General features: G+C 73.3%; 54 protein-coding genes and 2 riboswitches (2 of these 56 cut by a window edge). Of the genes, 25 read left to right on the top strand and 29 right to left on the bottom strand.

Annotated elements, in window-relative coordinates:
* The 4 genes from ACGFZ2_RS04570 to ACGFZ2_RS04555 all read left to right on the top strand — a co-directional run.
* Positions 1–537, top strand: the 3' portion of a protein-coding gene (locus ACGFZ2_RS04570) for a MerR family transcriptional regulator (protein WP_393450276.1). 51 nt of this gene lie to the left of the window's left edge; only the last 537 of its 588 coding nucleotides appear in the window; its start codon lies off the left edge, out of view; its stop codon occupies positions 535–537.
* Positions 538–1189: 652 nt separating this feature from the next.
* Positions 1190–2374 (top strand): nitric oxide synthase oxygenase, encoded by a 1185-nt coding sequence (locus ACGFZ2_RS04565; RefSeq protein ID WP_393450273.1) that lies wholly within the window; start codon positions 1190–1192, stop codon positions 2372–2374.
* A 3-nt stretch (positions 2375–2377) separates the two neighbouring features.
* Complete coding sequence (locus tag ACGFZ2_RS04560; protein ID WP_393261750.1) at positions 2378–3610, top strand: globin domain-containing protein; 1233 nt, start codon at positions 2378–2380, stop codon at positions 3608–3610.
* Positions 3607–4236: a hypothetical protein gene (locus ACGFZ2_RS04555; protein ID WP_393450128.1), complete on the top strand. Its 630-nt coding sequence runs from the start codon at positions 3607–3609 to the stop codon at positions 4234–4236. The genes ACGFZ2_RS04560 and ACGFZ2_RS04555 overlap by 4 nt, the downstream gene beginning before the upstream one ends.
* A 150-nt stretch (positions 4237–4386) precedes the next feature.
* On the opposite strand, the gene ACGFZ2_RS04550 is transcribed toward ACGFZ2_RS04555, so the two are convergent.
* Positions 4387–5043: an NAD(P)H-binding protein gene (locus tag ACGFZ2_RS04550; protein ID WP_393261755.1), complete on the bottom strand. Its 657-nt coding sequence runs from the start codon at positions 5041–5043 to the stop codon at positions 4387–4389.
* Between the two features lie 88 nt (positions 5044–5131).
* On the opposite strand from ACGFZ2_RS04550, the gene ACGFZ2_RS04545 reads away from it, so the two are divergent.
* Entirely contained in the window at positions 5132–6022 is an 891-nt protein-coding gene (locus ACGFZ2_RS04545; RefSeq protein WP_393450125.1) for an NAD-dependent protein deacetylase, read from the top strand.
* Positions 6023–6157: 135 nt separating this feature from the next.
* A riboswitch (glycine riboswitch) is annotated at positions 6158–6257 on the top strand.
* A 74-nt stretch (positions 6258–6331) separates the two neighbouring features.
* Positions 6332–9154, top strand: a complete 2823-nt coding sequence (gene gcvP / locus ACGFZ2_RS04540) for an aminomethyl-transferring glycine dehydrogenase (protein ID WP_393450122.1) — start codon at positions 6332–6334, stop codon at positions 9152–9154.
* A gap of 125 nt (positions 9155–9279) precedes the next feature.
* Here gcvP and ACGFZ2_RS04535 read toward each other — a convergent pair whose 3' ends face one another.
* A complete protein-coding gene (locus ACGFZ2_RS04535) occupies positions 9280–9480 on the bottom strand; it encodes a DUF5999 family protein (protein ID WP_347669485.1) in 201 nt (66 codons plus the stop codon).
* Between the two features lie 123 nt (positions 9481–9603).
* Here ACGFZ2_RS04535 and ACGFZ2_RS04530 point away from each other — a divergent pair, with 123 nt between their 5' ends.
* Positions 9604–10800 carry a chorismate-binding protein gene (locus ACGFZ2_RS04530; protein ID WP_393450119.1) on the top strand — a complete coding sequence of 399 codons (1197 nt, stop codon included), beginning with the start codon at positions 9604–9606 and terminating at the stop codon, positions 10798–10800.
* 61 nt (positions 10801–10861) lie between these two features.
* Here the strand turns inward: ACGFZ2_RS04530 and pip are convergent, their stop codons facing one another.
* Complete coding sequence (gene pip, locus ACGFZ2_RS04525; RefSeq protein ID WP_393450116.1) at positions 10862–11821, bottom strand: prolyl aminopeptidase; 960 nt, start codon at positions 11819–11821, stop codon at positions 10862–10864.
* A gap of 52 nt (positions 11822–11873) precedes the next feature.
* On the opposite strand from pip, the gene ACGFZ2_RS04520 reads away from it, so the two are divergent.
* Entirely contained in the window at positions 11874–12356 is a 483-nt protein-coding gene (locus tag ACGFZ2_RS04520) for a MarR family winged helix-turn-helix transcriptional regulator (RefSeq protein ID WP_393261776.1), read from the top strand.
* A 99-nt stretch (positions 12357–12455) separates the two neighbouring features.
* On the opposite strand, the gene ACGFZ2_RS04515 is transcribed toward ACGFZ2_RS04520, so the two are convergent.
* The 5 genes from ACGFZ2_RS04515 to ACGFZ2_RS04495 are packed head-to-tail and all read right to left on the bottom strand — an operon-like array spanning position 12456 to position 17956.
* Entirely contained in the window at positions 12456–13277 is an 822-nt protein-coding gene (locus ACGFZ2_RS04515) for an SWIM zinc finger family protein (protein WP_393450113.1), read from the bottom strand.
* Complete coding sequence (locus tag ACGFZ2_RS04510; protein WP_393450110.1) at positions 13274–16012, bottom strand: DEAD/DEAH box helicase; 2739 nt, start codon at positions 16010–16012, stop codon at positions 13274–13276. The genes ACGFZ2_RS04515 and ACGFZ2_RS04510 overlap by 4 nt, the downstream gene beginning before the upstream one ends.
* Positions 16009–16164, bottom strand: coding sequence for a hypothetical protein (locus ACGFZ2_RS04505; RefSeq protein WP_393450108.1), 156 nt, complete (start codon positions 16162–16164; stop codon positions 16009–16011). The genes ACGFZ2_RS04510 and ACGFZ2_RS04505 overlap by 4 nt, the downstream gene beginning before the upstream one ends.
* Entirely contained in the window at positions 16161–16976 is an 816-nt protein-coding gene (locus tag ACGFZ2_RS04500; RefSeq protein ID WP_393450105.1) for an ABC transporter permease, read from the bottom strand. The genes ACGFZ2_RS04505 and ACGFZ2_RS04500 overlap by 4 nt, the downstream gene beginning before the upstream one ends.
* Entirely contained in the window at positions 16973–17956 is a 984-nt protein-coding gene (locus ACGFZ2_RS04495) for an ATP-binding cassette domain-containing protein (RefSeq protein ID WP_393450102.1), read from the bottom strand. Before ACGFZ2_RS04495 ends, ACGFZ2_RS04500 begins: the two co-directional genes overlap by 4 nt.
* Before the next feature lie 74 nt (positions 17957–18030).
* Here ACGFZ2_RS04495 and ACGFZ2_RS04490 point away from each other — a divergent pair, with 74 nt between their 5' ends.
* Together ACGFZ2_RS04490 and def are read left to right on the top strand one after the other, a co-directional pair.
* Positions 18031–18819, top strand: coding sequence for a TetR/AcrR family transcriptional regulator (locus tag ACGFZ2_RS04490; RefSeq protein WP_393450099.1), 789 nt, complete (start codon positions 18031–18033; stop codon positions 18817–18819).
* A gap of 10 nt (positions 18820–18829) precedes the next feature.
* Positions 18830–19339, top strand: coding sequence for a peptide deformylase (gene def / locus ACGFZ2_RS04485; protein ID WP_350705633.1), 510 nt, complete (start codon positions 18830–18832; stop codon positions 19337–19339).
* Positions 19340–19480: 141 nt separating this feature from the next.
* Here the strand turns inward: def and ACGFZ2_RS04480 are convergent, their stop codons facing one another.
* The 3 genes from ACGFZ2_RS04480 to ACGFZ2_RS04470 form a co-directional block, all read right to left on the bottom strand.
* Entirely contained in the window at positions 19481–21061 is a 1581-nt protein-coding gene (locus ACGFZ2_RS04480; protein ID WP_393450096.1) for a VWA domain-containing protein, read from the bottom strand.
* A 265-nt stretch (positions 21062–21326) separates the two neighbouring features.
* Positions 21327–22103 (bottom strand): GNAT family N-acetyltransferase, encoded by a 777-nt coding sequence (locus tag ACGFZ2_RS04475; protein ID WP_393450093.1) that lies wholly within the window; start codon positions 22101–22103, stop codon positions 21327–21329.
* 69 nt (positions 22104–22172) lie between these two features.
* Complete coding sequence (locus ACGFZ2_RS04470; protein WP_393450090.1) at positions 22173–22529, bottom strand: winged helix-turn-helix transcriptional regulator; 357 nt, start codon at positions 22527–22529, stop codon at positions 22173–22175.
* A gap of 101 nt (positions 22530–22630) precedes the next feature.
* Between ACGFZ2_RS04470 and ACGFZ2_RS04465 the strand changes: the two genes are divergently transcribed.
* Positions 22631–23242 carry a malonic semialdehyde reductase gene (locus ACGFZ2_RS04465; RefSeq protein WP_393450087.1) on the top strand — a complete coding sequence of 204 codons (612 nt, stop codon included), beginning with the start codon at positions 22631–22633 and terminating at the stop codon, positions 23240–23242.
* Positions 23243–23324: 82 nt separating this feature from the next.
* On the opposite strand, the gene ACGFZ2_RS04460 is transcribed toward ACGFZ2_RS04465, so the two are convergent.
* The 3 genes from ACGFZ2_RS04460 to ACGFZ2_RS04450 form a co-directional block, all read right to left on the bottom strand.
* Positions 23325–24101, bottom strand: a complete 777-nt coding sequence (locus ACGFZ2_RS04460; RefSeq protein ID WP_357461918.1) for a TSUP family transporter — start codon at positions 24099–24101, stop codon at positions 23325–23327.
* Positions 24102–24319: 218 nt separating this feature from the next.
* Positions 24320–25468 (bottom strand): macrolide family glycosyltransferase, encoded by a 1149-nt coding sequence (locus ACGFZ2_RS04455; protein WP_393450270.1) that lies wholly within the window; start codon positions 25466–25468, stop codon positions 24320–24322.
* A 214-nt stretch (positions 25469–25682) separates the two neighbouring features.
* Positions 25683–26333, bottom strand: a complete 651-nt coding sequence (locus tag ACGFZ2_RS04450) for a CatB-related O-acetyltransferase (RefSeq protein ID WP_393261802.1) — start codon at positions 26331–26333, stop codon at positions 25683–25685.
* Between the two features lie 333 nt (positions 26334–26666).
* Here ACGFZ2_RS04450 and ACGFZ2_RS04445 point away from each other — a divergent pair, with 333 nt between their 5' ends.
* Positions 26667–27446 carry an endonuclease/exonuclease/phosphatase family protein gene (locus ACGFZ2_RS04445; RefSeq protein WP_393261805.1) on the top strand — a complete coding sequence of 260 codons (780 nt, stop codon included), beginning with the start codon at positions 26667–26669 and terminating at the stop codon, positions 27444–27446.
* 15 nt (positions 27447–27461) lie between these two features.
* Positions 27462–27546: riboswitch (ZMP/ZTP riboswitch) on the top strand.
* A gap of 14 nt (positions 27547–27560) precedes the next feature.
* Positions 27561–28427, top strand: a complete 867-nt coding sequence (locus tag ACGFZ2_RS04440) for a bifunctional 5,10-methylenetetrahydrofolate dehydrogenase/5,10-methenyltetrahydrofolate cyclohydrolase (protein WP_393450084.1) — start codon at positions 27561–27563, stop codon at positions 28425–28427.
* Between the two features lie 285 nt (positions 28428–28712).
* Here ACGFZ2_RS04440 and ACGFZ2_RS04435 read toward each other — a convergent pair whose 3' ends face one another.
* Positions 28713–30185, bottom strand: coding sequence for an MFS transporter (locus ACGFZ2_RS04435; protein ID WP_393450081.1), 1473 nt, complete (start codon positions 30183–30185; stop codon positions 28713–28715).
* A gap of 128 nt (positions 30186–30313) precedes the next feature.
* Between ACGFZ2_RS04435 and ACGFZ2_RS04430 the strand changes: the two genes are divergently transcribed.
* Positions 30314–31216: a helix-turn-helix domain-containing protein gene (locus ACGFZ2_RS04430; RefSeq protein WP_393450078.1), complete on the top strand. Its 903-nt coding sequence runs from the start codon at positions 30314–30316 to the stop codon at positions 31214–31216.
* A 15-nt stretch (positions 31217–31231) separates the two neighbouring features.
* Here ACGFZ2_RS04430 and ACGFZ2_RS04425 read toward each other — a convergent pair whose 3' ends face one another.
* Entirely contained in the window at positions 31232–32245 is a 1014-nt protein-coding gene (locus ACGFZ2_RS04425) for a hypothetical protein (RefSeq protein WP_393450076.1), read from the bottom strand.
* Entirely contained in the window at positions 32242–33252 is a 1011-nt protein-coding gene (locus ACGFZ2_RS04420) for a tyrosine-type recombinase/integrase (RefSeq protein WP_393450074.1), read from the bottom strand. The genes ACGFZ2_RS04425 and ACGFZ2_RS04420 overlap by 4 nt, the downstream gene beginning before the upstream one ends.
* 14 nt (positions 33253–33266) lie before the next feature.
* On the opposite strand from ACGFZ2_RS04420, the gene ACGFZ2_RS04415 reads away from it, so the two are divergent.
* The 3 genes from ACGFZ2_RS04415 (at position 33267) to ACGFZ2_RS04405 (ending at position 35407) form a co-directional block, all read left to right on the top strand.
* Complete coding sequence (locus tag ACGFZ2_RS04415) at positions 33267–33875, top strand: AAA family ATPase (protein ID WP_393450072.1); 609 nt, start codon at positions 33267–33269, stop codon at positions 33873–33875.
* A 91-nt stretch (positions 33876–33966) separates the two neighbouring features.
* Positions 33967–34770, top strand: coding sequence for an ArsR/SmtB family transcription factor (locus ACGFZ2_RS04410; protein WP_393450070.1), 804 nt, complete (start codon positions 33967–33969; stop codon positions 34768–34770).
* Between the two features lie 49 nt (positions 34771–34819).
* Complete coding sequence (locus ACGFZ2_RS04405) at positions 34820–35407, top strand: TIGR03086 family metal-binding protein (RefSeq protein ID WP_393450069.1); 588 nt, start codon at positions 34820–34822, stop codon at positions 35405–35407.
* 268 nt (positions 35408–35675) lie between these two features.
* On the opposite strand, the gene coaD is transcribed toward ACGFZ2_RS04405, so the two are convergent.
* Both coaD and ACGFZ2_RS04395 read right to left on the bottom strand, forming a co-directional pair.
* Positions 35676–36140: a pantetheine-phosphate adenylyltransferase gene (gene coaD, locus ACGFZ2_RS04400; protein ID WP_393450267.1), complete on the bottom strand. Its 465-nt coding sequence runs from the start codon at positions 36138–36140 to the stop codon at positions 35676–35678.
* 319 nt (positions 36141–36459) lie between these two features.
* Positions 36460–37416 (bottom strand): helix-turn-helix domain-containing protein, encoded by a 957-nt coding sequence (locus ACGFZ2_RS04395; protein WP_393450068.1) that lies wholly within the window; start codon positions 37414–37416, stop codon positions 36460–36462.
* On the opposite strand from ACGFZ2_RS04395, the gene ACGFZ2_RS04390 reads away from it, so the two are divergent.
* Complete coding sequence (locus ACGFZ2_RS04390; RefSeq protein ID WP_393450065.1) at positions 37375–38586, top strand: saccharopine dehydrogenase family protein; 1212 nt, start codon at positions 37375–37377, stop codon at positions 38584–38586. The genes ACGFZ2_RS04395 and ACGFZ2_RS04390 overlap by 42 nt on opposite strands.
* On the opposite strand, the gene ACGFZ2_RS04385 is transcribed toward ACGFZ2_RS04390, so the two are convergent.
* The 4 genes from ACGFZ2_RS04385 to ACGFZ2_RS04370 all read right to left on the bottom strand — a co-directional run bounded on the left by ACGFZ2_RS04385 (position 38571) and on the right by ACGFZ2_RS04370 (position 42358).
* Positions 38571–40958, bottom strand: a complete 2388-nt coding sequence (locus ACGFZ2_RS04385) for an ATP-binding cassette domain-containing protein (protein WP_393450264.1) — start codon at positions 40956–40958, stop codon at positions 38571–38573. The two genes, ACGFZ2_RS04390 and ACGFZ2_RS04385, sit on opposite strands and share 16 nt — an antisense overlap.
* Positions 40959–41195: 237 nt before the next feature.
* Positions 41196–41402, bottom strand: a complete 207-nt coding sequence (locus ACGFZ2_RS04380; RefSeq protein ID WP_393450062.1) for a hypothetical protein — start codon at positions 41400–41402, stop codon at positions 41196–41198.
* 90 nt (positions 41403–41492) lie between these two features.
* Complete coding sequence (locus ACGFZ2_RS04375; protein WP_393450059.1) at positions 41493–41903, bottom strand: VOC family protein; 411 nt, start codon at positions 41901–41903, stop codon at positions 41493–41495.
* 5 nt (positions 41904–41908) lie between these two features.
* Positions 41909–42358, bottom strand: a complete 450-nt coding sequence (locus ACGFZ2_RS04370; RefSeq protein ID WP_393450056.1) for a helix-turn-helix transcriptional regulator — start codon at positions 42356–42358, stop codon at positions 41909–41911.
* Positions 42359–42624: 266 nt separating this feature from the next.
* Between ACGFZ2_RS04370 and ACGFZ2_RS04365 the strand changes: the two genes are divergently transcribed.
* Complete coding sequence (locus ACGFZ2_RS04365; RefSeq protein WP_393261835.1) at positions 42625–43458, top strand: hypothetical protein; 834 nt, start codon at positions 42625–42627, stop codon at positions 43456–43458.
* 115 nt (positions 43459–43573) lie between these two features.
* On the opposite strand, the gene ACGFZ2_RS04360 is transcribed toward ACGFZ2_RS04365, so the two are convergent.
* Both ACGFZ2_RS04360 and ACGFZ2_RS04355 read right to left on the bottom strand, forming a co-directional pair.
* Complete coding sequence (locus ACGFZ2_RS04360; protein ID WP_393450053.1) at positions 43574–44542, bottom strand: peptidoglycan DD-metalloendopeptidase family protein; 969 nt, start codon at positions 44540–44542, stop codon at positions 43574–43576.
* A 216-nt stretch (positions 44543–44758) separates the two neighbouring features.
* The gene (locus tag ACGFZ2_RS04355) at positions 44759–45487 is read right to left on the bottom strand and encodes an SDR family NAD(P)-dependent oxidoreductase (protein ID WP_393261839.1); all 729 of its coding nucleotides are present in this window, start codon (positions 45485–45487) and stop codon (positions 44759–44761) included.
* Positions 45488–45654: 167 nt separating this feature from the next.
* On the opposite strand from ACGFZ2_RS04355, the gene ACGFZ2_RS04350 reads away from it, so the two are divergent.
* Together ACGFZ2_RS04350 and ACGFZ2_RS04345 are read left to right on the top strand one after the other, a co-directional pair.
* A complete protein-coding gene (locus ACGFZ2_RS04350) occupies positions 45655–46116 on the top strand; it encodes a peroxiredoxin (protein WP_393261841.1) in 462 nt (153 codons plus the stop codon).
* A gap of 71 nt (positions 46117–46187) precedes the next feature.
* A complete protein-coding gene (locus ACGFZ2_RS04345; protein WP_357697340.1) occupies positions 46188–46877 on the top strand; it encodes a hypothetical protein in 690 nt (229 codons plus the stop codon).
* A 57-nt stretch (positions 46878–46934) separates the two neighbouring features.
* On the opposite strand, the gene ACGFZ2_RS04340 is transcribed toward ACGFZ2_RS04345, so the two are convergent.
* From ACGFZ2_RS04340 to ACGFZ2_RS04330, 3 genes are read right to left on the bottom strand one after another with little or no spacing between them, the layout of a single operon-like run.
* The gene (locus ACGFZ2_RS04340; RefSeq protein ID WP_393450049.1) at positions 46935–47972 is read right to left on the bottom strand and encodes an NAD(P)H-dependent flavin oxidoreductase; all 1038 of its coding nucleotides are present in this window, start codon (positions 47970–47972) and stop codon (positions 46935–46937) included.
* 25 nt (positions 47973–47997) lie between these two features.
* Positions 47998–48996 (bottom strand): cytochrome d ubiquinol oxidase subunit II, encoded by a 999-nt coding sequence (cydB, locus tag ACGFZ2_RS04335; RefSeq protein ID WP_393450046.1) that lies wholly within the window; start codon positions 48994–48996, stop codon positions 47998–48000.
* A 15-nt stretch (positions 48997–49011) separates the two neighbouring features.
* A complete protein-coding gene (locus tag ACGFZ2_RS04330) occupies positions 49012–50427 on the bottom strand; it encodes a cytochrome ubiquinol oxidase subunit I (protein WP_393450261.1) in 1416 nt (471 codons plus the stop codon).
* A gap of 209 nt (positions 50428–50636) precedes the next feature.
* Here ACGFZ2_RS04330 and ACGFZ2_RS04325 point away from each other — a divergent pair, with 209 nt between their 5' ends.
* From ACGFZ2_RS04325 to ACGFZ2_RS04310, 4 genes are all read left to right on the top strand, one after another.
* Entirely contained in the window at positions 50637–51413 is a 777-nt protein-coding gene (locus ACGFZ2_RS04325; protein WP_393450043.1) for a lysophospholipid acyltransferase family protein, read from the top strand.
* 501 nt (positions 51414–51914) lie between these two features.
* A complete protein-coding gene (locus tag ACGFZ2_RS04320) occupies positions 51915–52682 on the top strand; it encodes a glycerophosphodiester phosphodiesterase (protein WP_393261855.1) in 768 nt (255 codons plus the stop codon).
* A 17-nt stretch (positions 52683–52699) separates the two neighbouring features.
* On the top strand, positions 52700–54088 hold the full coding sequence (locus ACGFZ2_RS04315) for an MFS transporter (RefSeq protein ID WP_393450040.1): 1389 nt from the start codon (positions 52700–52702) through the stop codon (positions 54086–54088).
* A 58-nt stretch (positions 54089–54146) separates the two neighbouring features.
* A complete protein-coding gene (locus ACGFZ2_RS04310) occupies positions 54147–54860 on the top strand; it encodes a thymidine kinase (RefSeq protein ID WP_393450037.1) in 714 nt (237 codons plus the stop codon).
* Positions 54861–54864: 4 nt separating this feature from the next.
* Here the strand turns inward: ACGFZ2_RS04310 and ACGFZ2_RS04305 are convergent, their stop codons facing one another.
* Positions 54865–55089, bottom strand: partial view of a hypothetical protein gene (locus tag ACGFZ2_RS04305; RefSeq protein WP_393261859.1) — the 3' end only. 234 nt of this gene lie beyond the right edge of the window; 225 of the gene's 459 nt are visible here — the last part of the coding sequence; its start codon lies beyond the right edge, outside the window; it ends in the stop codon at positions 54865–54867.

The raw sequence follows: 55089 nt of genomic DNA, 5'->3' as shown, positions 1-55089 counted from the left end.
GTGACGTCGCCAGGGTTGGCGACTGAGGGTGACGACACCGTTGGTTATCGAGGTGTGACGGCCTGCCATGCGGTGGGGATCAGCTACCGCCAGTTGGATTACTGGGCGCGCACCGGGTTGGTGGTGCCGAGCGTGCGGGACGCGTCGGGGTCGGGCACGCAGCGGTTGTATTCGTTCCGGGACCTGGTGGTCCTGAAGGTGGTGAAGCGGCTGCTGGACGCCGGGGTGTCGTTGCAGAACATCCGGAAGGCGGTCGAGGCGCTGCGGTCCCGTGGGGTGGCGGATCTGGCGGGCATCACGTTGATCTCCGACGGGACGACGGTGTACGAGTGCCGGTCGCCGGAGGAGGTGGTCGACCTGTTGCAGGGCGGCCAGGGGGTGTTCGGCATCGCGATCGGTGGTGCGTTCAAGGAAATCCAGGGTTCGCTGTCGCATCTGCCGGCGGAGCCCGCGACGTCGGTGCCGCCGTCGGCGCCGGCGGGGGATTCGGTGGGTGACGAGTTGGCGGTGCGCCGGGCCCGGCGTCGGGCGGGCTGAGCGCGGCGTCGGGGCGCGTGCCGCTGGCTCTTGGTCGGGGTGGCGGCGTGTTTACTCCCTGTGTGACGGGTGGTCCCACAGGTGGGGCAGCTCGACAGCGCCCGCAGCACCCGACCCGCCCCGGGACCTGCCGACAGCGGGTCGACGGGTCGCCACCTCAGCGGCACCACGCCGACGCCTCGAGGCGGCCGTACCGCACGGCCAACGTCCCGGCACGGACGGCGCGCGACCACCGGCCGGCCACACCCCCATACCCCCACCACCACGCACCGCAACCCACGCCGCCGTGCCAACGCGCCCACCGCCGGCCACCGGACGAAGTAAGCAAGGCAAGCACACGCGTGGCGATGTCCAGAGTGGCGTTGCTTGCGGGGGCAAGCGTCGATTGTGGACGTTTTCGGCGTGAGTCGGACTGTTGACAGTCTTTGCGTGGCCGGGAATCCTATGTGCGGCGCGCGGCTTGCCGCGCGCATGTCACTGTCCGTGACATGCGCGGCGGGTCGGTGAACCGTGCCGAGGGACGACGCAGAAGGCGACGACCGCGCCTGCCCGACGATCGGATTTGAACAAAGTGCAGACTGACTATCATGCCGCCGCGGTGTTGGTGGATGCCGATGGGCGTGTCGTGGACGGCGAGGGGTCGGGCTGCCCGGTGGCGCATGCTCCCCGGCCGCAGGCGCCGGTGGAGGACGTGACGGCGGAGGCCGTCGAGTTCCTGGGTCTCTACCACGCGGAGCGGCGGCTGCCGGACGTGGCCGCGCGGATCGCGGAGGTGCGGGAGGAAATCGCGCTGACCGGCACGTACCGGCACACCTCCGAGGAGCTGTCGTACGGGGCGAAGGTGGCGTGGCGGCAGTCGGTGCGCTGTGTGGGGCGGGTCCGGTGGGCCGGGTTGAAGGTCCGGGACCGGCGTGACGTGACGACGGTGGCGGGGATCGCGCAGGAGTTGGCGCAGCACCTTTCGGTGGCTGACAACGGTGGGCGGATCCAGTCGGTGATGACGGTGTTCGCGCCGGACCGGCCCGGCGTGGGTCCGCGGGCGCGGATCTGGAACGACCAGTTGATCCGCTACTGCGGTCATCGGACGGACGACGGGTCGGTGCTGGGTGATCCGGCGCAGGTAACGATGACGGACGCGGCGCGGCGTCTGGGGTGGCGTGCGCCGGCGGTGCCGGGACGGTTCGACCTGCTGCCGTGGGTGATCGAGACGGCGTACGAGGATCCGACGCTGGTGGAGGTGCCGCGGGACCTGGTCCGCGAGGTTGCCCTGACGCATCCGGCGTACCCGTGGTTCGAGGAGTTGAGGCTGCGTTGGCACGCCCTGCCGGTGATCAGCAACATGCGCCTGCGGGTCGGTGGGGTGGACTACAGCTGTGCCCCGTTCAACGGGCACTACCTGAGTGACGAGATCGGCACCCGGAACATGGGTGACCGGGACCGGTACGACCAGTTGCTGCCGGTGGCGCGGGGGTTGGGGTTGGACACCTCGCGGGAGGACACCCTGTGGCGGGAGCACGCCGTGTTGGTGATCAACCAGGCGGTGTTGCACTCGTTCCGGGCGGCGGGGGTGCGGGTGTCCGATCCGCACACCGAGTCGGAGCTGTTCATGAAGTTCTGCGCGCAGGAGGAGCGGGCGGGCCGGCCGGTGCACGGTGACTGGTCGTGGCTCAACGGCAGTGTGGGGTGGGCGGCGTTGCACGCCGTGCACCACCGCTACTACGACACGCGGGTGCCGGATCCGAACCTGTGGCAGGGTGACCGCGCGTACGGGACGTCGGGTGTGGTGGGGCTGACCCTGCGGGAGCGTCACGACGCCGCCCGCCGGCAGGAGGGCTGAGGCATGGACGTCGCGGCGTTACGCCAGAGTTGGGCGCAGTTCTGCGTGGCTGGTCCGGAGGCGGCGAAGTACTTCTACGCCACGTTGTTCGTGATCGCGCCCGAGGCCCGCACGATGTTTCCGACGAACATGCAGTACCAGCAGGACAAGTTGCTCTCGGCGTTGGGGCACATCATCACCCACGTCGACGACGAGCGGGAGCTGACGGCGTTCGCGCAGCGGTTGGGGGCCGACCACCGCCGGTTCCGCGGCGAGGACCAGCAGGGTCGGGCGGTGCCGTTGGCGGAGTGGCACTACATCTGGGTCGGGCAGGCGTTGCTGGCGACGCTGGAACGCTTCCTCGGGCCACGGTGGACGCCGGCCCTGCGCGCGGAGTGGGCCGCGGCGTACGAGCTGGTGGCGCGGTTGATGCTGACGGGGGCGGCGGAGGCGGAGCGGACGTCGCCGCCGTACTGGGAGGCGGAGGTGCAGCGGGTGCAGCGGCGGCGGGCCGACGTGTGCGTGTTCACGGTCCGCCCGAACTACCTGTGCGACTATCTGCCGGGGCAGTCGCTGCCGGTGCAGGTGCCGCAGTTGCGCATGTGGCGGTACCTGTCGCCGGCGAACGCGCCGCGCGCCGACGGGACGATCGAGTTCCACGTCCGGGCCGCGGGTCGGTTCTCCACGCATCTGGTGCGGAAGCTGCGCGAGGGCGACCAGTTGCTGTTGGGGTTGCCGGTGGGGGTTGCGTTGTCGTCGTACGACCGGTCGCCGCAGCTGCCGTTGCTGCTGGTGGCGGGCGGCACCGGGTTGGCGCCGTTGCGGGCGGTGGCGGAGGCGTTGCAGCAGGGGTCGGGGCGTACGACGACGCTGGTGGTGGGCGGTAAGACCCCCGACGACCTGTACGACGACCGGGCGTTGCGGGAGTTGGCGGCGACGCCGCCGGCGGGGTCGTGGGGCTCCGGTGCGGGCGGCGGGTGGTTGCGGTACGTGCCGACGGTGGAGAGCGGCTGGCAGTGGCAGGGTGAGGTGGGTACGGCTGGTCAGACCGCGGTGCGGTTGGGTCCGTGGCGGGACACCGACGTGTTGGTCTGCGGCAGTCCGGAGATGACCCGGGAGACGATCACCGCCCTGACGGTGTCCGGTGTGCCGCCGGAGCGGATCCTGGTGGAGAGTTACGACCAGTCTCTTTATCCACCTCTCGCGAGCGCGGCGGCCGCCGCGCCGCAGGACTTCAGTTGGACAGGTGTCCGATGAGCATCGATCATGGCGACCGGGTCTCCGCCGTCCCGACCGGCGAGCTGACGCGGGCGTTGGGCGCGCTGGAGGCCCGCCGCTTCCGGGGCAGCCAGTGGTTGTCCGCCGACGAGGTCGCCGGCCTGGCCCGGTCGGTCGACGAGCGGATGGCTTTGCTCGACGGTGAGGTGGATCGGCTGCGGCGGGAGAACGACGGGCTGGTGCGGCAGGTGGAGATGCTGCGTCACGGCGCGCTGCCCAGCACCGCCCCGCAGGGCCCGGACCCGCTGGTGGTCGAGTTGGCGGTACGGGCGCAGGACGAGGCGAACCGGACGATCAGCGAGGCCAGCACGGAGGGCGCGGAGATCATCGCCGATGCTCGGCGACAGGCCGACGAGATCCTCGCCGAGGCGCACCGGCGGGCGGGGTCGCTCGCCCCTCCGGGGGAGCCTCTGGGTGACGACCTGCGGGGGCGGGTGCGGGAGCTGGAGGGCCGGCACGCGGCGTTGGTGGCGGCGGTGACGACGGCGCAGCAGCAGCTGAGCCAGTGGCAGGAGCACCTGTCGGCGCAGTCGGAGCAGTTGCGGGCCGACGCCTACGCCGCCGGGGCGGCCGGTGCGCGGCTGCGGGCGGTGCTCGACGGCTGACGCCGCGGCGGGCGGAGTGCGCCCGCGCCGGGTGGGGGTGCGTCGCGGCGGGCGTGCCGGGCGGGGGCGTGGCGGTCGGCGCCCCGATTTCGGCGCGCCGACCGGGTCCGGCGCGCCATCCGATTTCGGCCGGCGGGGCCCTGCGGCCGGTCAGCCGGCGGCGGAGGCGACGGCGTCGGCGATCGGGGTTTCCCCGCCGACCAGCTCCAGGATCTGCCCGGCGGTGCGGGGCTCGTAGAGCAGGGCGAGCAGCACGCGGGCGACGTCGGCGCGGGTGACCGCGCCCGGAGGCACGTGCCGGGCCAGGGTGATCCGCCCGGTGGGTTGGTCGTCGGTGAGTCGGCCGGGTCGCAGCACGGTCCAGTCGAGGTCGCGGCCGGTCAGGTCGTCCTCGGCGGCTTTCTTCGCCCGCAGGTACGCCGCGAACACCTCGTCGGTGCCGGCGGGCGGCTCGCCGTCCACGCCCATCGAGGAGACCAGCAGGTAGCGGCGGACGCCGGCGCGTTCGGCGGCGTCGGCGAGCAGCACGGCGGCGGCCCGGTCGACGGTGTCCTTGCGGGCGGCGCCGCTGCCGGGGCCGGCGCCGGCGGCGAAGACCACCGCGTCGGCGCCGGCGAGGTGGCCGGCGAGGTCCTCGACGCCGACGTGTTCGAGGTCGGCGACGACGGGGTGGGCGCCGGCGGCGGTCAGCGCGGCGGCGTGGTCGGGGTTGCGGATCAGACCGACGGCGGTGTCGCCGCGTCCGGCGAGTTCCCGGTGGGTCAGTTTGGCGATCTTGCCGTGGCCTCCGGCGATGACGACGCGCATACCTGCCAACCTAGTCGCCGCCCCGGCACGCCGCGGCGGGGTCGCGGGGTGTTCGCCGGGGCGCGGGTCGCTGAGGCAGCATGGACGGGTGACGGAGACGATCGACGCGCTGGCCGGCCTGGTGGCGGGCGGTGGTGTCGTGGTGTTGAGCGGGGCGGGCCTGTCGACCGAGTCGGGCATCCCGGACTACCGGGGGCCCAGTGGGGCGGCCCGTCGGCACACCCCGATGACCTATCAGGTGTTCACCCGGGACGCGCAGGCGCGGCGGCGTTACTGGGCGCGCAGCCACCTGGGGTGGCGGGTGATCGCGCGGGCGGCCCCGAACGACGGGCACCGGGCGGTGGCCCGGTTGCAGCGCGGCGGCCTGGTCGACGGGGTGATCACGCAGAACGTCGACGGGTTGCACACGGCGGCGGGCAGCCCGCGGGTGGTGGAGTTGCACGGTCGTCTCGACGAGGTGGTGTGCCTGGGGTGCGGCAACCAGACGTCCCGGGAGGAGTTGGACCGGCGGCTGCGGGAGGCGAACCCGGGGTTCGACGCGCGGGTCGCGGCGGTCAACCCGGACGGTGACGTGGATCTCGCCGACGACGAGGTGGCGCGGTTCCGGACGGTCGACTGCACGTTCTGCGGCACCGGGGTGCTCAAGCCCGACGTGGTGTTCTTCGGTGAGACGGTGCCGGCGCCGCGGGTGGCCCGCTGTTTCGACATGGTGCAGCGGGCGCGGCTGCTGCTGGTGCTGGGGTCGTCGTTGACGGTGATGTCGGGCCGCCGGTTCGTGCTGCGGGCGGCGAAGCTGGGCATCCCGGTGGTGATCGTCAACCAGGGGCCGACGCGGGGCGACGGGTATGCGGCGTTGACCCTCGACGCGCCGCTGGGCCGGTTGCTGCCGGCGTTGGCCGATCGGACGGTGGGGGCACCGGCCGGCAGCGACGTCGGCTCGGGCGCGGTGCCGACGGGCCTGACCGGCGTCGGCCGGTAGCCGGCGGGGGCGCCGGGGGTCAGCCGGCGGCGCGGGGCTGGTCGATGACCCACCGCCAACAGCTCACCGTGATCATGTCGAGGGGGTACGACATCCATCGGCCGACCGGGCGCTGGTAGCGTTGACCATGCCGGTAGCACCCACGTGGGAGAGACCGCCCAGAAAGCACCTCGGGCGGCGCCGAAGGGGCAAATCCTCCCCGGAACCTCTCAGGCAAAAGGACCTCGTGGGCAGGCACTGTGGAGCGCTGTGCGGGCGTGACAGAGGGGGAGGCCGACCTGTCGACCTCGCCTCAGGGGAGCGCCACCCATGACCGCAGAGCAGTTCGCCGCCCGCCACATCGGCCCGGATCCGGCCGACGAGCGCCGGATGCTGGAGGCCGTCGGCTACGGCTCGATCGACGAGCTGATGGACGCGGCGATCCCCGAGGTGATCCGCTGGCACGGCACCCTGGACCTGCCGGAGCCGGCCACCGAGCACGACGCGCTCGCCGAGCTGCGGGCCCTCGCCGCCCGCAACACCGTGGCCGTGTCCATGATCGGCCTGGGCTACCACGGCACGCACACCCCGGCGGTGATCCGCCGCAACGTGCTGGAGAACCCGGCCTGGTACACGGCGTACACGCCGTACCAGCCGGAGATCAGCCAGGGTCGGCTGGAGGCTCTGCTGAACTTCCAGACGATGGTCACGGACCTGACGGGGCTGGCCACCGCGAACGCGTCGATGCTCGACGAGGGCACCGCGGCGGCGGAGGCGATGACCCTCGCCCGCCGCGCGTCGAAGAGCAGGAGCCCGGTGTACGTCGTTGACGCCGACACCCTGCCGCAGACCATCGCGGTGATCACCAGCCGGGCCGAGCCGCTCGGTATCGACGTGCGGGTGCTCGACGTCGAGCGCGAGGAGCTGCCGGCGGAGTTCTTCGGTCTGCACCTGCAGTACCCGGGGGCGTCCGGGGCGGTGCGCGACCAGGCGGGCCTGGTCGAGGCGGCGCACGCGGCCGGCGCGCTGGTCACCGTGGCGGCGGACCTGCTGGCCCTGGCGCTGCTGCGCCCGCCGGGGGAGATCGGCGCCGACATCGCCGCCGGCACCACCCAGCGGTTCGGCGTGCCGATGGGCTTCGGTGGGCCGCACGCCGGCTACCTGGCCGTGCGGGCGGGTCTGGAGCGGATGCTGCCCGGCCGGCTGGTCGGGGTGTCCCGCGACGCGGACGGCAACCCGGCGTACCGGCTGGCGTTGCAGACCCGCGAGCAGCACATCCGGCGGGAGAAGGCCACCAGCAACATCTGCACCGCGCAGGTGCTCCTCGCCGTGATGGCCGGCATGTATGCCGTGTACCACGGCCCGGACGGGCTGCGCGCGATCGCGGCGCGTACGCACGAGATGGCGGCGCGGCTCGCGGCCGGGCTGCGCGCCGGCGGGGTGAGCGTCGCGGACGTCGCGTTCTTCGACACCGTGACCGCGACCGTGCCCGGCCGGGCCGCCGAGGTTGTGGCGGCCGCGGCGGCGCGGGGGGTGAACCTGCGGCTGGTCGATGCCGACCGGGTCGGCGTGTCCTGCGACGAGACGACGACGTCGGCGCACCTGGCGGCGGTGTGGGCCGCGTTCGGTGTCGACGCCGTCGTCGGCGACGTGGCCGCGGCGCTGCCCGCCGGGCTGGCCCGTACGTCGGACTTCCTCACCCATCCGGTGTTCCGCAGCCACCACTCCGAGACGGCGATGCTGCGCTACTTGCGGCGCCTGTCGGACTTCGACTACGCCCTGGACCGGGGGATGATCCCGCTCGGGTCGTGCACGATGAAGCTGAACGCCACCACCGAGATGGAGCCGGTGAGCTGGCCGGAGTTCGCGCACGTGCACCCGTTCGCGCCGCAGGCGCAGACGGCCGGCTACCGGGAGATGATCGCCCAGCTGGAGGCGTGGCTGGCGGAGGTGACCGGCTACGACGCGGTCAGCGTGCAGCCCAACGCCGGCTCGCAGGGTGAGCTGGCGGGTCTGCTGGCCATCCGGGCCTGGCACCGCAGCCGGGGGGAGGGCCACCGGGACGTGTGCTTGATTCCGTCGTCGGCGCACGGCACGAACGCGGCCAGCGCGGTGATGGCCGGGATGCGGGTCGTCGTGGTGGGCTGCGACGACGGCGGCAACGTCGACCTGGTCGACCTGGACGCGAAGATCGACAAGCACCGCGACGCCCTCGCCGCGATCATGGTGACGTACCCGTCGACGCACGGGGTGTACGAGACGGGCATCGCGTCGCTGTGCGCGAAGGTCCACGACGCCGGCGGTCAGGTGTACGTCGACGGGGCGAACCTCAACGCGTTGGTCGGGTTTGCCAAGCCGGGCCGGTTCGGGGCGGACGTGTCGCACCTGAACCTGCACAAGACGTTCTGCATCCCGCACGGCGGCGGTGGTCCCGGGGTGGGGCCGGTGGCGGTGCGGGCGCACCTGGCGCCGTTCCTGCCGGGCGACCCGCTGGGCGCGCACGTCGACGGCCGGCCCGCGATCTCGGCGGCGCGGTACGGGTCGGCGGGGATCCTGCCGATCCCGTGGGCGTACCTGCGGATGATGGGCGCGGCGGGGCTGGCGCGGGCGACCGGGGTGGCGGTGCTGGCGGCGAACTATGTGGCGGCACGGCTGCGCGGGCACTTCCCGGTGCTGTACACCGGCAACAAGGGCCTGGTGGCGCACGAGTGCATCCTCGACCTGCGGCCGCTGACGAAGGCGACCGGGGTGAGCGTGGACGACGTGGCGAAGCGGCTGATCGACTACGGGTTCCACGCGCCGACGATGTCGTTCCCGGTGGCGGGGACGCTGATGGTGGAGCCCACCGAGAGCGAGGACCTGGCCGAGCTGGACCGGTTCTGCGACGCGATGGTCGCCATCCGGGCGGAGATCGACAAGGTGGGTGCCGGGCAGTGGCCGGCGGGCGACAACCCCCTGGCGAACGCGCCGCACACGGCGGCGATGGTGGCCGGGGACGAGTGGCCGCACGCGTACCCGCGGTCGGTGGGGGCGTACCCGGCCGGGGTGGACCGGGCCGGGAAGTACTGGCCGCCGGTGCGGCGCATCGACGGCGCGTTCGGCGACCGGAACCTGGTGTGTTCCTGCCCGTCACCGGAAGCGTTCGAGAGCTGATGTCGCGGCGCGCCGGGGCGGTCGAGGTGCCGCCCCGGCGGATACGCCGACCTGGGCCGCGGCTGTCCCGACCGGGGGACTAGCCTGGGTCGACGCCACAAGACTGCGTGACGGAGAGTGGCAGGTCAGGCGACGAGGGCGTGTCGGGCCGGACCGCGGTGCGGGGCGATGGTCCTGCCGTCGGGGAGTAGTTCGCCGGTGTCCTCGAAGACGATGACACCGTTGCAGAGCAGGCTCCAGCCCTGCTCAGGGAAGCAGGCGAGGACGCGGGCGGCTTCCCGGTCGGTCGCTTCGGCGGAGGGGCAGGTGGGTTGGTGCTGGCACATCGGGTTCTCCGGACTGTGGGGGCACTGTGTCATGGTTCACATGACCAGTGACGCACAGTACCAAGCGAAAGTGGACGGCATCGAGCAGGTATGCGCGTCGTTTCCGGGAAATCCACTGAACGGATGAGGGAGGATAGGCCGGACGGCGTGGAAACGCTTTCACGGGCAGGGGTCGATGTGCCGGCGGCGCCGGTCGCCTGCCGCCGTACGCTCGTCGAGCGGGCCCGCTGGCAGTGGCGGCCCGCCGACGGCGGCGACCCGGCCGCGCTGGCGCAGGAGTTCCTGGCCGCGCACGGCCTGCCGCTGCACGACCTGGCCCGCCCCGCCGCCGGCCACGACCCCGCCGGCGCCTGCGGGGCCGCCCTCTACGTCTCCGCCGCCGCCGGCGCGGTCCTCGCCGGCGCGCCGCCCGGCGCCGCCAGCCCCGCCCCCGCGCTGCCGGAGGTCGCCGTGGTCGTCTACGGCCACGGCCCGCCCGCCCCGCCGGCCGCCGCGGCGCCCGCCGCCGGCTGGTGGCTGGGCGACTGGGCGGAGAGCTGGACCCCGCGGCAGCACGCCGAGGCGGTGACCGCGGTCCGGGCCGCCATCGGCCGGGGCGACGTCTACCAGGTCAACCTCGTCGGGCACGCCGCCGCCCGGTACGCCGGCGACCCGCTGCCCGCCCTGGGCCGGCTCGCCGGGCTGCCCGGAGCCCGCTACGGCGGCACCCTCACCGGGGCGGGCTGGGCGATCGGCTGCGCGAGCCCGGAAACCCTGGTCGAGCTGACCGACGGGCGGCTGGTCACCCGACCGATCAAGGGCACCCGGCCCGCCACCGCCGTCGGCCGCGCCGAGCTGCTCGCCTCGGCCAAGGAACGCGCCGAGCACGTGATGATCGTCGACCTGGAGCGCAACGACCTGGCGCGGGTCGCCCGCACCGGCAGCGTGCGGGTCGACGAGTTGTTCGCCGTACGCCGCTGGTGCGACCTGTGGCAGGCCGAGTCGACGGTGTCGGCGGCGGTCGCCGACGGGCTCGGCCTGGCCGACCTGCTGCGCGCGGTCTGCCCGGGCGGCTCGGTCACCGGCGCCCCGAAGCTCGCCGCGCTGGGCCGCGTCGCCGCCCTCGAGCCGGTCGGGCGCGGCGCGAGCATGGGGGCTCTGGGCTGGGTCGCCCCCGGGCGGATCGACCTGGGGTTGACCATCCGCACCGCCGCCGTCGACGCCGACCGCGTGCACGTCTGGGCGGGCGGGGGCATCACCTGGGGCAGCGACCCGGACGCCGAGGTCGCCGAGGCCGCCGCCAAGACCGGCCCCGTCCGCGCCGCGCTCGCCGGCGGCTGACCGCCGCCCGGCGCGCGGCGCCGGCCCGGAGGTCTCCTGACCTGACCGGTGGGGCGGGGTGTCAGCGGCGGTCGGCGAAGCCGTCCAGCGCCGCGACGACCCGCTCCGCCATGCCGTTCCTGCTGCCGTGCCCGGCGCGCTCCAGCAACTCCAGGCGCGCGTCCGGCCAGGACTGCGCCAGCAGCCACGGGATGTCCGCCGGGCTGCTGATGTCGAGTCGGCCGTGCAGCAGCACCCCGGGAATGCCGGCCAGCCGCCCCACCTCGCGCAGCACCTGCTCCTCCGGCAGGAAGCAGTCGTGCCGCCAGTAGTGGGTGACCAGCCGGACCATCGCCATCCGGAACACCGGGTCGGCGTAGCGGGGGTCGGGCCGGTGACCGGGGGCGGTGGCGACGTGGCTGTCCTCCCAGGCGCACCAGTCGCGGGCGGCCCGGTCCCGCACCGCCGGGTCCGGGTCGGCCAGCAGCCGGGCGTACGCGTCGGCCAGGTCGCCGTCGCGGTCGGCCGGCGGCACGCCGTCGCGGAACCGGGCCCACTCGGCGGGGAACACCCGCCCCATGTCCCGGGTGATCCAGTCGATCTCCCGGCGGGTGCCGGCGGTGACGCTGAACAGCACCAGCTCGCTGACCCGCTCCGGGTGCCGCTGGGCGTACGCCAGGCCGAGGCAGGAACCCCAGGACGAGCCCAGCACCAGCCAGCGGTCCACCCCGACATGCTCGCGCAGCCGTTCGACGTCGGCGATCAGGTGGTCGGTGGTGTTGGTGGACAGGTCCACGGTGGGGTCGGCGGCGTGCGGGAGGCTGCGTCCGCAGCCGCGCTGGTCGAACAGGGTCACCCGGTAGCGGGCCGGGTCGAAGAAGGTCCGCCAGCTGGGCGAGCAGCCGGAGCCGGGACCGCCGTGCAGCACCACCGCGGGCTTGCCGTCGGGGTTGCCGCAGGTTTCCCAGTACACGAGCTGGCCGTCGCCGACGTCGAGCATCCCGTGCGCGTACGGCTCCGTCAGGGCATACCGCTGCGTCATCGCCTGTCCTCCCTCGTCCCACCAGATACAACAGCGCTGTTACATTAGCGGAGTGACTGACGTACCGGACCGGGAGGCCGTGGGCACGCTGCTGCGGCACGTCCTCGACGTGATCGACGGCGACGTCGCCGCGGTGTACGCCGAGCGGGGCCTGGCCGACTACCGGCCCCGGTTCTCGCCGCCGCTGCGGGTGCTGGTGGCCGACGGGCCGCTGCCCATCCGCGACCTGGCCCGCCGGGTGGGCGTCACCCATTCGGCGACCAGCCAGACCGTGGCCCAGATGGCCCGCGCCGGCCTGGTGGAGCTGACCCCGGGCGCGGACGCCCGGCAGCGCATCGTGCACCTGACCGACCGGGCCCGCGAGCTGCTGCCGGTGATCGAGGCGGAGTGGGCGGCGACGACCGCCGCGATGCGCGGGCTGGACGCCGAGCTGCCCGTGCCGCTGGCCGACCTGCTGCACGAGGTCCTCGCCGCGGTGCGCCGGCGGCCGATGCGACAGCGCATCGCCGACGCGGGCCTGCCGCCGCCGGCCTGACCAGCCACCTCGCTCCCACCGCCGGTATGCCGGCACCGCTGCACGAGGACACCGCGGCAGTCTCCGCGCCGCCGACGGCACCCGGGCCGGGGCGGGCGGTCAGCGCTGCCGCAGCAGTGCCGTCGCCCGCTCGGCGGCCACCGCCACGAGGTGGCGCAACGCGTCGACGTCGACGTCCGGGCCGGGCGGCAGCAACGGCAGCGTCGGCGCTCCCACCGGCCCCGGTGGCGGCGGCAGGGGTGGCGTCGGGCGGGCGTACGCCTCGACGGCCGCCGTCCCCGCCGCGTCGGGACGCCCGGCGGGTGACTCCGGCGCGACAGGGGCCCGACCGGGTGATCCGGGCGGCAGCGGCGACTCCGGCCGCGGCACGGTGCGGCCGGGGGCCGGCGCGGCGGCGAGCAGCTGCCGGGCGTCGCGGCCCCGGATCAGCAGCAGCAGGGCGGGGTCGACGTCCAGCAGCCAGGACACCTGGTGGCACAGCGCGGCGGCGTGCCGGCACGGGTGGTCCCACTCCGGGCAGTCGCACTCCGGGGTGACCTCGCCCAGCGCGGGCAGCAGCCGCACCCCGGCCAGGTCCGCCAGGTCGCGGGGCAGCTGCCCCGCCAGCAGCGCCGCCTGGTGCCCGGCCCGCGCGGCCACCTCGCCGGCCAGCAGGTCCCAGTCGTCCTCGGCCAGCGGCGCGACGCGCACCCGGGTGGCGTACGCCTGCTCGGTGTCGCCGTCGTGCACGGCGGCGGCGAGCCGGCCGGGGCTGACGGTGATCGGGCCGACGTGCCCGGCGGCGGCCAGCCGGCGCCCGGCGCGCAGCGGCCCGGCGTCGAGGGCGTCGGCCTCCCAGGCCCGGTTCCACGCCGAGCCCCACCAGGTGCGGGGGCGGCGGGCCCGGCCGGGCGGGAACGCGGTGAAGCCGCGCGGGGTCATCGGTCACCGCCGAGGGTCACGAGTTCGGCCAGTTCGGTGTCGCTGAGCGCGGCCAGGGCCGCCGGTCCGGCGTCGAGGACGGCCTCGGCGAGTTCCCGCTTTCCGGCGAGCAGCGCGGCGATGCGGTCCTCGACGGTGCCCTCGGCGATGAGCCGGTGCACCTGCACGGGCCGGGTCTGCCCGATCCGGTACGCCCGGTCGGTGGCCTGGTCCTCCACGGCCGGGTTCCACCAGCGGTCGTAGTGCACGACGTGGTCGGCGCGGGTGAGGTTCAGGCCGGTGCCGGCGGCGCGCAGCGACAGCAGGAACACCGGGGCCTCGCCGGCGTCGAAGCGGCGGACCAGGTCGTCGCGGATGGCGACGGGCAGCCCGCCGTGCAGCAGCAGCGCGCCGACGCCCCGGTCGGTCAGGTGCCGGTGCAGCAGCCGGGCCATCGCCACGTACTGGGTGAACACGAGCACCGCGCCGCCGGCGGGCAGGATCGTGTCGAGCAGTTCGTCGAGCAGGTCGAGCTTGCCGGAGCGGCCGGCCAGCGGCGGCGCGGTCTGGCGCAGGTACTGGGCGGGGTGGTTGCAGATCTGCTTGAGCGCGGTGAGCAGCTTGACCACCAGCCCGTGCCGGGCGAAGCCGTCGGTGCCGGCGATCAGGTCGAGCAGTTCGGCGACGCACGCCTGGTAGAGGGCGGCCTGTTCGGCGGTGAGCGCGACGGGCTGGTCGGTCTCGGTCTTGCCGGGCAGCTCCGGGGCGATGCCGGGGTCGCTCTTGCGGCGGCGCAGCAGGAACGGCCCGACCAGCCGGGCCAGGTCCCGCCCGGCGTCGGGGTCGCGGTCGGTCTGCACCGGCTTGACCCAGCGGGCGCGGAACTCGGTGAGGGTGCCGAGCAGCCCGGGGGTGGTCCAGTCCAGGATCGCCCACAGGTCGGTGAGGTCGTTCTCCACGGGGGTGCCGGTCAGGGCGACCCGGGCGGCGGCGGGGATCGCGCGCAGCGCCGACGCGGTCTCCGAGTGGGGGTTCTTCACGTGCTGTGCCTCGTCGGCGACGAGCAGCGGCCACCGCCGGGCGGCCAGCCGGGCCGCGTCGCGGCGCAGGGTGGCCCAGGTGGTGAGGACGAACCCGCCGTCGAGGTCGTCGAGGTGGCGGTCGGGGCCGTGGAAGCGGCGTACGGGGGTGTCGGGGGCGAAGCGCCGGATTTCCCGTTCCCAGTTGCCGAGCAGCGACGCGGGACATAGCACCAGGGTCGGGCCGGCGGTGGCGGGGTCGGCCTGCCGGTGCAGGTGCAGGGCGATGAGGGTGACGGTCTTGCCCAGCCCCATGTCGTCGGCGAGGCAGCCGCCGAGGCCGAGCGCGGTCAGCCGGGCCAGCCAGCGCAGCCCGTGCCGCTGGTAGTCGCGCAGGGTCGCGGCCAGCCCGGGCGGTGCGGGCACCGGGGGAGCGGTCCCGCCGTCGGCGAGCCGTCGCGCGGCGTCGGCCAGCCAGCCCTCGGTGGTCACGTCGACGCGTTGGCCGTCGACGTGTGTGGCGCCGGTCAGCGCGGCGCGCAGCGCGGGCATCGCGGCCAGTGTCCCGGCGTGCGGGTCGCGGGCGCGGCGGGCCAGCTCCGGGGGCACCAGCACCCACCGCTCGCGCAGCCGCACCACCGGCCGGTGCGCGTCGGCGAGCCGGGCCAGCTCGGCCGGGGTGAGCGGCGCGCCGTGCAGGCTCAGTCGCCAGTGCAGCGCCAGGTCGCCGGGCCCGGCGAGCAGCCCGGTTCCGGCGGCGCGGCGGGCCGGGGCGCGCAGCACGGCCGAGGCGGTGAGGTCGCGGTCGAGCCCCGCCGGCCAGTGCACGTCGATCCCGTCGCCGGCGAGGCGGGCGGCCGCGCCGGTGGCCAGGTCGACGACGTGGGCGTCGGTCAGCGCCAACGCGTCGGGCACGGCCGTGTCCAGCAGCCCGGCCAGGGGCGGCCACACCCGCGCGGCGTGTCGCAGGGCCAGCAGCGCGGCGTCGCGGGCGCTGGGCGGGAACCCGGGGACCGTGGCGTGCCACAGCGCGGCGGCGTCGGTGAGCAGCCCCGGCGCGGCGGCGCGGTGCACCTGCGCCACGAGCCGCCACGGTTCGTCGGGGGTGTCGTGGTGTTCCAGGCGCAGCGACAGCCGTACCGCCGCGTCGGCGTGGGCGGCGACCCGGGCGGCCCAGTCGCGCAGCCGCCCGACGGGTGTGGGTGTCGGCGCGGCCCACGCCCCGGTGGCGCCGTCGGCGCGGGGCAGGGTGTCGGCGACGGCGTCGAGGAAGTCACGCAGCAGCCGCGCCGGGTCGGGCAGCCAGGCGGGGGTGCGTCCGGGCACCGGCACCGCGCGGGCGGTGGCGGGCATCGCGGCGGCGAGCCGCGCCTGCCGGGCCTCGTCGTCGTCGGTGAGCGGCCCGACGCGCCAGGTGTCGTGCCCGGCGGGGGTCACCGCGGGCAGCAGCAGGCCGTGGGCGGCCAGGTGCAGGGCCTCCCGGGTGGCGGCGGCCCAGAACGCGGCCGCCGGGTCCGTGGCCCGCGCGGCGAGCAGCAGCGGTACGCCGGCCGCCAGCGACGCCCGTCGGGCGGGCACCGGGGTGGGGTGGCCGTGCGGGGGCGTCGCCAGGGTCACCCGGGCGGGTTCGCCGATCCCGTCGGGCGGTGGGCCGCCGTCGGGCGACCAGACGAGCAACGTCCCGGCGCGGGGCGGGTCGGCGGGGGTGAACGTGACGGCGTGGGAGCCGATCGTCACGGGCGTCCTTCCGGGTGCGGGTCGGCGGTCAGGTCCTCGGCGCGGCGCAGGTCGTCGCGGACGCGTTCGGCGGGGGTGAGGGGCACCACCGTGGCGACGTCCAGCGCCTCGCGCGCCCGGCCGGCGTGGATCGGGATGGCCCGTTCGGTCACCGGCTGAGCGTGCGGTAGCGGTGCACCGCGAGGGGCAGGAACACGGCGATCAGCAGCAGCGGCCAGGCGACGGCGAGGGCGACGGCGTGCTGCGCGGCGAAGGACTCGCCGCCCCAGCCGGGGTTGCCGAACAGCTCCCGGCAGGCCGCGACGGTCGCGGACAGCGGGTTCCACTGCGCGACCGCCGCCAGCGGGCCGGGCATGGTGTCGGGGGCGACGAACGCGTTGGAGGTGAACCCGACGGGCCAGACCAGGATCTGCAGCACCACCACCGACTCGGGTCGGCGCAGCACCAGCGCCAGGTGGATGCCGACCCAGATCAGGGCGAAGCGCAGCAGCAGGAGCAGCCCGACGGCGGCCAGGGCCGCGGCGGCGCCGGCGCGCCACTGCCAGCCGACGGCGAGGCCGCAGGCCAGCATGACGGCCAGGCCGGCGGCGGAGTGCAGCAGGTCGGCGGCGGCCCGGCCGGTGACCACCGCCGAGGGCGCCATCGGCAGGGACCGGAACCGGTCGGTGACGCCGCGGGCGGTGTCGGTGGCCACGGCCGCGTACGTCGACTCGATGCCGAAGGCCATCGTCATGGCGAACATGCCGGGCAGCAGGAACTCCCGGTAGTCGCCGCCGCCGGGCACGCTCATCGCGCCGCCGAAGAGGTAGCCGAACATCAGCACCAGCAGCACCGGGAACAGCAGCCCGACGATCGCCTGCGCGGGTTGCCGGACCCAGTGCGCCAGCGCGCGGCCGGTGAGGGTGACGCCGTCGGCGACGGCCCAGCGCAGGCGGTGCGGCAGCGGGTGGACGGTCACGCTCATGCGGTCACCTTCTCCTCGGCGGGGCGGGCGGCGGGGGAGTCCTCACCGGTGAGCTTCAGGAACACCTCGTCGAGGGTGGGGCGGCGTACCGCGATGTCGGCGGCGGTCAGGCCGGCGTCGTCGAGCGCCCGCAGCACGGCGGCCAGCGCGGCGACGCGCCCGGAGACGGGCACGCTGACCCGCAGGGCCGCCGGGTCGACGTGCGGCCTCGCCGCGACGGCGGCACCGACGGCCCGCGCCGCCCGGTCCAGTTCGTCGGCGCGGGACAGCACCACGTCGACCCGGTCGCCGCCGAGTGCGGCCTTCAGCTCGTCGGGGGTGCCGTCGGCGATCACCCGGCCGGCGTCGACGACCCGGACGCTGTCGGCGAGCTGGTCGGCCTCCTCCAGGTACTGGGTGGTCAGCAGCACGGTGGTGCCGTCGGCGACGAGGCCCCGCACGGCGTCCCACACCTGCGCCCGGGTGCGCGGGTCGAGGCCGGTGGTGGGCTCGTCGAGGAACAGCACCGGCGGGTCGAGGACCAGGCTGGCCGCGAGGTCGAGGCGGCGGCGCATCCCGCCGGAGTACGTGCCGGCGGGCCGGTCGGCGGCGTCGGTCAGGTCGAAGCGGGCGAGCAGCTCGGTGGCCCGGACGCGGGCCCGCGCGCCACCGAGGTGGTGCAGCCGGCCGAAGAGCACCAGGTTCTGCCGGCCGCTGAGTACCTCGTCCACGGCGGCGTGCTGACCGACCAGCCCGATGCGGGCGCGCACCCGGTCGGGGTGTCGCCGCACGTCGGCGCCGGCCACCCGGGCGGTGCCGGCGTCGGGCCGCAGCAGGGTGGTCAGCACCCGCACCGCGGTGGTCTTGCCCGCGCCGTTGCGCCCGAGCAGCCCGCAGACCGTGCCGGCGGGCACCGTCAGGTCGAGGCCGGCGAGGGCCTCGGTGTCGCCGTAGCGCTTGCGTAGTCCCTCGGCCTCGATGGCCGGTCCGTCCCGGTGCATCCGTGCCCCCGTCCGCTCGTTCCGTACGCCGTACCGTACACCATACGGTACGGCGCACGGTAGAGTTCCGGGGCATGACGACCGAGTACAGCGGCACCGGCGACCCCGCGCGCAGCCTCGCCCTGCTCTGGCGCACCCGCGAACGCGCCAGCCGCAAGGGCCGGCCCGACCTGTCCGTGGACCGGATCGTCCGCGCCGCCATCGAGGTCGCCGACGCCGACGGGCTGGCCGCCCTGTCCATGCGCCGGGTCGCCGAACGCCTCGGCGTCGGCACCATGAGCCTCTACACGTACGTCCCCGGCAAGGGCGAGCTGCTCGACGTCATGCTCGACACCGTCTACGGCGAGACCGCCCGCCCCGACGACGTGCCCGGCGGCTGGCGCGGCCGCCTCGCACACATCGCCCGCGAGACCTGGGCGCTCTACCTGCGTCACCCCTGGCTGCTGCAGGTCGCCACCACCCGCCCCCCGCTCGGCCCCAACGTCATCGCCCGCTACGAGTACGAGCTGCGCGCCGTCGACGGCATCGGCCTGACCGACCTGGAGATGGACGCCGTCGTCACCCTCGTCTCCGGGTACGTCCACGGGGCCGTGCGCAGCGCCGTGGAGGCCGCCCAGGCCGCCGCGCACACCGGTATGACCGAGGAACAGTGGTGGCAGGCCCACGCCCCCTACCTGGAGAAGGCCCTCGACCCGCGCCGCTACCCCCTCGCGGCGCGGGTCGGCAGCGCCGCCGGTCAGGAGTACCAGGCCGCCGGCGACCCCGCCCGCGCGTTCGAGTTCGGCCTGGCCCGCATCCTCGACGGCGTCGAGGTGCTCGTGGCCGCCCGCCCGGGCGCCGCCACCGGGGGCGACGACGGATAGCCTTGCCGGCATGACGATGCGACCCATCAGGATCATCGGCGACCCCGTGCTGCGCACCCCGAGCGAGCCGGTGACCAGCTTCGACGCCGAACTACGCGCCCTGGTCACCGACCTGATGGACACCCTGCTCGGCGCTCCTGGCCGCGCCGGCGTCGCCGCGCCCCAGATCGGCGTCAACGCGCAGGTGTTCGTCTACGACGCCGACGGCCACCGCGGCCACCTGGTCAACCCGACGCTGGAACTGTCGGAGGAGTTGCAGGACGACGACGAGGGCTGCCTGTCCGTCCCCGGGCTCTACTTCCCGACCCCCCGGGCGATGCACGCCACCGCCCACGGCTTCGACCAGCACGGCGAGCCGCTGACGATCTCCGGTAGTGGGTTCCTCGCCCGGGCCCTGCAGCACGAGACCGACCACCTGGCCGGCCGCCTGTACGTCGACACGCTGCGCGGGGACACCCGCCGCCGGGCGCTGCGCGAGATGCGCGCCGGCCGCTTCGACTCGCCCAGCCGCCGAGGCTGAACCGCGCAGACGCGGCGACCCGCCGCGCCTGAACGGCGTGGGCGCCCGCGACCCGGCGCGTACGCGAACGGCCGCCGGACCCCGACGGGGCCCGGCGGCCGGGACGTCACCCGCGGGGCACGACCCCGCGCGCGGCGGTCGTCACTTCGGCGGGGGAGCCACCAGGCACACCGCCGGCGACGAGGCGTTGCCCGCGTCGTCCACGCCGACGATCAGCGCGTCGCCGCGCAACGTCACCTTGTAGTCGATGTCGCCGGTGCCGTCCTTCACCCGCGACTGCGCACCCGGCGCCTGCACCAGCTTGATCTTCGTACCGGCCGGGAACGGCCCGAACCGCACGCTCGGGTCCGCCGCGTCACCGATGAACACCTGCACGGCCGTGTCCACCACGTCCGTCGACGTCAGCTCGTAGAACCCGTCCGGGTTGTACGAGCCGGGGATGGTGCCGCCGCTCGGGTTGTTCGTCGGCACGCACGCCGTCGCCGGCGGGGTGGTGTCCACCACCCGCATCACGGCGGTGTCGCCGCCGGTGTTGCCGGCCGCGTCGGTGGCCGTGCACGTCACCGTCGTCGCGCCCAGCGGGAACGTCGAGCCGGGCGGCGGCACGCAGGTCGGGGTCAGCGGACCGTCGACGTTGTCGGTCGCCGTCGCCGGGTAGTCGATCACCGCGCCGGCCGGGCTGGTCGCCTCCGCCGTCCGGTCGTCGACGACGACGGTCGGCGGAGTGACGTCGTTGACCCGCACGCGGATCTGCTGCGTGAACGCCGGCCCGCCGGACAGGCCGTTGAGCAGGAAGTCCACCGTGCAGGTCAGCTCGGCGCCCTGCGCGGCGTCCGCCGCCACCGTGATCGTCTCGGCGAACGGCACGTCGGTGCCCGACTGCTGCGTCCGCGACGCCGCGTCGAAGCCCACCGACAGGCCCGCGTCGCACGACGTCACCGTCGGGGTGACCGTGACGTCCAGGTCCCGCAGGCCCGCCAGGATCGCGGCGGTCACCGTGTCGGGGGAGCTGCCCACCAGCTGCCCGCCGGTGGCCGACACCACCGCCGTGGCCTGCCCGGTCGCGTCCAGGCCGCCACCGCCACCGCTGACGTTCACCGCCAGCAGCCGCGCCTCGTCGGCCTGCAACGCAGCCGTCGCCTGCGCCAGGCTGCGCCCGTTGCTCGGGTCGTGGCTCGGCGCGTCACCCACCAGCACCACGATCCGGCTGCTGCCCGAACGGTAGCCGATCGCCCCCTCGGACACCTCGACCAGCGCGTTCACCCACGCCTCGGGGGTGTCCCCGCCGCCGCCGGCGGCCAGCCCGTTCACCGCGTTCTGCAGGGCCGTCGCGTCGTCGGTCAGGTCCTGCCGCACCTGGAACAGCTCCGCGCCGTCCCCGGTGTCCCGGTAGGAGGCCACCGCGAACTGCGCCGACGGCTGCGCCGCGCGCACGTCGGTGATGACCTGCTGCAGGTTGGTCCGTACGTTGGCGATCGCCCCGCCCATGCTGCCGGTCGTGTCGACCAGCAGCACCACGTCGGGCTTCGGCGGGATCGGCGGGGTGGACACCACCTTGCTGACGCCGATCGACGTGCCGGGGTCGGCGTCGCGGTCCACGAGGGCCGGGTTCACCCCGGGCGCCGCCGCCGCGGGTGTCGCCAGCGCGGTCACCACCGCCGTCACGCCGGCGAGCAGGCTCACCGTCCGTGTTCGCCGCCAGGGCACTGCTGCTGTTGCCATGCGTTGCTCCTTCAGCTCCGCCGCGCGTCGCACGCGCGACCTCTGCCGGGAGACGCTAGGGCCGGGACGGGCCCCCGCCGGTCCGACACCAGCAGCGCCCAGCGTCGGGTTCCCGACCCCCCTGGGCGGCCGAACATGCAGGTGAAAGACTTCTCACGTCGACCCTCGGCCGGTCGTCCGGGCCACCGCGCCGGACGGTCGCACCGCCGCGCCGGCCGGCGCTCGCGCCGGGCCGCGCGGCCGGCGGTCGCCGGACGACCGGCCGTCAGCGCCCGCGCGCGGTCAACGCGTACTCGCCGTAGTCGGCGACGCGGGTGAAGCCCAGGCGCTCGTAGAGCCGCACGGCCGGCCCGTTGTCCGCCTTCACGTTGAGCGTGACGTGCGTGACGCTGGTCAGCAGCCGCCCGCACAGCGCGGCCACCGCCGCCGCGGCCAGCCCGCGTCCCCGGGCCCGGGGATGGGTGGTCACGTTGCCCAACGCCGCCACCCGGTACGCCGGCGAGAACACGTGCACCCCGGCGACGGCCACCACCTCGCCGCCCTCGCGGATGCCCACGTACTGGCCGGTGTCCAGCATCCGCGGGTCGAACCAGTTGCCCGGGTAGGCGTCCGCGTACAGCCGGTGCAGCGCCGGCAGGTCCGCGGCGTCCAGCACCACCCCGGCGGGCGGGGTCGCGGCCAGCCGGGCCGGGTCGGTCAGCGCCATCTTGTGGTGCGGGCCGGCCGGCTCCATCCGGTACGCCCCGGCCAGCGCCGGCTCCAGGCCCGGGGACAGGTGCGCCCACAGCCGGGCCGGCAGCACCGGCGCCAGCTCCCGCAGCAGCGCCCCCAGCTCCGCGACCCGCGGCGGCGCCGCGAACGCCAGCAGGGTGGGCGGGTCGGCCCCGTGGTACAGCAACGCCACCTCCTCGCCCCGGCGGAACCAGGAGGTGTACGGCCAGAAGAAGTCGTCGAGGTCGCCGAGCTGGTAGGCGTGCAGCACCGGGTCGCGTCCCAGCAGCCCGGCGAGGACGGCCCGGTCGTGTTCGGCGCGTACCGGCATCCGCTGATGATCACACATTCGCTCGGGCGGTCCCACGGCCGGTGAGCCCCGTGGGCGCGGTGGCGCGGGTCAGCAGCCCGTGGGAGGCACGACGGGGAGGTTCTCGTCCGCCCAGCGGGCCAGCGCGTCGAGGGCCGGCACCAGCGCGGCGCCCCGCTCGGTCAGCTCGTAGCTCACCCCCAGCGGCGGACCCTGCCGCACCGTCCGGCTGACCAGCCCGACCCGGACCAGCTCACCCAGCCGGTCGGACAGGACGGACTCGCTGATCCCGGGCAGGGCGCGACCCAGCTCGGCGAACCCGGCGGGGCCGTCGGCGAGGGTGCCCAGGAGCATGCCGTTCCACCGCTTGCCGAGGAACGCGAAGGCCCGGGTGATGCCCCCGCGGCACGCCCGACGCGCGCCGTCGACCTCCCGCTCGACCGCCATGGTCCCAGGATACGGCGGGGACCGACAGAACCAGGGACTACTAAAAAGCTAGCTGCTACTGTCGTCGTAGCCATCCAGTCTGTTTGCATGGAGACAACCCGATGACCGACGTCTTTTCGCCCCTGATCACCCTGGACCCCGAGGCCCAGGCGCAGCTGTTCACCGACGCCCGGACCGCCAACGCCTTCACCGACGAACCCGTCACCGACGAGCAGCTCCAGGCGATCTTCGAACTCGCCAAGTTCCCGCCCACCGCCGTCAACGCCCAGCCCCTGCGCATCCTCTTCGTCGGCCCGGGCGAGGCCCGCACGCGCCTGGTCACCCACATGAGCGAGGGCAACCAGGCCAAGACCAGCACCGCGCCCATGGTCGCCGTGCTCGCCGCCGACACCGACTTCCACGAGTTCATCCCGCAGGTGTTCCCGATCCGGCCGCAGCTGCGCGACGACCTCGCCGGCAACCCCGAGTCCCGCGAGCAGATGGCCCGCTTCAACGCCACCCTGCAGATCGGCTACTTCCTGCTCGCCGTCCGCGCCGCCGGCCTCGCCGCCGGCCCCATGGCCGGATTCGACGCCACCGGCGTCGACCGGGAGTTCTTCACCGACTCCACCTGGAAGAGCCTGCTCGTGGTCAACATCGGCCGGCCCGCCGAGAACGCCTGGTTCCCGCGCCTGCCCCGCCTCGGCTACACCGACGTCGTCCGGCACGCCTGACACCACCCACCGGCGCCGAGGCCGGCCGTCGCACCCCCGGGATCCGCAGAAACCGGGGGCCGGCCTAGCACCGGGGGAGCGGTCAGGTCGACGCCACCCACTGGTCGTAACCGAGCTTGCCCACCAGCGCCAGCACCACCACCAACAGCACGATCCGCACGAAGCCGGAGCCGCGCCGCAGCGCCATCCGCGCCCCGAGCGCGGCTCCGGCGATGTTGCACACCGCCATCGCCGCACCCAGCAGCCACCACACATGCCCGGTCGCCGCGAACACCACCAACGCCCCCAGGTTCGTGCCCGCGTTCACGATCTTCGCCATCGCCGAACCGTGCACGAAGTCCGCACCCACCAACGCGGTGAACGCCAACACCAGAAACGTCCCCGTACCCGGCCCGATCAACCCGTCGTACAGGGCGATCCCCACACCCGCCACCGCGACCACCGTGGCCACCCGCCACCGCGTCCGCCGCTCCGGCTGCGCCACCACCCCCAACCGGGGCCGCAGCACCACGAACACCGCCACCGACACCAGCACCGCCAACACCACCGGCCGGTACGCCGACGCCGGCACCGCCCCCGCCAGAGCCGCACCCAACCCGGCGCAACACACCGCCAACCCCGCCGACGGCCCCGCCACCGCCCAGTCGATCTTCGTACGCCGCGCGTACGTCACCGCCGCCGTCGTCGTACCCGCGATCGCCGCCAGCTTGTTCGTCCCCAACGCCGACGCCACCGGCATCCCCGGCGCCGCCACCAACAACGCCGGCAACAGCAACAACCCCCCACCCCCCACCACGGCATCGACCCAACCGGCCATGGCGGCCGCAGCGAGCAGGGTGGTCAGCGACAGGGGGTCCACGGGCCGCCATTCTTCCCACCGCCGCCCGCCCCACGAGACCCCTTGTGGCCAGCCTCACCAGCAGTCACGGCACAAAGCCCGAGAACCTCCGCCGCCACCCCACGGAAGCGATCGCCGAGCTCACCAGCCTCCTCGCTCCCGGGACAAGCCGCAGCTGAGAACGGGGGTGGTGAACAGCGAAATGCCGCTTCACCACCCCCGGCTGCGACGGGCAAGGCTCAGGCCAGCATGTCCTCGACGAGGTCGGCGGCGCGCGCGGTGCCGCCCTCGGCCTGCGCGCCGACGCGCAGCAGTGCCGAACGGCGGGCGACCTGCGCGTCGGTGACCAGGCCGTTCAGGGCCGCCCGTAGGGTCTCGGCGGTGGCTTCGGGGGTGTCGATGCGGCGGGCCACGCCCAGTTCCACGAGCCGGTCGGCGTTCATGAACTGTTCGACGGCCTGCGGCACGGCGATCATGGGGACACCCGCCAGTAGCCCTTCGCCACAGCCGCCCATGCCAGCATGGGTGACGAAAGCGTCCGCCTGCTCCAGGATCGCACGCTGCGGAACCCAGGAGTGCACCTCGACGTTGGGCGGGATGTCGCCGAGTTCCCGCGGGTCGGTGTACTTGCCGATCTGAAGGACGACGTGCCAGCCGGGCAGGTTGCCGTAGGCCGCCAGGCACTGGCGGTAGAACTCCGGCTGACGGGTGTACGCCGACCCCAGGGAGATCAACAGCACGCGCTCCGCGCCCGCCGGGCGCGTCCAGCCGTCCGCGCCCGCACGTACGTCGAAGCAGGGCCCGACGAAGGTCACCCTGTCGGTGTCGACCCGGTCGCCGTGTGGCTGCATCGCCCGGGTGATCAGCGCAAGGACCCGCGGGGGGCGACCGGAGAAGGCGTCCACGTCGGTGGTGGACGCCCCGCAGTCGGCGAGCCACCGGGCGAACCTCGCCCGGTACGCGTCGGCACCCGGCAGTTGCCGCAGGTGTGCCACGACGTCCTGTTCGTAGCCGTCCCACGCCACGAACGTCGGAGACAGCTGCAGGACGGGCCGGTCCTGCGACTCGGCGAGGGCGCGCGCGGCGTAGGCGCCGATGTCGTACAGGTACAGGTCCGCCGGGTCGGGATCGTAGGCGGCGCGCAACTGGGGGAGCGCCTGGATGGCGTCGTCGAGGAAGAGACCCATCGCGGCAACGGGGTCGTCGGGCCAGTCGTTGTCGGCGACCGGCAGTTCGGACGTGCAGGGGACGAGTTCGGCGCCGGTGGCCGCGATCAGATCGGCCACCGCCGGGTCGTTGGCGTAGGTCACGCGGTGGCCCCGAGCCACGAGCTCGCGGATGACCTCAAGGCTTGGCAGGACGTGGCTGACGGCGGGGATGCCGACCATCGCGATGTGGGCGCGGCGACGGTACACGGAAGACACGGAAGCTCACTCATTTCAGGTCTACGGCGAAGAGGACACCGCAAGCCAGCGCGCCGACGTCTCCGGGAAAGACCGGTCGTAGGGCGCACCTGGACATGCGAGCGGGAGCCGGGGCGCTGCCCCGACCCTGTCAGCCGTAGATCTGATGGAAGTACATGTCCGCCACCCTAGCCGCGCGTCACACGTGCGGAGTGTCCGGGGCGGCGACCTCCAGATCGGCGATGCTGCCCGACATGATCGTCCGCACGTGCGCGGTGATGTGCTCCGCGGGCCAGTCCCACCAGGCCACCGCCAGCAGCCGGGCGACGTCCTGGTCGTTGTAACGGGTGCGGATGAGGCGGGCCGGGTTACCGCCGACGATGCCGTAATCGGGTACGTCGCTGGTGACCACGGCGCCCGCGCCGACGATCGCGCCGTGTCCGATCCGTACGCCGGGCATGACCGTCGCGCCGTAACCGAACCAGACATCGTTGCCGACGACGGTGTCCCCTCGGCTCGGCAACCCGGTGAGCAGGTCGAAGTGTTCTGACCACGAGCCGCCCACGGTAGGGAAGGGGAAGGTCGAGGGGCCGTCCATCCGGTGGTTGGCACCGTTCATGATGAACCGGACTCCCGTGCCCAGCGCGCAGAACTTGCCGATGATCAGCTTCTCCGGCCCGTAGTGGTAGAGCACGTTGCGCGTCTCGAACGCGGTCGCATCATCCGGGTCGTCGTAGTAGGAGTACTCCCCGACCTCGATCAGCGGGGACCTCACCAGCGGCCGGAGCAGCACCACCCGCGGCTGCTCAGGCATCGGATGGAGGACCGTCGGGTCGGCAGGCACAGGCACGGGAAGCGACTCCCATCGGTTACGGGTCCGTGTCCGCTCCATGATCGCGGCACCACGCCGTCCCAGGACATCATTTACGCCGCGGCGTCCCCGAAGAAGAACACTCCAACTCGGCGTGCACCGATGCCTCTCGATGCATACGGCGCGGCTCGGCGCATCCGCCAAAACTCGACCGGCACCCCCAACCCCGCCGGACGCACCACCGTCACCGGCCCCGACGCCGACGCCGACGCAACCACACACCCACCGCACCCACCGCCACGAACAGCACCACCGAACACCACAGCACCTTCAACACCCGGCAACCCTCCCACGGCCACGTAGTGTGCAACCGTGCGCCTGGCCACCTTCAACCTGCTGCACGGCCGGTCCCTCACCGACGGCCTCGTCGACCCCGACCGGCTCACCGCCGCCGTCACCGCCCTCGACGCCGACGTCCTCGCCCTTCAGGAAGTCGACCGCGACCAGAGCCGCAGCGGCAAACTCGACCTCACCGCCATCGCCGCCCGCGCCCTCGGCGCCGACGAACACCGCTTCGCCGCCGCCGTCGTCGGCACCCCCGGCGAACAGTTCCGCCCCCTGCGCCACGACGACGACGGACACGGCGAACCCTGCTACGGCGTCGGCCTCGTCACCCGCCACCGCGTCCGCAGCTGGCAGGTCACCCGCCTGCGCCCCGCCCCCGTACGCTCACCCGTCTACGTCCCCGGGCCCGGCGGCGGCCTCACCCTCCTGCACGACGAACCCCGCGTCGTCCTCGCCGCCGTCCTCGACACCCCACACGGCCACCTCACCGTCGCCGCCACCCACCTGTCCTTCGTCCCAGGCTGGAACGCCCACCAACTCCGCCAGACCGTCCGCGCCCTACGCACCCTGCCCGCGCCCCGCATCCTCCTCGGCGACCTGAACCTCCCCGCCGGCCCCGCCCGACTCCTCACCGGCTGGCGCCCCCTGGGCCGCCGCCCCACCTACCCCGCCGGGCAACCCCGCGTGCAACTCGACCACATCCTCGCCGACCGCCACGGCATCGACCGGCTCCCGCCCGTCACCGCCGTACACACCCCCCTGTCCGCCATCTCCGACCACCGCCCCCTCCTGGTCGACCTCGGCTGACCACCTGTGGCAAGCTGAACCCGACGCGACTGGCGGCCAGGGGATGGCAACAACCATCGGGGAGCTCCACGAGCAGAGGTCGACCGCCTGGGCCTCCGCTGGCAGAGGAGCACCATGCCCACCGCCCGACTCCTGCCCGGCGCCCCCGTCGCCGAGCGCATCCTCACCGACGTCGCCGCCGGCGTGACCGCCCTACGCGCCGCCGGCATCACCCCCAGCCTCGCCACCATCCTCGTCGGCGACGACGACGCCAGCGCCGGCTACATCCGCATCAAACAGCGCCAGGCCGCCGAACTCGGCTTCGACTCACCCCACATCCACCTGCCCGCCACCGCCACCCAGGCCGACCTGCACCGCGCCATCGCCGACTTCAACACCGCACCCGACGTCCACGGCCTGCTCATCCAACACCCCATCCCCAGCCACCTCGACTACGACCGGGCCCTGCAGACCATGGACCCCGACCTCGACGTCGACGGCATGCACCCGCTCAACATGGGACGACTCGCCCTCGGCCTGCCCGGCCCGCTGCCCTGCACCCCCGCCGGCATCGAAGCCCTGCTCGCCTTCCACGACATCCCCGTCGCCGGCCGCGACGTCGTCATCCTCGGCCGCGGCGCCACCCTCGGCCGCCCCCTCGCCCTGCTGCTCACCCAGAAACGCCCCACCGCCAACGCCGCCGTCACCGTCGTCCACACCGGCGTCCCCGACTGGGCCACCCACACCCGCCGCGCCGACATCCTCATCGCCGCCGCCGGCGTCCCCGGCATCATCCAGCCCGAACACGTCCGCCCCGGCGCCACCGTCATCGGCGGCGGCGTCCGCTACGAAGGACGCCGCCTGCTGCCCGACGTCGACGAGACCTGCGCCGACGTCGCCGGCGCCATCACCCCCCGCGTCGGGGGAGTAGGCCCCACCACCGTCGCGATGCTCTTCCGTAACGCCCTCGACGCCGCCCGCCGCGCCACCGGCCAGGCCTGATGCCGTCCGGCCCGGCGGCGAACGCCCTCGACGCCGGCCACCTCTGACATCGTCCGGGCCCGGCGGCGAACGCCCTCGACGCCGGGCCGGACACGACGGACCCCGGGTGGACCGGCCGCCGTAACCCCGGCCCACCCGACCACCTCGGGCCGCACCCGGCACCGGCAGCCCGGTTCCCGGATCAGAACGCCGGGGGAGCGAAACGCTCGTCCCGCTCCACGCGGGCCGCGAACACCAGCTCGATGACCCCGCCGAGACCGGCGAACGCCCACACGTGCCGGACGGTCACGCCCCCTCCCGCGCCGACGGAAGAACGAACCCGGCGAGGACCGCCGCCCCCACGCAGGCAAGGGCATTCACCCACACCGCGACCCCGACCCCCTGCAGCACCACACCCGACGCACCGGCGGCGACCGCCGTCACCACCGACGACATCACCGGCACACCAAGAGTGATCCCGACCTGCTGACTCATCGTCGCCAGCCCGGTCGCCAAACCCTGCTCCTCGGGCGGCAGCCCCGAGGTGGCCGTGACCATGAAACCGACGATCGCCACCAGATTCGCCACCCCACCGACGAACGTCGCCGCCAGCAACACCACCAGCCACACCCGATCGGCACCCAGGAACGCCAACGGCAACGTCGCCGCGGCCTGCACCGCGAACCCCACGACGATGGCCCGCTTGCCGCCGATCCGGGCGAGCAACCGAGGCGCCACCATTCCCCCCAACACGGTCCCGACCCCCAGCACCGCGAACGACAACCCCGCCGCGAGCGGCGAATAGCCCAGCACGTCCTGCAGGTAAAGGGTGAGCAGGAACACCAGCGACGTCTCCGTCGCGAACGCGAGCATCCCCGCCACGTTCCCCCAACCCACACCGCGGCGGGTCAGGACACGCACCGGAACGAGCGGCTCCGCCACCCGCCGCTCCACCATCCAGAACACCGCCAGCAACACCACCGCCGCCAGCAGCGACCCCCACGCCCGCGGATCACCCCACGACCGCCGCCCAGCCTCGGTGAGCCCGTACACCAGCGCCAGAAGACCACCGGTCACCGCCACCGCACCCGGCACGTCCAGCCGCGGCCGCCGCTGCGGCCGGCTCTCCGCGAGCACCGCCGGCGCGACCGCCAGCACCGCCACCGCGACCACGACGTTGATGAAGAACGTCCACCGCCAACTCCACAGATCCGTCAGCACACCGCCGAGGACGGCACCGGCGGTGAACCCCGCAGCCATCACCGCACCGTTGAGCCCGAGCGCCCGCTCACGCGCCGGCCCCTCCGGAAACGACGTCGTCAACAGCGACAGCGCCGCCGGCGTCACCGCCGCCGTCGCCAGACCCTGCACCACCCGCGCCGCCAACAACACCCCCGCGTCGTCCGCCAGCCCACCGACCAGCGACGACACCCCGAGCGCCGCCACCCCCACCAGGAACAGCCGCCGCCGACCGAACAGGTCCGCAACCCGACCGAACAGCAGCGTGAACCCCGCCGCGCACAACGCGAACGCCGTCACCACCCACTGCAGCCCCCCCAACGACAGGCCCACGTCCCGACCGATCGCCGGCAACGCCACGTTCAGGATCGAGAAATCGACCGCCAACGTGAAACTCGCCGTCAACAACACCAGCAGCGCGAGCCGCTGCCGGCCCGCCCCACCCTTCTCGACCCGCACCGCATCGGCGACCGACGCCGCCTCGACATTCACCATGACCAGGCTTCCCTCTTCCCGGGCCGGCCCCATGCCGCCCGTCACCCGGACACGCTCGCCGCCCACCCGGAAGCCAGCCAGACCCCTGACCCACGCAGCACCACGCCGCCTAGCACTCCCAGGGCCAGGCACGCCCCTGGCCGGGCCACCACGCCACCGGCAACAATGCAGGCATGAACACAGGGCGACCCTCCGGCGACCTCCCCGCATTCCTCCGGTCCCGCCGAGCCCGACTCACCCCCGAGGACGTCGGCATCACCTCCTACGGCCTCCGCCGCGTCCCCGGACTACGACGCGAAGAACTCGCCCAACTCGCCGGCATCAGCCCCACCTACTACATGCGCCTCGAGCAGGGCCAGAGCACCAACGCCTCCGACGCCGTCATCGACGCCCTCGCCCGCGCGCTGCGGCTCACCGCCGACGAACGCGCCCACCTCACCGACCTCGCCCGCCCGACCCGGGCCCGCCGCCGCCGTCCACCCCGCCCCGAACACGCCCGCGGCACCACCGTCCGCCTGCTCGACGCCATGCCGACCGTCCCCGCCGTGGTCATGGGACGACGCACCGAGGTACTCGCCTGGAACCCGCTCGGGCACGCCCTGCTCGCCGGCCACCTCGACCCCACCGCACCCGCCCGACCCGCCGACCGACCCAACCTCACCCGCATGCTCTTCCTCGACCCGCACACCCGCGAACTCCACCGCGACTGGCACGAGGAGGCCTGCCGCGCCGTCGCATCCCTGCGCCTGGTCGCCGGCCGCCACGTCGACGACCCCGCCCTCAACGAACTCGTCGGCGACCTCTGCGTCCGCAGCGACGAGTTCGCCGCCCTCTGGGCCAGCCATCCCGTCCACGGCTGCAGCACCGGACGCAAGCACCTGCACCACCCCGTCGTCGGCGACGTCGACGTCGACTTCGAGGTCCTCCACACCGCCGACGACACCGGGCAACGCCTCATCGCCCACGTCGCCGCCGACCCCCGCTCCGCCGCCGCACTGAGCCTGCTCGCCACCATCGAGGGCGGCGACCAACCCCGCCCCGGCCAGCACGACCGACACCGCAGCGCCACCCGCTGACCCGCCTCGTGGCGCTCACCGGCCCACGATCTGCTCCACCGTCGCCCACCACCCCGGCAGGAACGCCAACACCTCGTCCGCCCGCCGCCGCCGATCCGCCGCGGACGACACCCCCAGATCCGCCACCGCCGCCTCGAACGCCGGCGCCAACTCCACCCCCCGCTCCGGCGCGTCCACCGCCAGCACCGCATGACACCGCGCGTACGTCGCCACGATCCAGAACATCGCCTCCCGGTGACACCCCGCCGCCACCAACGCCGCACTGCCGTCCACCGCCACCACCCGCCCCGCCGGCGTGATGTCCGCACTGAAGAAGAACCGCGTCCGCGCCACCTGCGCCGCCACGTCGAACGTGCGCGCCAACCCCGCCAGATGCCCCGCCACGCGGCCCGCCGACACCCCACCGCCGTCCAAGAGGTCCAGCACCGCCACATACCGGTCCACCAGGCCGTACGCCGCCAACACCTCCCGCGCCACCACGTACCGCCGCCGCACCGTCGGCTCCACCAAACCCGCCACCAGCGGCAACACCGCCGTCAACGACGTCGGGAACAACCACCCCGTCACCTGCTCGTGCAACGCCCCCGAGTCGCCCACGCCCCGCAACCCGGCCTCGATCCGCGCCCGCACCCCCGCACACCGCCGCCGCACCCACACCGCGTCGGCGAACCCCGCCGACACCCGCGCCCGCAACCACGCCAGCCGCCCCGTCGGATCCAGCAGCACCCCGTCGCCCCGGAAACACCCCGCGAACACGAACGAACCCAACACGTCCTCCGGCGACCCCAGGTCCTCCCACGTCACGAACGTGACCTCCAGCAGCACCCCACCCCAGCGGAACTTCCCCAACTTCTCCGCCGGCTCCGACCGCACCACCAGCACGTCCACGTCCGACCACGGCGGCACCACCTCGCCCGCCGCCATCCCCAGCACCGACCCGCTGAGCAGCGCGCCCTCCACACCGGGCTCCCGCGCCGCGTACGCCCGCACCCATGCCGCCGCGACCGCGCGCGCCGCACCCGCCCTCACGACCCCGCCCCCCGCTCCGCCGGGGCCAGCGCCGCCAACGCCCGGTTGGTACGGTTGGACCGCACCGCCTCCCGCTGCTGCCCGGCCGTCACCTCGATGTAGGTCTGCGACGACGCCAGCGACGCGTGCCCCAGCAGCCGCATGATCTCCGCCGCGCTCGCCCCGTCCTCCGCCAACCGCGTCGCGAACGTGTGCCGCAACGCGTGCAACCGCGCCCCGCGCGGCACCCGGTCGGTGATGCCGGCCCGCCGGTAGCAGGACTCCACCAGATACTGCAGTCCGCCCCGGCGCAGCGGCTCACCCCGGCGGTCCACCAGCAGCGGCGCGTCCGGCCGCACCGTCCGCGACCCGAACCGGCGGGCGCGGCTGTCCAGGTAGTCCACCAGCACCCGGTCCAGCTCCGGCTCGACCGGCACCACGCGTGGTCGCCCGCCCTTGCCGGCGACGTCGACGCGCCGCTCACCCGGGCGACCCGCCAGCGAACCCACCCGCAACGCCAGCAGTTCCGACAGCCGCAGCCCCGCGCACAGCGCCAACGCCAGCACCGCCACGTCCCGCTCCGGCCACGGGTCGCGCTGCCGGCCCTCCTGCCGCGCCACCGAGGCCAGCAGTTGCTCCGGGGTGTCCGCCCCACGCAGGGGCTTGGGCTGGGGGAGCGGCGCCCGGGGCCGCCCGACCGCCGGCATCGGGTTGCCGGCGACGACGCCGTCGGCGACCAGGAAGGAGAAGAAGCTGTTCCAGGTGGACCAGGCCCGGTGTACCGAGGCGGCCGCCCGGGGAGCGGCGAATCGGGCGAAGGCCGCCCGCATGACCCGGGGAGTAAGGGCGGTGAGCGGCAACTCGTCGAGGGGGAGGGGAGGGGCGGTCTCCTCGGCCGCCAACGCGGCGACAGTGCGCAGGTCCCGCCGGTACGCCTCCAGCGTGTGGGGGGAGGGCTTGCGGGTGGCGCGGGCGGTCAGGAACTCCTCGATCAATCGCAGTACCGATTCGTCCTGTTCGTCATGCATAAGGACCATTATGCATGAATTTCGTGTTCGCCGGCAACGGCGGGAAGAAGGGGGAGAGCGTGCAACGCTACGTGCTCACCGGCGCGCCCGGGGCGGGAAAGACGACGCTCGCCGACGCGCTACGACGTCGTGGGTGGAGCGTCGTCGCCGAGGCGGCCACCGACGTCATCGCCGCGGGGCAGGCGCGCGGCGATGACGAACCGTGGCGCGGGGTGGGCTTCGTCGACGCCGTGGCGCGGTTGCAGCGTGAACGGCGGGAGGCGGCCGGGTCGCGGGGGCCGGTGCAGGTTCACGACAGGTCTCCGCTGTGCACCCTGGCGCTCGCCCGGCACCTGGGCTGCCCCGTCGGGCCGACGCTCGCCGCCGAGGTGGAGCGGGTGCTCCGGGAGGGGGCCTACCAGCGTCCGGTGTTCCTCGTCGAGCCGCTCGGCTTCGTGACCCGCACCGCCGCCCGCCGGATCGACTACGCCGAGTCGCTGGCGTTCGCCCGTGTCCACGAGCAGGTCTACCGGGAGCACGGCCACGAACTCATCGCCGTCCCGCCCGCCCCGGTGGCGGCGCGGGTCGCGCTGGCGGAGGCGCACCTGCGGCGGCTCGCCGGCCTCCCGCAGGGTCCCGGCTGACGGGGGGGCGGGGTCTCCGCGCGGCGCGCTCGTGTGCCCGATCGGTGGAAGGGGGTGGATTATGCAGGCGGATACCTGCATAATCGGCGAGGTGAGCGCAGAGGCGGGAGAGATGGACCAGGTCTTCAAGGCACTGGCCGACCCCACCCGACGGCTTCTGCTCGACCGCCTGCGGGAACACAACGGGCAGACGTTGCGGGAGCTCTGCGAGCGCCTCGACATGGCGCGCCAGTCGGCGACCCAGCACCTAGACGTCCTCGTCCGGGCCAATCTCGTCACCGTCGTACGGCGCGGACGCGAGCGGCTGCACTACCTGAACCCGACGCCGATCCACGAGATCGAGGAGCGCTGGATCTGGGGCTTCGAGAGGCGCCGCCTGCAAGCAATCAGTGCCATCAGGAACCAGGCAGAGGAGCACACCATGACCAACACGGCCACGGCCCCGCCGACCTACGTCTACGTCACGTACATCCGCGCCAGCGCCGAACAGGTGTGGCAGGCCCTGACGGACGCGGACCTGACGGCCTCCTACTGGGGACACGCCAACGTCTCCGACTGGCAGCCGGGGTCCACCTGGGAGCACCGGCGCGCCGACGGGTCAGGCGACCTCGACGCCGTCGGGCGAGTCGTCGAGGCCGAGGCGCCGGCACGCCTGGTGATCACCTTCGCGGCGCCGGGCGACGAGCCGCCCGCGGGCCCGTCGGTCGTCACGTTCCTCGTCGAGCCGCACCAGGACTTCGTCCGCCTCACCGTGACCCACGAGAATCTCACCGACCAGGAGATGCACACCGGGATCTCGCAGGGCTGGCCCGCCATCCTCGCGAATCTCAAGTCGCTGCTCGAGACCGGGGAGGCCCTTTCCTCGGCACCGTGGGAGATGTCGACGGACGCCTGAGACATCCTGGCCACGCCACCCCCGCCACCCGTTGCCGAAGGAGACCCTCGTGACCGCATCACCCCCGACCCCGCTCGCCGACAGTGTCGCGCTGTTCCAGCGGTCCGCCGACTACGCGCTCGGAGCCCTGTCGGCCGTCGGCGACGCCGACCTCGACCGGCCGACCCCGTGCGCCGGCTGGGACCTGCGGACGTTGGTGCTGCATCTCGCCGACGCCGCCGACGCCCTCACCGACTTCGCCGCCACGGGAGAGCTGGTCCTTCCGGCGTCACCGCGAGCGGGCGAGGCCGACCCCGTGGCCGTCGCGCGGGAGCGCACCCAGCGCCTGCTCGACGCGGTGCGTACGGCGGTGCACGACGACGCGCAGCACCCCGCCCAGGCCGCGTGGGCGGGCGGTGCCGCGCGCGGCGGCGCGATCGAGTTCGCGGCGCACGGGTGGGACATTGCCACCGCCTGCGGCGCGGACCGGGAGATGCCCGCCGGGCTGGCCACCGAGCTTCTCGCGTTGTCCGCGTCGCTGATCGGCGAGCAGGCCCGCCAGTCCCGGTTCGACCCGCCCGTGCCGGTCCCGTCCGGCGCGGCGCCGGGCGACCGCCTCGTCGCCTTCCTCGGCCGGGATCCCGCCACACGTCCGTGAGGTTGCCCCCTGTGCCATATGAGGGCGGGCGGGCGCCGGGGAGGAGCGATATTCGGTCTACTTGACATAATGTGCATTATCGAACCAGGCTGTATCGGCGCGCGACCTCGTTGTTCTTCTCATTCCGTGTGCTGCGGCCAGTGGCCGTCCGGCCGCGCGTCTGGCCTACGCGTTGCCGGAGATTAGAGCGCAGCTCGCTGATCGCGGCGTGTTACTTCTCGCCGGCCGTACCGTCGCGGGCCAAACCGAACATCGTCAGGCTCGCCTGTCACCGGTGCATGGGCTTCCAGCGAGAAGGGCGCGGCTGGGTCGCAGCGGCGCGGACCACGGTCGAGGAGATCGTCGCCAGTTCGGGCCGAGCCGGCATGAACAGGGTCGTGATGCCCAGCGTCTCGTTCATGGCCGCCAGCTGATACTCGCGCTCCGCGTCGACGGCGTTCCGTACGCCACGGATGATCACTCCGGCTCCGTGTTGCCGGCAGTAGGCCACGGTCAACCCGCTCCAGGCTGCGACTGTCACGTTCTCCCAGCCCGCCGGGAGAACGGCACGGATCTCCAGCGCGCGTTCCGCACCGGTCTTGGTAGGCCGCTTCTCATCGTTGACCGCGACCAGCACCGTTACCTGGTCGAACAAGCGCCGCGCCCGATCAACGAGATCCCGATGACCGTCAGTGAAGGGGTCGAACGTTCCGGGATAGACAGCTCGGGAGCTTCGGGGATCGCCCACAGGCATGTGAAGCACCGACACATGCTATCTGCCGTCCGGGTGGCTCACCTCGGCCGCACGGAACCGGGTGCTCCTGGTCCGGCGGTCGGACAGCGGCGAGTGGGCTTTCACGATCGGGCGCCTGGAGCCCGGCGAGCAGCCTCCCAGCGCTACCGATGCCGCGATCCGCTAGAAGTGGATCGATGCGCAGGTGGGCACCGCTCCCCCGTGTCCCAGCCCGTACGGTCGGCTTCGCGTTGTCGTTGCATCGTCGGCTGGGTCAACCAGGGCGAATGGGAGCGGTCAGAGTCCCGCCGCCCGACGATCGAGCGGTCGGAGTGGGTGATCACGATTCTGATGCGGGCCCGGCGCTGCGGAAGGTGCGACGGTAGGCGTCCGGCGGTATGCCGACGGTGCGGTTGAAGTGTCGGCGTAGCGTCGTGGCGGTTCCCATGCCGGCCGCCTGGGCGATGGCGTCGATGCTGTTGTCGGTGTTCTCCAGCAGCTCCTGGGCCCGACGGATCCGCTGCGTCGACAGCCACTGCAGCGGGGTGGTGCCTGTTGCCGACTTGAAGTGGCGGGCCAGGTTGCGCGAGCTCATGTTCGCCTGGCGGGCCAGGTCCTCCACGGTCAGCGGACGGTTCAGCCGTTCCATCGCCCAGGGGAAAAGGTCGGCGAGGGGGTGGTCGTCGCGGGCGGGCACCGGGGTGGTGACGAACTGGGCCTGGCCTCCGGCGCGGTGTGGCGGCACTACCAGGCGGCGGGCGACGGCGTTGGCGACCGTCGCGCCGTGGTCGCGGCGGATCAGGTGCAGGCACAGGTCGATCGCGGCGGCTTTGCCGGCGGAGGCGAGCACGTTGCCGTTGTCGACGTAGAGCACGTCCGGGTCGACCTGGACCCGGGGGTAGCGGGCGGCCAGCGCCTCGGTGTGGGCCCAGTGGGTGGTCGCGCGCAGCCCGTCCAGCACCCCGGCGGCGGCCAGCACGAACGCTCCGGTGCACAGCGAGACCATCCGAGCGCCCGCCTCGTGGGCCGCGCGGACGGCGTCGAGCAGGTCGGGTGGCATGTCCGCGTCGATGTCTGCCACGCCAGGGATGATCACGGTGTCGGCGCGGGTGAGTCGGTCCAACCCGTCGTCGGGTTCCATGCGGAATCTGCCGATCCGGACCGGGCCCGGGCCGCAGACCACGAGGTCGTACCACGGGTCTGCCAGGCCGGAGGGGTCGCGGACGAAGACCTCGCAGGCCATGGCGAGCTCGAAGTGCAGCATCGCGTCGGTGGCGGCGAGCGCGACAGTGGCCATGTCCGAAATTGTATGGGGCATGGCGTTCCAGACACTGGTTCGGGGCCGGTCGCTGCCGAGAGGATCTTCTCAGTCGATCTTTCGCGGAGCGTGGAGGAACTGCAGATGGGTTCGGGTCGTACGGTGGCGGTGTTCGGTGCGTACGGACACACGGGGCGGTTCGTGGTGACGGAGTTGCGCGATCGCGGGTTCGTTCCGCTGCTCGTCGGTCGTGACGTGGGTAGGCTTCAGGCGTTGGCGGCGTCGCATTCGGGGCTCGAATTCCGGGTGGCGTCGGTCGATGATCCGGTCTCGCTCGACCAGGCGTTGAAGGGCGCTGCCGCGGTCGTCAACTGTGCCGGCCCGTTCGCCTCGACCGCGGCTCCCGTGATCGAGGCCGCCCTGCGTACCGGGGTCCCGTACGTGGACGTGGCGGCTGAGATCGAGGCCAACCTCGACACGTTCACGCACTTCACGGACCGCGCTCGGAGCGCGGGCGTCGCGGTGGTCCCGGCGATGGCCTTCTTCGGTGGACTCGGCGATCTGCTGGTCACGGCGGCGATGGGCGATTGGACGGCGGCCGACGAGGCGCACGTCGCGTACGGACTGAGTAGTTGGCACCCCACGGCCGGGACCCTCGCCTCCGGCACCGTCTCCCGGGAGCGGCGCGATGGCCGACGTGTCCGCTACACCGGTGGCAAGCTGGAGTATTACGTCGACGAGTGCGCCCTGCCGACCGTGGAATGGGACTTTCCCGCTCCGATGGGCCGCCGGACCGTCCTCGGCGGGTTCACGATGGCTGACGTCGTCACGGTCCCCAGCCACCTGTCCATCCCCGAGGTGCGCACGTACATGACCGCCGACGCAGCCGAGGACCTTGCCGCTGCGGACGCGCCCGCGCCGGCTGCGGTCGACGAGTTCGGCCGGTCCGCGCAGACGTTCACCGTCGACGTCGTCGTGCGCGCCGGCGACACGCAGCGACGCGTCGTGGCCAGCGGCCGGGACATCTACGCCATCAGCGCGCCGCTGGCGGTCGAAGCGGTCCATCGCATTCTCGGCGGTCGGACGAGGACGAGCGGCGTCGCCTCCGCCGGCGAGATCTTCGACGCGCCCGACTTCCTCCGCGCGCTGTCCGCGCACATCGCGCTCGTACCGCCGCGTTCGGAGGGTCTCGGTCAGCTGCCGACGTAGGCCGCCAGGTGCTCGCCGGTGAGCGTGGCGCGGGCGGCGACGAGGTCGGCGGGTGTGCCCTCGAAGACGATCCGGCCACCGTCGTGGCCGGCGCCGGGACCCAGGTCGATGATCCAGTCGGCGTGTGCCATGACCGCCTGGTGGTGTTCGATGACGATGACCGACTTGCCGGCGTCGACGAGCCGGTCCAGCAGGCCGAGCAGTTGCTCGACGTCGGCGAGGTGCAGACCGGTGGTCGGCTCGTCGAGGACGTAGACGTCTCCCTTCTCTGCCATCTGCGTGGCGAGCTTGAGCCGCTGCCGCTCGCCGCCGGACAGCGTGGTGAGCGGCTGGCCGAGGCTGAGGTAGCCGAGCCCGACGTCCGCGAGCCGGTCGAGGATCTTGTGGGCGGCCGGCGTGCGCGCCTCGCCGTCGGAGAAGAACTCCTCGGCCTCGGTCACCGACATCGCGAGCACCTCGGCGATGTTCCGGCCGCCCAGCGTGTACTCCAGCACCGACGCCTGGAACCGCTTGCCCTCGCACTCCTCGCAGACGGACTCGACGGTGGCCATGACGCCCAGGTCGGTGTAGATGACGCCGGCGCCGTTGCAGCCTGGGCAGGCGCCCTCGGAGTTGGAGCTGAACAGCGCCGGCTTCACGCCGTTGGCCTTCGCGAACGCCTTGCGGATCGGGTCGAGCAGGCCGGTGTACGTCGCCGGGTTGCTCCGTCGCGATCCGCGGATCGCGCCCTGGTCGATGACGACCACGCCGTCGCGGCCGGCGACCGAGCCATGGATCAGTGAGCTCTTGCCGGAGCCGGCGACGCCCGTGAGCACGCAGAGCACCCCGAGTGGGATGTCGACGTCCACGTCCTGGAGGTTGTGCGTCGACGCGCCGCGGATCTCCAGGGCGCCGGAGGACGAACGCACCGACTTCTTGAGGGTGGCCCGGTCGTCCAGGTGCCGCCCGGTGAGCGTGTCGCTGGCCCGCAGCCCGTCGACGGTGCCCTCGAACACCACCTCGCCGCCCTCGGTGCCAGCCCGCGGGCCCAGGTCCACGACGTGGTCGGCGATCGCGATCACTTCCGGCTTGTGCTCCACGACCAGCACGGTGTTGCCCTTGTTGCGTAGCTGCAGCAGCAGCTCGTTCATCCGCTGGATGTCGTGGGGGTGCAGGCCGATGGTGGGCTCGTCGAAGACGTAGGTGACGTCGGTGAGCGACGAGCCGAGGTGGCGGATCATCTTGGTGCGTTGGGCCTCTCCCCCGGACAGGGTGCCGGCCGGCCGGTCGAGCGAGAGATAGCCCAACCCGATCTCCGTGAACGAGTCGAGGAGGTGTTGCAGCCCGGTGAGCAGTGGGGCGACCGACGGCTCGTCGAGGTCCCGGATCCATTCGGCCAGGTCGCTGATCTGCATCGCGCAGAGGTCGGCGATGTTCTTCCCCTTGATCTTCGACGACTGGGCCTCCTTGCTGAGCCGGGTGCCGTCGCATTCGGGGCAGGTCGTGAACGTTACCGCCCGCTCCACGAAGGCGCGGACGTGCGGCTGCAGTGAGTCGACGTCCTTGGACAGGTAGGACTTCTGGACCTGCGGGATCAGCCCCAGGTACGTCAGGTTGATCCCGTCGACCTTGATCTTGGTGGGTTCCTTGTGGAGAAGGTCGTCCAGCTCCTTCTTCGTGTACTTGCGGATCGGCTTTTCGGGGTCGAACATGCCGCCGTCGCGGAAGATGCGGCCGTACCAGCCGTCCATGCTGTAGCCGGGAACGGTGATAGCGCCCTCGTTGAGGGACTTGCTGTCGTCGTACAGCTGGGTCACGTCGATGTCGTTGACCGAGCCCATGCCCTCGCAGCGCGGGCACATGCCGCCGAGACGGGTGAAGGTCGCCTTCTCGGTCTTCGTCTTGCCGGCGCCACGCTCGACGGTGATCGCGCCGCTGGCCTTCACCGAGGGGACGTTGAAGGAGTACGCGTTGGGCGGGCCGATGTGGGGCTGCGCGAGCCGACTGAACAGGATGCGCAGCATCGCGTTCGCGTCGGTGGCGGTGCCGACGGTGGAGCGCGGGTTGGACCCCATCCGTTCCTGGTCGACGATGATCGCGGTCGTCAGCCCCTCCAGCCGGTCGACCTCTGGCCGTGCGAGTGTCGGCATGAAGCCCTGCACGAAGGCGCTGTAGGTCTCGTTGATCATCCGCTGCGATTCCGCGGCGATCGTGTCGAAGACCAGGGAGCTCTTGCCCGAGCCGGAGACGCCGGTGAAGACCGTGAGCCGGCGCTTCGGGATCTCGACGGTGACGTCCTTGAGGTTGTTCACGCGCGCGCCGTGCACACGGATCAGGTCGTGGTTGTCGGCAACGTGCGGCGCGGGCGACTGCGGGTCCGTCCTCGGGGCCATGCTCATCGTGTCTCCATCTGTTGGGCGGGCCGCCTTCGCGGTCTGCGTCGGCGTCGCCTGGCTCGATCTGACGCGCTTCGCGCAGTGTGTCTGGTTCTCCTTGGTCGGCGCGGTCGCGGCAACGTTCCGTTGTCTGCCTGATCGTCCGGCTGACGCCGGCCGGAGTCGCGTTCGGCGTACGAACCAAGATATCCACGCCGCTTCGGCCCGTGCAGCCTCCGACCGCCCGGCCGGGCGTCAGACCAACCAGTGGCTGTCGCGCATCAGCTCGCGGTCGGGCATCTCGTTCACCTCGCGGCAGGTCTGGGTGCGGCGCGGGGAGATGCGGAACCAGCGGTACGGCGTGGCCGGCGCGCGCGGGTCGAAGCCGGTGCGCGCGACGAAGTCATCCCGTTTCTGCGGCAGCGCGTCGATCTCGAGAACCTCGGTCTTCCCCTCGATCATGGGGATGTCGCGGGGGGGGCCCACCGGCGTCGTGCGTGGGCTCGTTCACGGTGCCGTCTGTCTGGGGCGTGGCTGCGATCGCCGGGCGGCTCAGCGCAGCTCCTGGATGCGGATCATGTTGCCGGCGGGGTCGCGGAACGCGCAGTCGCGGACGCCGTACGGCTGCTCGGTCGGCTCCTGGACCACCTCGGCGCCGCTGCCTTCCAGCTTCGCGAAGGTGTCGTCGAGGTCGGGGGTGGCCAGGTTGACGCCGAAGTAGCTGCCCTTGGCCATCAGTTCGAGGATGGTGCGGCGCTCGTCGTCGGTGATGCCGGGGCTGGCGGTCGGCGGGTGCAGGACGATGGACGTGTCGGGCTGGTCGGCGGGGCCGACCGTGATCCAGCGCATCCCTCCGTGGCCGACGTCGTTGCGGACCTCGAAGCCGAGGGTGTCGCGGTAGAAGGCCAGGGAGGCGTCCGGGTCGGTGTGCGGGAGGAAGCTCGAGTGAATGGTGATGTTCATGGCAGTCACGCTAGTTGCGGCTCGGGGCGGGGGGCTTCTCGATTCCTGATCGGTCTGGTCACCTGTTTCGCGATGCACGGCGGAATCTCCGCGCTCGCGGGTGCTGTCCGGGCGCGATAGGTGCTGGGCGGCACGCCGACCAACTCGGTGAAGCGGGTGCTGAAGGTGCCCAGTGAGGAGCAGCCGACCGCGAAGCAGACCTCGGTGACGCTGAGGTCGCCACGACGCAGCAGCGCCATCGCGCGCTCGATGCGCCGCGTCATCAGATAGGCGTACGGCGACTCGCCGTACGCGGCGCGGAACTGGCGGCTGAGGTGTCCGGCCGACATGTTGACGCCGCGGGCGAGCGCCTCGACGTCCAGCGGCTGCGCGTACTCCCGGTCGATCCGGTCGCGGACGCGGCGCAGCCGCGTGAGGTCGCGCAGGCGCTGCTCCAGGTCCGGTCTGCTGGTCACATGCGGATCGTACGTCGCGGTCGACACCAGGTCCGTTGGGTCGGCGCGGTCGGTGCCGGGTTGTCGCCCCCGGGCGCGCCCGGGGGCGACGGCCGACGCCACGGGTGGGCGGTATGTGCCGATTGTGGCCGCCGCTCCCCTGCCGCCGTGTCGGTTTCCACCAAAGATCCGGCGGGGATGCGCCTCGATGTTGACCGCTTGGGATAGCGTGTCGTCGCTCTGTCTGGGGAGATCTCCAGAGTCCTTCGGGGGAAAGAAGCTGTCACGTGTCACTTTGGAAGAAGACCACTGTTCTGGCGGTCTCCGCGCTCACGGCACTCGCGGTGACTGCCTGCGGCTCGAAGCCCGGCTCGGACGCGCCGGCGCAGCCCAGCGTGCTGGAGCTGCTCGCCAGCGATCTCAAGGGTTCGTTGCAGAAGACGATCGACGCCACCGACAAGAGCGAGTCGGTGACGGTGACGATGCAGGGCACGGCGGGCGGCGAGAAGATCTCGGTGCAGGGCGTGGTCGATCTGGGAGACCCGGTTAAGGCCGAGATGACGACGGCGGGCCCGGACGGCAGCCCGACGGTCGTCCGGATGATCGGCAGCGTGGTCTACGTCGAGATCCCGGCGAAGGACCGCGCGAGCATCGGCGGGAAGCGCTGGATGAAGCTGGACCTGGCCGCGGCCGGCGAGCAGGCGGGGATGGACTTCACCAAGCAGTTCGAGGACATCGACCCGACCAAGCAGGTCAAGACGCTGCTCGCCACCGAGGGTGTCACGGTCGTCGGCGAGGAGACGGTGAACGGGGCGCGCACGGTCCACTACACCGTCACTGCTCCGGTGGCGACCTACCTGGGGCAGCTCGACGCCGAGTTGCGGTCGGGCGTCGAGCAGCAGTACGCCAAGCAGGGCGTCAAGGAGCTCACGATCGACCTCTGGGTCGACGAGCAGTACCGGCCGCGCCGGGCGAGCCTGGACATGGGCAAGATGGGCGACATGACGGTCGACTACACCGACTACGGCAAGGCGGCGAACGTCGAGACGCCGCCTGCGGCGGAGACCGCCGACTTCGCCGAGATGCTGCAGGGCCTGAAGGGCGCGTCTACCGGCAACTGACCAGAGCCAGGATGCTGCCCGGCCGGTGATCTCTCCGGCCGGGCAGTGTCGTCTCAAGAGGACGTCGTGTCAGCCCGGGCGCGGCCAGAGGGCGCACTCGTGGCGGTGTCCGGGGTCAGATGAGCACGCTCCATGTGACGGGGCCGACGAGGCCGTCGGCGACGAGGCCGTTGCGGCTCTGGAAGCCGCGTACGGCGTTGGCGGTGACCGAGCCGAAGGAGCCGTCGACGAGGAGGTTGGCGCCGCGGGCGTTGAGGGCGGTCTGGAGGCCGCGTACGAGGTCGCCGGAGTTGCCTTCCCGTAGGGGCAGGATGAGGGCGGTCCAGGTGATCGGGCCGGCGAGGCCGTCGGCGTAGAGGCCGCGGCTGGTCTGGAACGACCTGACGGCGGAGGTGCAGGCCGGTCCGAAGACGCCGTCGACGACGACGGTGATGCCGCGGGCCCGCAGGAGGTACTGGATGGTGCGGGGCACCCATCCGGAGGCGCCCTGGCTGACGCTCGGGTAGCCGGTGCTGCCGACGGGGGCCGTCGCGCCGAGGGTGATGCCGCGGTTGGCGAGGAAGATCCGGGGGTCGGTGGAGGTCAGTCGGGGGCGGTGGATCTCGAAGTGCAGGTGCGGGCCGCTGGAGTTGCCGGTGTTGCCCATGAGGCCGATCAGTTGTCCGCAGCTGACCCGCTGGCCGACGTCGACCAGGACGCGGTGGAGGTGGCCGTAGTAGGAGAAGTAGCTGTCGGCGTGGTTGAGGTGGACGCTGTTGCCGGTGCGTCCGGGCAGGGGCCCGCTGGTGGTGTCGCCCGGGTACGAGTTGGTCTTGATGTCGCGGACCGTGCCGTCGGCGGTGGCGTAGACGGGGGTGCCCTGGTTGTTGGCGACGTCCCAGCCGGTGTGGGTGGGGCGGCTGGGGGTCTTGTAGCCGGAGGTCAGGGTGCCGAGGGTGGGGTTGCTCCAGCCGGCGACGGCCGCCATGGCGGGGCTCGGCATACCGACGACGCCGATGCCGACGCCGGTGCCCAGTGCGGTGAGGAGGGTGCGGCGCCGGGCGGGCGTGTCGAGCAGGCGGCGTGTTCCCAGGTCGTCGCTCATCGGGTCTCCCCTGTTCGGGCCCGTGGTGTCCGGGCACCCGGTCGAGTGATGGGCGTCGATCGTAAATGATCTGTATCGGCCGGGGCAATCGGTGAAACTTTCCTACCGATCGGGTGGCCGCGCCCCTGCGCGGACGCCTCCGCTCACGAGCCCGCGTCGACGAGCCGGGGACGGCGGGCGAGGACGAGGGTGGTGCGCAGGCGCAGCATGCGACGGCTACAGGCCACCGGCGACGCGTAGGACGGTGCCGGTGGTGTAGGTGGCGTCGGGGCCGAGGAGCCAGGCGATGGCGGCGGCGACCTCGTCGGGTTCGCCGGGGCGGCCGAGGGGGATGCGGTCGGCGGCGGTGTCGGGTCGGTCGGGTCGGCCGGACAGGGCGTGGATGTCGGTGCGGATGATGCCGGGGGCGACGGCGTTGACGCGGATGCCGCGGGGGGCGAGTTCCTTGGCGAGGCCGGTGGTGAGGGTGTCCGTGGCGGCCTTGACGGCGGCGTAGTGGACGTACTCGCCGGGGCTGCCGAGGGTGGCCGCGGCGGAGGAGACGTTGACGATGGCGGCGCCGCGACCCATCCGGCGGGCGGCCTGCTGGGCGCACAGGACGTAGCCGACGAGGTTGACGTCGACGACGTGGCGCAGGTCGGCCGGGTCGAGGTCGACGAAGGCGCCGATGGGGCTGGTGACGCCGGCGTTGTTGACCAGGCCGGTGATCGGGCCGAGGTCGGCGGCGGCGTCGAACAGGGCGGCGACCCGCTCGGGGTCGCGGGTGTCGGCGGGCACGGCGAGGCCGCGTACGCCGGTGGCGTGGAGGTCGGCGAGCACCTTGTCGGCGGCGTCGCGGTCACGGCGGTAGCCGAACACGACGTGGTGGCCGGCGTGGGCGAGGCGGCGGGCGGTGGCCGCGCCGATGCCGCGGCTGCCGCCGGTGATGACGGTGACGGGATTCAATGCGCCTCTCCCCTGCCGTGGCTGCTGGGCCGACGTTACCGCGACCGGCGCGCCTGCTGCGGGAGGGGAAGGTCACACGGGCGGTCGGTGGCGGCGGGTGTGGGGGTGGGCGGCCCGGTCGCCGCATACGCTCGGCGCGACCCTGGTGACGACGGTGGAGGTGTGCGGTGGCGGGTGTGGGTGTCGGGGACGTGGTGGAGGACTTCACGCTGCCCGACGAGACGGGTACGCCACGGCGGCTGTCGGAGTTCCTGGCCGCCGGCCCGGTGGTGCTGTTCTTCTACCCGGCGGCGCTGACCCGCGGGTGCACGGCGGAGAGCTGCCACTTCCGGGACCTGGCGGCGGAGTTCGCGGCCGTGGGCGCGCAGCGGGTGGGCATCAGCCGGGACCCGGTGGCGAGGCAGGCGGAGTTCTCCCGGTTGCACGGGTTCGACTATCCGCTGCTGTCCGACCCGGACGGTGTGGTGGCGGACCGGTTCGGGGTGCGGCGGCGGCTGCCGCTGGGCGCGTTGGGCACGCGGCGGATGACGTTCGTGATCGGCACGGACCGGCGGGTGATCGGGGTGGTCCACAGTGAGCTGAACATGAACGCGCACGCCGACGCGGCGCTGCGGGCGCTGGGGGGTTGATCTCGCGCGTGTCGGGGCCGGCTGGTATCAAGGCAGGCGTCTGAACAGGTGTACGAGGGAAGAGGTTGCTGATGGGTGGCGCTGGCCAGGGGTTGTCCGACGAGGACGTGCGCACCATCCGGGAGGCGTTGGCGGCGGGGCGGAAACCGAAGGTGGTGTTCACCGCGTCGGCGGGCCAGATCGCCGGGCAGGTGGGGCAGGTGGTGGAGCTGACCGACCCGGCGGCGTCCGACGAGTTCGTGGTGGTCCGGTTCGGTCGCGACGAGTTGCCCTTCTCCCCCGCCGACGTGGCGGTGGCGCCGCGGGGCGTGGGCCGCAAGGTGGCGGAGCCGCAGCCGGAGCCCGAGCCGGCGCCGGTGCCGGCGGAGCCGGAGTTCGTGTTGGACCGGGCGCCGGTGCCGGCGCCGCGGGAGCAGCGGGAGGAGCCGAAGGTGGAGACGGCGGAGGCGAAGCCGGCGCGGCGGCCGGTGAAGGCGGCGAAGCCGAAGGGCCCAACGGGGCTGACGGTCACGCTGGCGTACGCCGACGGCGAGTGGACGGTCGCGGCGCAGCAGGGCAGCAAGTCCCTGGCGAAGCCGTACGTGGTCAAGCCGGCGGAGGCGCTGCGGATGGTGGCGCTGGTCGACGTGCCGGGGGTCCACGAGGCGGTGGAGCAGATCATGGCGGCGGAGCGTGCCGAGGCGGAGCAGCAGGCGGAGAAGCTGCGCGCGGAGCTGGCCGAGATCGAGGCGCGGCTGGCGGAGTTGCGCGAGGCCCACTGAGCGGCGGGCGCCGGCGGGGCGGGTGGCGGTGGCGCCGTCGGCCCGGCCGGCGCCCGGTCAGAGCGTCGCGGTCAGCCGCTCGACCACGGCGGCGGCGGGGCCGGTGGTGGCGTGCCGGTAGCCGGTGCCGGCCCACAGGTGCACCCGGTCCGCGTGCCCGGCCGCGGCCGCCGCCGCGCGCATGCCCCGGGTCAGGTGGTGCAGCTCCGGATAGCCGAGCGGCGCGACGGGCTCGTACCGGTCGATGAAGGCGTTGCGCAGCCCGCGCGCCGGCCGGCCGGTGAAGGCGCGGGTGAGCACGGTGCCGGTGCGGGCCGGGTCGGCCAGGGCGTCGCGATGGGTGCGGCTGGCCCCGCTCTCGTCGGTGCGTAGCAGCAACGTTCCGACGGCCACCGCGGTGGCACCGGCGGCGACCAGGTCACGGACGTCGTCGGGGCCGGCGACGCCGCCGGCGGCCACCACCGGCAGCCCGGTGGCCCGGAGCACGTCGTGGACCAGGGGGCGGGTCGAGGTCGGCGGGGCCGGCCGGTGCGGGGTGTGGGTGCCGCTGTGCCCGCCGGCCTCGGTGCCCTGGGCCACCAGGCCGTCGACGCCCAGCTCGCGTGCGGCGAGCGCCTCGTCCACCGAGGTCACCGTGACCAGCACCCGGGTGCCGGCGCGGCGCAGCGCGGTCACCGCCGCCGGGTCGGGCAGACCGAAGGTGAAGCTGACCACCGGCACCGGGGCAGCCAGCAGCAGGTCGATCTTGTCCGGCCAGTGGTCGTCGTCGTGCACCAGCGGCGCGCCGGCCAGGTCGAGCCCGTACGGTGCGCCCTCGGCGGCGATCTGGTGGGCGTACCGGCGGAAGGTGGTCTCGTCGATGTCGCGGGCACCGGGCACGAACAGGTTCACCCCGTGCGGCGTCCCGGTGGCGCGCAGCTCGGCCAGCTCGGCGGCGACCGCCTCGGGGGTCTTGTAGCCGGCGGCGAGGAAGGCGAAGCCGCCGGCCGCGGCGACGGCGCGGACCAGGGCGCAGGTGGTGGCGCCCCCGGCGAGCGGGGCGGCGACGACCGGCGTCGCGCTGCCGAACAGGTTGGTCCACGCGTCGCCGGTCATCACCTCACCCTAGTCCCGGGCCGGGTCAGTGCTGCGGGATGTGGGCCACTCCGATGCGCTTGCGGAACACCCAGTACGTCCAGCCCTGGTAGGCCAGCACGATCGGGGTGAACACCACCGCCACCCAGGTCATGATCTTCAGGGTGTAGGGGGTGGAGGCGGCGTTGGTGGCGGTCAACGTCCCCGCCCCGTCCAGGGTGGACGGCAGCACGTTCGGGAACAGCGCCGCGAACAGCGTCGCCACGGCCAGGCCGATCGCCACGGCGGTGCCGGTGAACGCCCAGCCCTCCCGGCGTGCCCGGGCGGCGGCGAGACCGCCGAGCAGGGCCAGCGCCGCGCCGACGGCGAACACGACGGCGGCCGTGCTGGAGCGGATGGTCAGCGTCCAGGCCAGGAACGCCACGGCGAGCACCGCGGTGGCCACGCCCAGGCGCACCGCGAGCGCGCCGGCACGCTCGCGGATGTCGCCCACGGTCTTCAGCGCGAGGAACACCGCGCCGTGGGTGAGGAACAGCGCCGCGGTGGTCACGCCGCCGAGCAGGGCGTACGGGTTGAGCAGGTCGAGCAGGCCGCCGACGTACTCGTGGTCGGCGTCCAGCGGCACGCCGCGCAGGATGTTGGCGAACGCCACGCCCCACAGCACCGCCGGCACGAGCGAGCCGACGAAGATCGCCGTGTCCCAGCGCCGCTTCCAGGACGCCTCGGAGCGCTTGTGGCGGTACTCGAAGGCGACGCCGCGGGCGATCAGGGCCAGCAGGATCAGCAGCAGCGGCAGGTAGAAGCCGGAGAACAGGGTGGCGTACCACTCGGGGAAGGCGGCGAACATCGCGCCGCCAGCGGTGATCAGCCACACCTCGTTGCCGTCCCAGACCGGGCCGATGGTGTTGATCAGGACGCGGCGTTCCCGGTCGTTGCGGCCGAGCACGGGCAGCAGCATGCCGACGCCGAAGTCGAAGCCCTCCAGGATGAAGTACCCGGTGAACAGGACCGCGACGAGCAGAAACCAGATGGTGGTGAGTTCCACGGTGGGCTCCGGTGATCAGTAGGCGAAGGCGAGCGGGCGCTCGGCGTCGTCGTGGCTGTCGTCGATCTGGGGATCCGGGGTGAGGTCGGGCACGCCGGCCCTGGCGTAGCGCAGCAGCAGCTTGACCTCGATCACGGCGAGGGCGGCGTAGATCAGGGTGAAGGCGGTGAACGAGGTGAGCACCTCGGTCATCGACACGCTGCGGGACACGCCGTCGCGGGTGAGCATCTCGCCGAACACGATCCACGGCTGGCGGCCCATCTCGGTGAAGATCCAGCCGAAGGAGTTCGCCGCGAGGGGCAGCAGCGGCATGGCCAGGCCGGCGCGCAGCAGCCACCTGCTGGCCGGGGTGCGGCCCTTGCGCTGGCTCCAGAGCACCAGCAGCGCGATGGCGGCGGCGGCCAACCCGAAGGCGATCATGAAGCGGAAGCTCCAGTAGGTGACCGGGATGATCGGGGCGTAGTTGCCGGCGCCGTACTGGGTGGCGTACTGGGCCTGCAGGTCGTTGATGCCCTGGACGGTGCCGTTGGGGTCGCCGGTGCCGAGGAACGACAGCAGGTACGGGATCTTGAGGGCGAACAGCTCGCGGCTGCCGTCGAGGCTGCCGACGGTGAGCACGGAGAACGAGGCGGGCGACTCGGTGGTGTAGAGCCCTTCGGCGGCGGCCATCTTCATCGGCTGCACCTCGGTCATGATCTTGCCCTGGATGTCGCCGGTGATGATCACGCCGGCGGTGGCGACCAGGGTGACCCAGGAGCCGAACTTGGCGGCGAACCGGTAGGCCGGGGTGTCGGCCGAGTCGCGGTTGCGGATCAGGTGCCACAGCGCGACCGCGACCAGCAGTGAGCCGGCGACCAGGAACGCGCCGGCGATGGTGTGCGGGAAGGTGACCAGGGCGACCTTGTTGGTCAGCACCGCCATGAAGTCGGTCAGTTCGGCGCGGCCGGTGTCGGGGTTGATCCGGTAGCCGACCGGGTTCTGCATGAACGAGTTCGCCGCGAGGATGAAGTACGCGCTGAGGTTGCTGCCGATCGCGGCGGCCCAGATGGCGGCCAGGTGCAGCCGCTTGGGCAGCCGGTCCCAGCCGAAGATCCACAGGCCGATGAAGGTCGACTCCAGGAAGAACGCGACCAGCGCCTCGATGGCGAGCGGCGCGCCGAAGATGTCGCCGACGAAGCGGGAGTAGTCGCTCCAGTTCATGCCGAACTGGAACTCCTGCACGATGCCGGTGACCACGCCCATGGCGAAGTTGATCAGGAAGAGCTTGCCGTAGAACTTGGTGAGCTTCAGGTACTTCTCGTCGCCGGTGCGGTGCCACATCGTCTGCAGGATCGCCACCAGCACGGACAGGCCGATGGTCAGCGGTACGAAGAGAAAGTGGTAGACGGTGGTGACACCGAACTGCCAGCGGGCGACGTCCAACGCGTCCACCAGAAACCCCCAGCTGTGCATACTACGAGACGTAGTAAATACTACTTCTCGTCGTAGACGAATGGGCAGGGGCGGGGGTCCCTAACCGACCCGGGACCAATGACCCTGATCACCTCTGCCGAACGGCCCCGACGGTCGCCGCGCCGTCGGGGCCGAACCGACTCCCCCGCCCCCACCACCCGGCCCGCGCGTGCGACCATTGCCGGCTGATGGACACCGCCCACCCGACGTGGCAGCCCCCGCTGATCTGGCGCGCCGCGCAACTGCTCGCCCGCGCCGTCGTCGCGCTCGTGGCCCGCCTCGAGGTCAGCGGGGACATACCCGAGACGCTGCGCCGGGGCCCGCTGATCCTGGCCGCCAACCACATCAGCCCGTTCGACCCGGTCGTTCTCGCCGCCGCCTGCCGGGCCCGGGGCGTCGCCCCCCGGATCATGGCCACCGGCGGGCTGTTCCGCACCCCCGTCATCGGCACCGCGATGCGCCGCGCCGGGCACATCCGCGTCGACCGGGGCACCAGCGCCGTACACCGGGCCCTCGACGACGCCGCCGCGGCCGTCGCCGGCGGCTCGGTGATCCTGGTCTACCCCGAGGGCCGCATCGGCCTGGACCCCGGCATGTGGCCCGAACGCGGCAAGACCGGCACGGCCCGCCTCGCCCTGGCCTGCGCCGCGCCGGTGATCCCGGTCGCCCAGTGGGGGTCGCACGAGGTGGTGCCCTACCGCGCCCCGAAGGGTCTGCTGCGCGGCGTCGCCCGCGCGATGTGGCGGCGCCCCGTGGTCCGGGTGCACTTCGGTGACCCGGTCAACCTGGGCGACGTCACGCCCGTCACGCCCGGCGCGGCCCGGCACGCCACCGACCGGATCATCGACGCCATCACCGACGGCCTCGTCCCGCTGCGGCCCGACGAGCCCGACCGGCCCCGCCACGTCGACCCCGGCCGCCCCGCCGACACCAGCCGCTCGCACCGCCGCCGCCCGACGTCCTGAACCCGAGTCTCGTCCCGGCCGCAGCCGGAGCGCGCCCGGAGCGCGCGCCGCGCGCCGCCCGCCACCCCACGCGGCGGCCGCCTTGTCGTGCGAACCTGTCCTGCCACCCGAATCGTCACTCAGCGCACAGGCGGTCACTCCCACTGGAGGACCCCTGTCGGCCCCTTTGCTCTGCACCCATCGACGCACCGGCCACCGAGAGTGAGACCCGTGGACAGCGGCCAGCGCCAAGCCCCGGGGAGAACCCGCAGGCCAACGGGGTGGTGCGCATAGGGCTGCAGAGCAAAGGGGCAGAACCGGCACCCGCCCGGACCTGACGCCCCCGCACACTGAGTAATCCATGCGGCGTGACAGCCTGTGAGCGAACGACCGGCGCGACCGTGGGTTCGGCGCACGCCCGTGGGCTTGCGCGGCGGCCGCCCCGGAAAGCGGTCCGCACCGGCGATCAACGGTCACGGGCTGGTCGCCGCGCGGCAACCGGAGACCGGCATACTGCGTCGCGTGCTGACCCGTCACCCCTACCTCGACGCCCCCGCGCCGCTGGCCTTCGCCCACCGCGGCGGCGCCGCCGAGGGCGACGAGAACACCGCCGCGGCGTTCGCCCGCGCGATCGGGCTCGGCTACCGGTACGTGGAGACCGACGTGCACGGCACCGCCGACGGCGTGGCGGTGGTCTTCCACGACGCCACCCTGACGCGGGTCACCGGCGAGCCGGGGCGCATCGCCGACCTGCGCTGGGCGGACCTGGCCTCGGTACGCGTCGGCGGCGCCGCCGTGGTGCCCCGCCTCGACGAGGTCCTCGACGCCTGGCCCGGGGTCCGGTTCAACATCGACGTCAAGGCCGACGGCGGCGTCGACCCGACCGTGGCCACGGTCGGGCGCGCCAACGCCGGCGACCGGGTGCTGCTCGCCTCGTTCAGCGACGCCCGGCTGGCCCGGCTGCGCGCCAGCACCGGGGGCCGGATCGCCACCAGCCTCGGCATGCGCGGGGTGGCCCGGCTGCGGATGGCCTCGCTGACCGGCCGGGCGCTGCGGCTGCCCCCGTCGGTCGTCGCCGCCCAGGTGCCGGTGCGCTACGGGCGGGTGCGTGTGGTGGACCGCCGGTTCCTGCGCTACGCCCACCGACTCGGCCTGCAGGTGCACGTTTGGACGATCGACGAACCTGCCGAGATGCACGAGTTACTTGATCTTGGTGTGGATGGCATCATGACCGATCACGTCGGCGTGCTGCGCGACGTCTACCGCAGCCGCGGCCACTGGGCCGCCTGAGCGCCGAAGGACCCCCGATGGCCGAGACCGCCACCCCCACGGTCGGCGACACCCCCGCCCCGGCGAGCACCCGCCGCGAACGCACCGGCTGGTACTTCTACGACTGGGCGATGTCCGCCTTCTCCACCACGGTGATCACCGTGTTCCTCGGCCCGTTCCTGACCACCGTCACCGAACTGGCCGCCGGCTGCGAACTCGGCGCCGACACCTGCACCGGGTACGTGTACCCGCTGGGCATCAAGGTCGCCGCCGGCTCGTACTTCCCGTACCTGGTGTCGTTGTCGGTGTTCCTCACCGTGTTCGTGCTGCCCGTCATCGGGGCGGTCGCCGACCGGTCGGCGCACAAGAAGCGGTTGCTCGCCGCGGCGGCCTTCACCGGCGCCGGCGCCACCGTCGGCATGCTCTTCGTCACCGGCGACCGGTACCTGCTCGGCGGGCTGCTGTTCCTCGTCGCCAACATCGCCTTCGGCGCCGGCGTCGTGGTCTACAACTCGTTCCTGCCGCAGCTCGGCGGCCCCGACGACCGTGACGGCATCTCCAGCCGCGGCTGGGCCCTCGGCTACCTCGGCGGCGGCCTGCTGCTGGCACTCAACCTGGTCGCGGTCAGCATGCTCGGCGAGGAGGGCAACCACCAGCGCACCCTCGACCTGGCCCGCTGGTCGATCGTGTCCGCCGGGCTGTGGTGGGCGGCGTTCACCCTGGTTCCGCTGCGCTGGCTGCGCGAACACCCCACCGCCGCCGCGCTGGCCGGCGGCAACCCGGTCACCGACGGGTTCCGGCAGCTCGGCCGCACCCTGCGGGAGATCAAGGCGTACCCGCTGACGCTGTTCTTCCTGCTCGCGTTCCTGATCTACAACGACGGCATCCAGACCGTCATCGCCCTGGCCAGCCAGTACGGCACCGAGGAGCTGAAGCTCGGCCAGAGCACCCTGATCGTGACCATCCTGCTGGTGCAGTTCCTCGCCTTCGGCGGCGCGCTGCTGCTCGGCGCGCTCGCCACGCGCATCGGCGCCTGGAAGACCGTCCTGATCAGCCTGGTGCTGTGGACCGGGGTGATCCTCGGCGCGTTCCGGCTGCCCGCCGAGGCGCCGCTGCCGTTCATGGTTCTCGGCGCGGCCATCGGCCTGGTGCTCGGCGGCAGCCAGGCGCTGAGCCGGTCGCTGTTCAGCCAGCTCATCCCCGCCGGCAAGGAGGGCGAGTACTACGGCTTCTACGAGATCAGCGACAAGGGCACGAGTTGGCTCGGCCCGCTGGCCTTCGGCCTGGTGTTCCAGCTGACGTCCTCGTACCGGGTGGGCCTGGTCTCCCTGCTCATCTTCTTCGTCGTCGGGTTCCTGCTGCTGCTGGCCGTGCCGATCCGCCGCGCGATCGTCGCCGCCGGCAACACCCCGCCCCGGGTGCTGTGAGGCAGCGCGGACCGCACCAACCTGATCGGGGGACGTCGATCAGCTAGGCTGCCCGACCGTGACCGACCACGCCGCCGCCCCGACCTGTCTGGCGCGCCCGCCGCTGGGCCCCGACGACTCCCCCGCCGGGTGCGCCGCGGCGCGGGGCGTGGACGGGCGTCCGCTGCACGCCGCGGCGTTGAAGTTCTTCTGGGGGCCGATGGACTGCGGCAAGTCCACGATGGCGTTGCAGATGAACCACAACCACGCCCGGCAGGGCCGCCGTGGCCTGGTCACCACCCGCATCGACCGCTCGTTGGGCCCGCAGGTCACCACCCGCATCGGGCTGGCCCACGAGGCCGTCGAGGTCACCGACGGCCTCGACCTGCGCACGCTGGTGCGCGACACGTGGGCCGAGGGGGTCCGCGTCGACTACCTCATCTGCGACGAGGCCTCCTTCTACAACCTGGAGCACATCGAGCAGATGGCCGAGCTGGTCGACAGCTACGACGTCGACGTGTACGCGTTCGGGCTGGCCACCGACTTCCGATCCTGCCTGTTCCCGGCCGCGCAACGGCTGTTCGAACTCGCCGACGAGGTGGCCCGCATCCAGGTCGAGGTGCTCTGCTGGTGCGGCCGGGAAGGGCTGCTCAACGCCCGGGTGGTCGGCGGGCGGGTCGTCCGCGAGGGCGAACAGGTCGTCATCGGCGACACGGTGGACAGCGCCGAGGTGCGCTACCAGGTGCTGTGCCGGCGGCACTACCGGGCCGGCGAACTCGGCCCGCGCCGCTGACCCGTCAGTACGGGTCGCCGCACACCCGCCAGTCGCCGCCCTCCCGCACCACCGACAGCTTCCGCTCCTCGGTCAGCCCGCTGTCGCGGGTCAGCCGCACCGTCACCGTGCCCTGCGGGCGGCCGCCGCGCGTCGCCACCGACACGTCGAGGATCTCGTAGCCGCTGACCACCGGCGGCGTGCGCAGCCAACTGGTGAACCCGATCGGGCTCCACCGGGAGCGCGCGTC

The sequence above is a fragment of the Micromonospora sp. NPDC048063 genome, assembly GCF_043202855.1.
Lineage (GTDB): Bacteria > Actinomycetota > Actinomycetes > Mycobacteriales > Micromonosporaceae > Micromonospora.
The sequence above is the reverse complement of the archived record's forward strand: the minus strand, read 5'-3'. Positions and strand labels throughout refer to the sequence as shown.

Excerpts from the sequence above, each read along its gene's own strand:
- ACGFZ2_RS04345 (WP_357697340.1), top strand. The coding sequence starts at position 46,188 with ATGGGTGGCGCTGGCCAGGGGTTGTCCGACGAGGACGTGCGCACCATC.
- ACGFZ2_RS04380 (WP_393450062.1), bottom strand. The coding sequence starts at position 41,402 with ATGATCGAGGGGAAGACCGAGGTTCTCGAGATCGACGCGCTGCCGCAG.
- ACGFZ2_RS04455 (WP_393450270.1), bottom strand. The coding sequence starts at position 25,468 with ATGGTCGGCATCCCCGCCGTCAGCCACGTCCTGCCAAGCCTTGAGGTC.
- ACGFZ2_RS04375 (WP_393450059.1), bottom strand. The coding sequence starts at position 41,903 with ATGAACATCACCATTCACTCGAGCTTCCTCCCGCACACCGACCCGGAC.
- ACGFZ2_RS04490 (WP_393450099.1), top strand. The coding sequence starts at position 18,031 with ATGACGACCGAGTACAGCGGCACCGGCGACCCCGCGCGCAGCCTCGCC.
- def (WP_350705633.1), top strand. The coding sequence starts at position 18,830 with ATGACGATGCGACCCATCAGGATCATCGGCGACCCCGTGCTGCGCACC.
- ACGFZ2_RS04495 (WP_393450102.1), bottom strand. The coding sequence starts at position 17,956 with ATGCACCGGGACGGACCGGCCATCGAGGCCGAGGGACTACGCAAGCGC.
- pip (WP_393450116.1), bottom strand. The coding sequence starts at position 11,821 with ATGACGCAGCGGTATGCCCTGACGGAGCCGTACGCGCACGGGATGCTC.
- ACGFZ2_RS04515 (WP_393450113.1), bottom strand. The coding sequence starts at position 13,277 with ATGACCCCGCGCGGCTTCACCGCGTTCCCGCCCGGCCGGGCCCGCCGC.
- ACGFZ2_RS04340 (WP_393450049.1), bottom strand. The coding sequence starts at position 47,972 with ATGACCGGCGACGCGTGGACCAACCTGTTCGGCAGCGCGACGCCGGTC.
- ACGFZ2_RS04465 (WP_393450087.1), top strand. The coding sequence starts at position 22,631 with ATGACCGACGTCTTTTCGCCCCTGATCACCCTGGACCCCGAGGCCCAG.
- ACGFZ2_RS04315 (WP_393450040.1), top strand. The coding sequence starts at position 52,700 with ATGGCCGAGACCGCCACCCCCACGGTCGGCGACACCCCCGCCCCGGCG.
- ACGFZ2_RS04420 (WP_393450074.1), bottom strand. The coding sequence starts at position 33,252 with ATGCATGACGAACAGGACGAATCGGTACTGCGATTGATCGAGGAGTTC.
- ACGFZ2_RS04550 (WP_393261755.1), bottom strand. The coding sequence starts at position 5,043 with ATGCGCGTCGTCATCGCCGGAGGCCACGGCAAGATCGCCAAACTGACC.
- ACGFZ2_RS04440 (WP_393450084.1), top strand. The coding sequence starts at position 27,561 with ATGCCCACCGCCCGACTCCTGCCCGGCGCCCCCGTCGCCGAGCGCATC.
- ACGFZ2_RS04555 (WP_393450128.1), top strand. The coding sequence starts at position 3,607 with ATGAGCATCGATCATGGCGACCGGGTCTCCGCCGTCCCGACCGGCGAG.
- ACGFZ2_RS04430 (WP_393450078.1), top strand. The coding sequence starts at position 30,314 with ATGAACACAGGGCGACCCTCCGGCGACCTCCCCGCATTCCTCCGGTCC.
- ACGFZ2_RS04500 (WP_393450105.1), bottom strand. The coding sequence starts at position 16,976 with ATGAGCGTGACCGTCCACCCGCTGCCGCACCGCCTGCGCTGGGCCGTC.
- ACGFZ2_RS04325 (WP_393450043.1), top strand. The coding sequence starts at position 50,637 with ATGGACACCGCCCACCCGACGTGGCAGCCCCCGCTGATCTGGCGCGCC.
- ACGFZ2_RS04395 (WP_393450068.1), bottom strand. The coding sequence starts at position 37,416 with ATGGCCACTGTCGCGCTCGCCGCCACCGACGCGATGCTGCACTTCGAG.
- coaD (WP_393450267.1), bottom strand. The coding sequence starts at position 36,140 with ATGCCTGTGGGCGATCCCCGAAGCTCCCGAGCTGTCTATCCCGGAACG.
- ACGFZ2_RS04560 (WP_393261750.1), top strand. The coding sequence starts at position 2,378 with ATGGACGTCGCGGCGTTACGCCAGAGTTGGGCGCAGTTCTGCGTGGCT.
- ACGFZ2_RS04385 (WP_393450264.1), bottom strand. The coding sequence starts at position 40,958 with ATGGCCCCGAGGACGGACCCGCAGTCGCCCGCGCCGCACGTTGCCGAC.
- ACGFZ2_RS04415 (WP_393450072.1), top strand. The coding sequence starts at position 33,267 with ATGAATTTCGTGTTCGCCGGCAACGGCGGGAAGAAGGGGGAGAGCGTG.
- gcvP (WP_393450122.1), top strand. The coding sequence starts at position 6,332 with ATGACCGCAGAGCAGTTCGCCGCCCGCCACATCGGCCCGGATCCGGCC.
- ACGFZ2_RS04480 (WP_393450096.1), bottom strand. The coding sequence starts at position 21,061 with ATGGCAACAGCAGCAGTGCCCTGGCGGCGAACACGGACGGTGAGCCTG.
- ACGFZ2_RS04530 (WP_393450119.1), top strand. The coding sequence starts at position 9,604 with ATGAGGGAGGATAGGCCGGACGGCGTGGAAACGCTTTCACGGGCAGGG.
- ACGFZ2_RS04360 (WP_393450053.1), bottom strand. The coding sequence starts at position 44,542 with ATGAGCGACGACCTGGGAACACGCCGCCTGCTCGACACGCCCGCCCGG.
- ACGFZ2_RS04475 (WP_393450093.1), bottom strand. The coding sequence starts at position 22,103 with ATGCCGGTACGCGCCGAACACGACCGGGCCGTCCTCGCCGGGCTGCTG.
- ACGFZ2_RS04470 (WP_393450090.1), bottom strand. The coding sequence starts at position 22,529 with ATGGCGGTCGAGCGGGAGGTCGACGGCGCGCGTCGGGCGTGCCGCGGG.
- ACGFZ2_RS04535 (WP_347669485.1), bottom strand. The coding sequence starts at position 9,480 with ATGTGCCAGCACCAACCCACCTGCCCCTCCGCCGAAGCGACCGACCGG.